The organism is Kitasatospora sp. NPDC058406 (assembly GCF_042722765.1).
Taxonomy (GTDB): Bacteria; Actinomycetota; Actinomycetes; order Streptomycetales; family Streptomycetaceae; genus Kitasatospora.
This window is the reverse complement of record NZ_JBHXKE010000045.1, coordinates 1-44,137: the sequence shown is the minus strand read 5'-3', so window position 1 is coordinate 44,137 and position 44,137 is coordinate 1. Positions and strand designations below refer to the sequence as shown.

Annotated in this window: 35 protein-coding genes and 1 tRNA gene; 16 read left to right on the top strand and 20 right to left on the bottom strand. The window is 73.3% G+C overall.

Annotated features, from left to right (window positions below):
* Positions 1–69 precede the first annotated feature (69 nt).
* A complete protein-coding gene (locus ACFWOG_RS11980; RefSeq protein ID WP_329879211.1) occupies positions 70–714 on the bottom strand; it encodes a response regulator transcription factor in 645 nt (214 codons plus the stop codon).
* Positions 715–1,450: 736 nt separating this feature from the next.
* Between ACFWOG_RS11980 and ACFWOG_RS11975 the strand changes: the two genes are divergently transcribed.
* Positions 1,451–5,017 (top strand): AAA family ATPase, encoded by a 3,567-nt coding sequence (locus ACFWOG_RS11975; RefSeq protein WP_380357264.1) that lies wholly within the window; start codon positions 1,451–1,453, stop codon positions 5,015–5,017.
* A 97-nt stretch (positions 5,018–5,114) separates the two neighbouring features.
* Here ACFWOG_RS11975 and ACFWOG_RS11970 read toward each other — a convergent pair whose 3' ends face one another.
* From ACFWOG_RS11970 to ACFWOG_RS11960, 3 genes are read right to left on the bottom strand one after another with little or no spacing between them, the layout of a single operon-like run.
* The gene (locus ACFWOG_RS11970; RefSeq protein ID WP_329952075.1) at positions 5,115–5,837 is read right to left on the bottom strand and encodes a hypothetical protein; all 723 of its coding nucleotides are present in this window, start codon (positions 5,835–5,837) and stop codon (positions 5,115–5,117) included.
* Positions 5,824–7,485 carry a VWA domain-containing protein gene (locus ACFWOG_RS11965; RefSeq protein ID WP_329879208.1) on the bottom strand — a complete coding sequence of 554 codons (1,662 nt, stop codon included), beginning with the start codon at positions 7,483–7,485 and terminating at the stop codon, positions 5,824–5,826. Before ACFWOG_RS11965 ends, ACFWOG_RS11970 begins: the two co-directional genes overlap by 14 nt.
* A gap of 9 nt (positions 7,486–7,494) precedes the next feature.
* On the bottom strand, positions 7,495–8,583 hold the full coding sequence (locus ACFWOG_RS11960) for a hypothetical protein (protein ID WP_355407056.1): 1,089 nt from the start codon (positions 8,581–8,583) through the stop codon (positions 7,495–7,497).
* 287 nt (positions 8,584–8,870) lie between these two features.
* Here ACFWOG_RS11960 and pyk point away from each other — a divergent pair, with 287 nt between their 5' ends.
* A complete protein-coding gene (gene pyk / locus ACFWOG_RS11955) occupies positions 8,871–10,301 on the top strand; it encodes a pyruvate kinase (protein ID WP_329879206.1) in 1,431 nt (476 codons plus the stop codon).
* A 41-nt stretch (positions 10,302–10,342) separates the two neighbouring features.
* On the opposite strand, the gene ACFWOG_RS11950 is transcribed toward pyk, so the two are convergent.
* Positions 10,343–11,131 (bottom strand): helix-turn-helix domain-containing protein, encoded by a 789-nt coding sequence (locus ACFWOG_RS11950; RefSeq protein ID WP_355407054.1) that lies wholly within the window; start codon positions 11,129–11,131, stop codon positions 10,343–10,345.
* A 104-nt stretch (positions 11,132–11,235) separates the two neighbouring features.
* Positions 11,236–11,318 (bottom strand) — tRNA-Leu (locus ACFWOG_RS11945).
* Positions 11,319–11,410: 92 nt separating this feature from the next.
* Here ACFWOG_RS11945 and ACFWOG_RS11940 point away from each other — a divergent pair.
* Positions 11,411–12,067: a response regulator gene (locus tag ACFWOG_RS11940; protein ID WP_329879204.1), complete on the top strand. Its 657-nt coding sequence runs from the start codon at positions 11,411–11,413 to the stop codon at positions 12,065–12,067.
* Between the two features lie 78 nt (positions 12,068–12,145).
* Here ACFWOG_RS11940 and ACFWOG_RS11935 read toward each other — a convergent pair whose 3' ends face one another.
* From ACFWOG_RS11935 to ACFWOG_RS11910, 6 genes are all read right to left on the bottom strand, one after another.
* Entirely contained in the window at positions 12,146–12,862 is a 717-nt protein-coding gene (locus tag ACFWOG_RS11935; RefSeq protein ID WP_380357257.1) for an ABC transporter ATP-binding protein, read from the bottom strand.
* On the bottom strand, positions 12,859–13,701 hold the full coding sequence (locus ACFWOG_RS11930; RefSeq protein ID WP_355407052.1) for an ABC transporter ATP-binding protein: 843 nt from the start codon (positions 13,699–13,701) through the stop codon (positions 12,859–12,861). Before ACFWOG_RS11930 ends, ACFWOG_RS11935 begins: the two co-directional genes overlap by 4 nt.
* A gap of 7 nt (positions 13,702–13,708) precedes the next feature.
* The gene (locus ACFWOG_RS11925) at positions 13,709–15,637 is read right to left on the bottom strand and encodes a branched-chain amino acid ABC transporter permease (protein WP_355407050.1); all 1,929 of its coding nucleotides are present in this window, start codon (positions 15,635–15,637) and stop codon (positions 13,709–13,711) included.
* A 5-nt stretch (positions 15,638–15,642) separates the two neighbouring features.
* Positions 15,643–16,572, bottom strand: coding sequence for a branched-chain amino acid ABC transporter permease (locus ACFWOG_RS11920; protein ID WP_329879201.1), 930 nt, complete (start codon positions 16,570–16,572; stop codon positions 15,643–15,645).
* A 137-nt stretch (positions 16,573–16,709) separates the two neighbouring features.
* On the bottom strand, positions 16,710–17,942 hold the full coding sequence (locus ACFWOG_RS11915) for a branched-chain amino acid ABC transporter substrate-binding protein (protein WP_329879200.1): 1,233 nt from the start codon (positions 17,940–17,942) through the stop codon (positions 16,710–16,712).
* Positions 17,943–18,533: 591 nt separating this feature from the next.
* On the bottom strand, positions 18,534–19,007 hold the full coding sequence (locus ACFWOG_RS11910) for a hotdog fold thioesterase (RefSeq protein ID WP_329879199.1): 474 nt from the start codon (positions 19,005–19,007) through the stop codon (positions 18,534–18,536).
* A gap of 269 nt (positions 19,008–19,276) precedes the next feature.
* On the opposite strand from ACFWOG_RS11910, the gene polA reads away from it, so the two are divergent.
* The 4 genes from polA (at position 19,277) to ACFWOG_RS11890 (ending at position 24,443) form a co-directional block, all read left to right on the top strand.
* Entirely contained in the window at positions 19,277–21,961 is a 2,685-nt protein-coding gene (polA, locus tag ACFWOG_RS11905; protein WP_355407064.1) for a DNA polymerase I, read from the top strand.
* An 89-nt stretch (positions 21,962–22,050) separates the two neighbouring features.
* Positions 22,051–22,203, top strand: a complete 153-nt coding sequence (locus ACFWOG_RS11900) for a hypothetical protein (protein ID WP_380357250.1) — start codon at positions 22,051–22,053, stop codon at positions 22,201–22,203.
* Positions 22,204–22,263: 60 nt separating this feature from the next.
* Positions 22,264–23,013, top strand: a complete 750-nt coding sequence (locus tag ACFWOG_RS11895) for a hypothetical protein (protein WP_380357248.1) — start codon at positions 22,264–22,266, stop codon at positions 23,011–23,013.
* 233 nt (positions 23,014–23,246) lie between these two features.
* Complete coding sequence (locus tag ACFWOG_RS11890; RefSeq protein WP_380357245.1) at positions 23,247–24,443, top strand: DUF3103 family protein; 1,197 nt, start codon at positions 23,247–23,249, stop codon at positions 24,441–24,443.
* 142 nt (positions 24,444–24,585) lie between these two features.
* On the opposite strand, the gene hrpB is transcribed toward ACFWOG_RS11890, so the two are convergent.
* Entirely contained in the window at positions 24,586–27,174 is a 2,589-nt protein-coding gene (hrpB, locus tag ACFWOG_RS11885; protein ID WP_380357242.1) for an ATP-dependent helicase HrpB, read from the bottom strand.
* A 17-nt stretch (positions 27,175–27,191) separates the two neighbouring features.
* The gene (locus tag ACFWOG_RS11880; protein ID WP_380357239.1) at positions 27,192–28,136 is read right to left on the bottom strand and encodes a class I SAM-dependent methyltransferase; all 945 of its coding nucleotides are present in this window, start codon (positions 28,134–28,136) and stop codon (positions 27,192–27,194) included.
* Positions 28,137–28,550: 414 nt separating this feature from the next.
* On the opposite strand from ACFWOG_RS11880, the gene rpsA reads away from it, so the two are divergent.
* A complete protein-coding gene (gene rpsA / locus ACFWOG_RS11875) occupies positions 28,551–30,041 on the top strand; it encodes a 30S ribosomal protein S1 (RefSeq protein WP_329879195.1) in 1,491 nt (496 codons plus the stop codon).
* 249 nt (positions 30,042–30,290) lie between these two features.
* Positions 30,291–32,564, top strand: a complete 2,274-nt coding sequence (locus ACFWOG_RS11870) for an MMPL family transporter (RefSeq protein ID WP_380357235.1) — start codon at positions 30,291–30,293, stop codon at positions 32,562–32,564.
* 29 nt (positions 32,565–32,593) lie between these two features.
* On the opposite strand, the gene ACFWOG_RS11865 is transcribed toward ACFWOG_RS11870, so the two are convergent.
* Together ACFWOG_RS11865 and ACFWOG_RS11860 are read right to left on the bottom strand one after the other, a co-directional pair.
* Positions 32,594–33,412 carry an ABC transporter permease gene (locus tag ACFWOG_RS11865; RefSeq protein ID WP_380357232.1) on the bottom strand — a complete coding sequence of 273 codons (819 nt, stop codon included), beginning with the start codon at positions 33,410–33,412 and terminating at the stop codon, positions 32,594–32,596.
* Complete coding sequence (locus ACFWOG_RS11860) at positions 33,409–34,449, bottom strand: ATP-binding cassette domain-containing protein (protein ID WP_380357229.1); 1,041 nt, start codon at positions 34,447–34,449, stop codon at positions 33,409–33,411. The genes ACFWOG_RS11865 and ACFWOG_RS11860 overlap by 4 nt, the downstream gene beginning before the upstream one ends.
* Before the next feature lie 83 nt (positions 34,450–34,532).
* Between ACFWOG_RS11860 and ACFWOG_RS11855 the strand changes: the two genes are divergently transcribed.
* The 3 genes from ACFWOG_RS11855 to ACFWOG_RS11845 all read left to right on the top strand — a co-directional run bounded on the left by ACFWOG_RS11855 (position 34,533) and on the right by ACFWOG_RS11845 (position 36,463).
* A complete protein-coding gene (locus tag ACFWOG_RS11855) occupies positions 34,533–35,174 on the top strand; it encodes an MBL fold metallo-hydrolase (RefSeq protein WP_329879191.1) in 642 nt (213 codons plus the stop codon).
* An 83-nt stretch (positions 35,175–35,257) separates the two neighbouring features.
* Positions 35,258–35,854 carry a dephospho-CoA kinase gene (gene coaE / locus ACFWOG_RS11850; RefSeq protein ID WP_380357226.1) on the top strand — a complete coding sequence of 199 codons (597 nt, stop codon included), beginning with the start codon at positions 35,258–35,260 and terminating at the stop codon, positions 35,852–35,854.
* A gap of 75 nt (positions 35,855–35,929) precedes the next feature.
* Positions 35,930–36,463, top strand: coding sequence for a GNAT family N-acetyltransferase (locus ACFWOG_RS11845; protein WP_355408112.1), 534 nt, complete (start codon positions 35,930–35,932; stop codon positions 36,461–36,463).
* A gap of 117 nt (positions 36,464–36,580) precedes the next feature.
* Here ACFWOG_RS11845 and ACFWOG_RS11840 read toward each other — a convergent pair whose 3' ends face one another.
* Together ACFWOG_RS11840 and ACFWOG_RS11835 are read right to left on the bottom strand one after the other, a co-directional pair.
* On the bottom strand, positions 36,581–37,258 hold the full coding sequence (locus ACFWOG_RS11840) for an HD domain-containing protein (RefSeq protein ID WP_329952092.1): 678 nt from the start codon (positions 37,256–37,258) through the stop codon (positions 36,581–36,583).
* The gene (locus tag ACFWOG_RS11835; RefSeq protein ID WP_329952093.1) at positions 37,255–37,995 is read right to left on the bottom strand and encodes a hypothetical protein; all 741 of its coding nucleotides are present in this window, start codon (positions 37,993–37,995) and stop codon (positions 37,255–37,257) included. The genes ACFWOG_RS11840 and ACFWOG_RS11835 overlap by 4 nt, the downstream gene beginning before the upstream one ends.
* Before the next feature lie 77 nt (positions 37,996–38,072).
* On the opposite strand from ACFWOG_RS11835, the gene ACFWOG_RS11830 reads away from it, so the two are divergent.
* Positions 38,073–38,978 carry a LysR family transcriptional regulator gene (locus ACFWOG_RS11830; protein ID WP_329879186.1) on the top strand — a complete coding sequence of 302 codons (906 nt, stop codon included), beginning with the start codon at positions 38,073–38,075 and terminating at the stop codon, positions 38,976–38,978.
* 76 nt (positions 38,979–39,054) lie between these two features.
* On the opposite strand, the gene ACFWOG_RS11825 is transcribed toward ACFWOG_RS11830, so the two are convergent.
* The gene (locus ACFWOG_RS11825) at positions 39,055–39,471 is read right to left on the bottom strand and encodes a hypothetical protein (protein ID WP_329879185.1); all 417 of its coding nucleotides are present in this window, start codon (positions 39,469–39,471) and stop codon (positions 39,055–39,057) included.
* A gap of 374 nt (positions 39,472–39,845) precedes the next feature.
* On the opposite strand from ACFWOG_RS11825, the gene ACFWOG_RS11820 reads away from it, so the two are divergent.
* Together ACFWOG_RS11820 and ACFWOG_RS11815 are read left to right on the top strand one after the other, a co-directional pair.
* Positions 39,846–40,514 carry a DUF4097 family beta strand repeat-containing protein gene (locus ACFWOG_RS11820; protein WP_380357222.1) on the top strand — a complete coding sequence of 223 codons (669 nt, stop codon included), beginning with the start codon at positions 39,846–39,848 and terminating at the stop codon, positions 40,512–40,514.
* A 177-nt stretch (positions 40,515–40,691) separates the two neighbouring features.
* On the top strand, positions 40,692–41,489 hold the full coding sequence (locus ACFWOG_RS11815) for an alpha/beta fold hydrolase (protein ID WP_329879183.1): 798 nt from the start codon (positions 40,692–40,694) through the stop codon (positions 41,487–41,489).
* 122 nt (positions 41,490–41,611) lie between these two features.
* Here ACFWOG_RS11815 and ACFWOG_RS11810 read toward each other — a convergent pair whose 3' ends face one another.
* The gene (locus ACFWOG_RS11810) at positions 41,612–43,276 is read right to left on the bottom strand and encodes an alpha/beta hydrolase (protein ID WP_380357220.1); all 1,665 of its coding nucleotides are present in this window, start codon (positions 43,274–43,276) and stop codon (positions 41,612–41,614) included.
* A gap of 294 nt (positions 43,277–43,570) precedes the next feature.
* On the opposite strand from ACFWOG_RS11810, the gene ACFWOG_RS11805 reads away from it, so the two are divergent.
* Positions 43,571–44,041 (top strand): SsgA family sporulation/cell division regulator, encoded by a 471-nt coding sequence (locus ACFWOG_RS11805; RefSeq protein WP_355408099.1) that lies wholly within the window; start codon positions 43,571–43,573, stop codon positions 44,039–44,041.
* Positions 44,042–44,137 lie beyond the last annotated feature (96 nt).

The following is a 44,137-nucleotide window of genomic DNA, read 5'->3' as shown; positions in this document are numbered from 1 at the left end:
GTGCTGTACCCGCCCGCCCGCGTCACGAACGGCGACCGCCGCGCGTGCGGCCACGACCGCCGCGCGTGCCTAGATGTAGCCCTCGCGGACCGCGTGGGCCACCGCGTGCGCCCGGTTGCGCAGCTGCAGACGCGTGGTCAGACCGTGCAGCACGTTCTTGACGGTCCGCTCGGAGTAGGACAGCCGGGCCGCGATCTCCCCGGTGTCCCACCCCTCCGCAACCAGCCGCAGCACGTCCGACTCGCGCTCCGACAGGCCCGCCGGCGCATGGCCCGGCATCCCCTGGACGGACCGTTGCAACCGGCCCACCTGGGCGATCAGCCGGCCCTGGAGATCGGCCGGCAGATCGCCGTCGCCCCGGGCGGCGGCCAGCACCGCGCGGCCGAGCCGCTCCGGCGTGGCCTCCCGGCGCCACAGGATCGCGGCCACCCCGCACTCCACGGCCTCCAACAGCTCGGTCTCACGCATCCGCTCGACCACCAGCACCACCCGCTGCCCGGCACCGCGCACCAGCCGGCGCAGGGCGGCCGTGGCAGCGGCGTCGGCGGACTCGGTGACCAGCACGGTGACCGTGCCCGGCGCGGACGTGCCGGTCGGATCCACCACCGCCACCCCCGGGAACCGGCGCAGCTGCGCCTCCGCGCCCGCCCGGGACAGCGGATCGGCAGCCTGGACGGCCACCGGAACGGTCGCCGAACGGGCCGTGGCACCCACGGTGCCACCCGAAGGACGGGCCGGAGCCGGCGCGGTCACCTGGGGGTGGACGGCCGGAGCGGCACCGGGAGTCACAAGAGGGTTCGCGGCGACGGAACGGGACGCCACCGGCCGTTGCGGTGGAACGGTGCGCGCGACCGGCGCCGACGCCCGCCCCGCCGGAACCCGGCGGTCGTACTCGGTGTGCAGGACAGTCAAATCTGGCCCCCTCCTGGGAAAACAGGCCCGGCCACCCCGGCGGCGGACGCCGAACCGTACGGGCGCCGCGTGCCCCGGGGGTGGTGAACCGTTCAACGGCGATCCGGGAGCGCTGCCCGTGCCCCGGACCCAGGCTCCATGCTTCCCGTCGGGGACCGCTCCCGGCCATCGTGGTCCACCACGAGATCTGGCCACGGGCCGGGACCACGGTCCCACCCGGAACCGGGCCCCGGGTCACCCCCGCGGCCGCGACCGGGCCCACGGCCACCGCCGACCCCGGGACCCCGGTCACAGCCACCGCGACGGACCCGACCAGGTGCCGGTTCCCCGCCCCGCCCCTCCTCCGCCCGGGCCCCCTCGACGCCCCGCGGAGCGGTCGTACGCAACACGCGCACGACATTTCGCCGAGGCGCGAACCGGACCATGGGGCGAACGCGTGAATAGGAGGTCAAGCTGTTTACCCGATACAACGGCAGACACTGCCCGTTCGGACAGCGACGGGTGCCCGGAGAGGGCAGAGGGGAGAAGGGGAGCACGGATGAGGACCGCCACGTCCACCCGCCTCGCGGAACGCGAACCGCACCTGCGGCGGATCACCGACCACACCGAGGCCGCCCGCGCCGGCACCGGCAGCGTCCTGCTGATCACCGGCGCCGCCGGCACCGGCCGCAGCGCCCTCCTCGCCGAGGCCGCCCGCCAGGCCGGCGCGGCCGGCACCACCGTGCTCCGCTCCCGCTGCTCGGCCGACGAGCGGGCCACCCCCTACGCCGCCGCCCGCCAGCTCTTCGACACCGGCCCCGCCCCGGTCGGCCCGTACGGCCACGTCCCCTACGGCCACTTCCCGTACGGCAACCCGCCGAACCCCTATGGCACCGGCACCGCCACCGATCCGGACACCGCCGAGGCCACCCTCTGGTCCCTGCTCCGCCTGCACGCCAACCACCACCCCGTACTGCTCGCCGTCGACGACATCCACCTCGCCGACGAACCCTCCCGCCGCTGGCTGCGCCAGGTCGCCCGCCGGATCGACCGGCTGCCCGTCCTGCTGCTCGTCACCGAACGCCGCCAGAACACCCTCGCCACCCCGCCCGACCGGTTCGGCCGCGACCTGCCCGCCGAGCTCGCCGCCACCCTCCGCCTCGGCCCGCTCAGCACCCCCACCGCCGTCCGCCTCGCCGAGGAACACCTCGGCCCCGGCACGCCCCCCACCCTCGCCGCCGACTGCGCCCGCGCCACCGGCGGCAACCCGCTGCTGCTCACCGCCCTCCTCTCCGACCTCGGGCCGGGGCGGTACGAGCCGGGACCCAGCCACTACGAGCCGGGGTACGGGCGGCGCGCGCTGGGACCGGCACACCGCGAGCTGGAGCCCGTCCCGGGGCCCTACACCGCCGGTGCGGGGCCGTTCACCGCCGGCGCGCGGCCGTACGCGGGCACGGCCGCCCTGTACGCCGTCGGTGCCGGACCGGACCTCGGACCGGACCTCGGGCTCGACCTGGGTCTCGACCTCGGCCTCGGCCGGGACCTCGGGCTCGACCTCGACCTCGGCCCCGGCCCCGGTCCCGGCGCCGGTGCGGCCGCCGCCGAAGGGGCCCACCCCCGCACCGCCGCCGCGGTCGCCCTCCCCGACGACCCGGCGACCCTCCCCGACGACGACGGCGCCCTCCCCGACACATGCGCCGCCCTGCCCGGCGGCGCCTTCGCCGAAGCCGTCGACACCTGGCTGCACGGCGGCGGCGACCAGGCCGTCACCGCCGCCCGCGTCCTCGCCCGGATGCGCGAACACCCCGCCGCGGCCACCACCGCCCCCGGCACCGCCCACGCCGACCTCGTCCCCCTGCTCGCCGACCTCACCGACGCCGACCCCGGCCGCCTCACCGGCTGGCTCGCCGACCTCACCGCCCACGGACACCTCGCCGCACCCGCCCCCGGCCGCTGGCCCCGGTTCGCCCACCCCCTGCTCGCCGACGCCGTCCTCGCCGGCCACGGCCCCGGCCACCGGGCCGAGGTCCACCGCGCCGCCGCCGAACACCTCCACTGCAGCGGCGCCCCCGACGAACGGATAGCCGGCCACCTCCTGCTCACCTCCGCCCCCACCCCCCACTGGGCCACCGAGACCCTCCGCCGCGCCGCCCGCAAGGCCGCCGACGCCGACCGCCCCGCCGACGCCGCCACCCTGCTGCGCCGCGTCCTCGCCGAACCCCTCAGCGACCGTCAGCGCGGCCTGCTGCTCACCGAGCTCGGCGGCCTCGAAGTCACCCTCGGACCGGCCGAACGCACCGTCGGCCTGCGCCACCTCGCCGAGGCCGTCCACCTCCAGCAGTCCGACGAAGGCGTCTTCCGCGCCGCCGGCACCCTCGGCGCCGTCCTCGCCACCCGCGGCGACACCGCCGCCGCACTCGAACTCATGGAGGACCTCGCCGACCGCTTCGCCGACCGGGAGGACCTCGTCCACGCCGTCCAGGCCGCCACCGCACAGATCGCCGCCCACGACGGCCGCAGCTGGCTCCAGGTCGTCGAAGGCGTCCAGCGCTTCGCCGCCCGCACCCCGCACCGGCTCGCGCCGCCCGCCTACGCGCTGCTCACCGAGTTCGACGCCACCAGCGGCCTGCTCTCCGCCGCCGAGGTCACCGAACGGGTCCGCGAACTCGACGGCTCCCCCGTCGACCCGCTCTGCCGCTCCTACCTGCTCGTCTCACTCGCCACGCTCGCCCAGTGGAGCGACCAGCTCGACCAGACCGACGAATTCGTCACCCGCGGCCTCGCCGCCTACCGCGGCGGCCCGCTCGACCCCGGCTACCAGTGCCTGCTCTCCGTCAGGGCCGAGACCAGGATCATGCGGGGCGAGTACCAGGCGCTGCTCGACGACTACGCGCTCACGGCCCCCGGGTCCCGCGCGTCGTCCGGTCCCCCCGTACCGCCCGCCGCCCGCCCGACCGCCCAGTCGGTCCTCCGGTCCACCCCGTGGGGCCCGCCCGGACTGCCCCGGCTGCACACCTGGGGCGGCGCCGACACGGGCGACCGCTCCTGGTGGAGCGGCGCCTGCGCCGAACAGGGCGGCGGCACGGTTCCCGGCGGGACCCCGGAGACGGACACCGGGACGGGCCCCGACGCGGCGCCCGCAGGCACGGGCACGGCAGTCGCAGGCACGGAGACGGCCACCGGAACGGGCGCGGAGCCGGGCACGGCCCCGCGCGCCACCCGGGCCGCGACGACCACGCGGGGCGGCGACGACACCGCACCCGGCCGCTACGCCGAACTCCTCGGCCAGCAGAACGCCCACCTCGTCGCCCAGGCCGTCCTCGCCCTCGTCGAGACCGGCCGGCTCTGGCAGGCCCACGGACTCGCCCGCGCCGTCGCCGCCGACCGCGCCCAGGACTCCTGGGAATGGAACGAGTACCTCTACGCCCGCGGCCTGCTCCGGCTCGCCTCCGGCGAACCCGCCGAAGCCCTCGCCGACCTCCTCGAATGCGGACGCCGCCAGGGCGAACGCCAGGTCCGCAGCCCCATCGTCACCCCCTGGCGCTCCGCCGCCGCCGAATGCCACCTCCAACTCGGCGAACCGGGCCCCGCCGTCGCCCTCGCCGAGGAGGAACTGCGCCTGGCCCGCGTCTGGGGCACCCCGCGCACCGTCGGCCGCGCCCTGCGCACCCTCGCCGCCGCCACCGGCGGACGCCACGGCCTCGACCTCGCCGCCGAGGCCGTCCACCTGCTGCGCGGCGCCGAACTGGACACCGAACTCATCCCCGCCCTGATCACCTACGGCCGCCTCCTCGCCGAGGGCGGGCGCCGCGGCGCCGCCCGCCGCGCCCTGCGCGAGGCCGCCGGCCGGGCCGAACGCCTCGGCGCCGTCCGGCAGCGCGCCGCCGCACTGGAATCGCTCCGCGCCTCCGGCGCCCGGACCGGCCGCGGCGAACAGGCCGGCGCCGAGGCCCTCACCGACAGCGAACTGCGCATCTGCCGGCTCGCCGCGGCCGGGCACTCCAACGCCGAGATCGCGGCCATGCTGCACCTCGCCGTCCGGACGGTCGAGACCCACCTGACCAACAGCTTCCGGAAACTCGGGGTGCGGCGGCGCCTGGAACTGGCAGGCGTGCTGGAGGGGTGAGCGGAGGAGTCCCCTCCCCGCCCACCCCTCCTCCCGTACGTCCCCCGGGCCGCGCCGGGCCGCGCCGAGCCGTGCCCGTGCGCCCGGCGCGGCGCCGCTACGCCGGGACCATCGCCGCCATCTCGTCCACCACGCGGGCCAGTTCGGCCGCCGGATCGGCCCCGTTCGGCGTCCACGGCTGCCAGGTCCGCGCCCGCAGATAGCCGTCCACCGCCAGCGGCAGCCGACGCACCACGATCGGCTCCGTCGTCGGCCCCGGACCCGCACTGCGCAACCGCTCCAGCAACACCGGCACCCGCGCCGACGCGGGCAGCGGCGCCGACCGGACGAACGCCGCCAGCGCGTCCAGCTCCGGCCAGTACGGCGGAGGCTGGGCCGAGACCGGCACGACCGGCGACGACGGCGACTGCCGCACGACCGGCGGCACCCGCGGCGGCACCGGCGACGACGGCGGTGACACCGGCGCGACCGGGACGGCCGGCGGGGACGAGACCACCGACGGCAGCGACATCGACGACACCGACACCTGCGGCACCGGCAACGACGACGACGTCTCCTCCGACGCCCCGGACCCCGCCGAACCCCCCGCCGGCACCGCCCCCCGCGACCCCGCCGGCTCCTTCGGCCCGCCACCCGGCACCAACAACGCCACCGCGCCGTACAGCCCGACCACGATCCCCGGCCACCAGTCCCCGCCGTACCCCGCGAAGTGCAGCCCCAGCCCGCCCGCACCGGCCACGCAGGCCGCGATGTTGCGGACGGACCCCAGGTACCGCAGGACCCGCCCGCCGCCCTCGCCGCCACCGTTACTGGTAGCCACGGATCTCCTCGAACGCCCCGTCCAGCGAGCCCGTCCCGTCGAACAGCTTGCCGCCCGTCAGGTCCGCGATCCCCTGCAACTGCCCCTTCGCCGCGTCACCGAACAGGATCGGGAACACCGGCACCGACTTCTGCGCCGCCGGCAACCCCCCGTGGAACGACCTGAAGTCCTTGTCGGTCGCCCCCTCGTTGCTCTCCCCGTCCGACATCAGCACGATCGACGTGAACCGGTCGTCCCCCGCCGCGGCCTGCTGCCGCTGGATCACCCGGTACGCCTCCTGCAACGACGAGTACACCGCCGTCCCGCCGTCCGACGACAACGCCTGCACGTCCGCGTTGATCGACGCCAGCTCCTGCTGCGCCGCGGCCCCCGACGGCACCGCGTGCGTCTTCGTCGACTTCACCTTCGACGCGAAGGAGATCAGCGTGACCTCCTCCCGGTCCCGGAACCGCCGCACCCCCCGGGTGTCGTCCGCCCCCGTCAGCCGGCCCATCGCCGACTTCAACGACGCCAGCCGCGGCCCCGCCATCGACCCGGAGGTGTCCAGCACGTACACCGTCCGCGACGGGCGCCGCAGCTCGTTCTGGTACGAGGACAGCAACCCGTCCGCCACCGCGCGCGTCCCCGGGAACGGCAGCTCGTGCCGCCGGTCCGTCGGCAGGCCGGCGGCCGGCGCGACCCCCGCCCCGATCGGGCGGCGCAGCGTCAGCTCCGAGATCCGCTTCTGCACGTCGTCCTTGAGCAGGTACGCGGTCAGTCGCCCGAACGCCTCCCGCTCCCGCTCCGACGAGGAACTCAGCAGCGTCAGAGGATAGTTGGCCGTCACCACGCCGTCCGTCGGGCGGACCACGGTGAGCTGCTGGTCGGCGGGCAGCGTCTTGTTCAGCGACAGCAGCACCGACTCGTAGTTCACCAGCGCCCCCACCGAGCCCTGCTCGGCCCGGGAGTACGCCTGCGTCAGCCAGCCGGACGAACCGGACGTCAGCTTCTGCCCGGTGAAGAACTGCTTCAGCGACGGCGTCGCCTTCTGCACGTCCGCCCCGGTCAGTGCCGCGCTCGCCCCCGAGAAGGCCGAGGCCACCGCCACCAGCGCCGAGAAGCCCGAGTTCGACCGGGACGGGTCCGCCATCCCGTAGCGCAGCTTGCCGGAGGCCGCGGCCTCCGCCAGGTTCCCCCACGTCACCTTCGAACCGTCGCCCCAGGCGAGGTCGGCGAGTACCGAGGAACGGACGCCGAACGCCACCGGCGAGGTCATCACCGGTGTCTCGGACAGCAGCTTCGACCTGCTCCCGTCGTCCAGGTGCAGGTACTGGTTCGACGGGAACCAGATCGCGTCGTACTTGCCGTCCGTCTTGCCCGAGGAGACCGCGTCCGCCCCGTCCAGCGACCCCGTCCAGGCGAACTGCACGGTCACCCCGGTCGCCTTCTGCGCCTCCTCCAGCACCGGCGCCATGTCCTGCAGCTCGCTGCCCGCGAGCACCCGCAGCACTCCCGCCTGCGCGGTCGGCGCCGGGGCGTCGCTCTGCTTGGGCGGTGGATCGGCCTTGGGCGAGGACGTGCACGCCGTCACCGTCGCCACCAGCACGGCCAGCCCGACCGCCAGGCCCCGCGCACCGCTCTTCCGCATCATCGCCGTCCTGCTCGTCATGTCCCCCGGTCAGCCCTTCGTCGCGCCGTCGATCAGTTTCTGCAGGATGTCGGGCACCGGAATCGGAGCCTGCTTCACCTTCGCCGCACCCAGGTTGGGGGCGAGCTTGAACGAACCGCTCGCGCTCTTGAGCTGCTGCCCGAACGCGTTGGTGTCCCCCTGCGGGCGGAAGCCGTACTTGGCCGCCAGCTGCCGGAGCTTCTCGTTGCCGTTCAGCTGGCCGGCCAGCTTCCGGCCGTTCCCGGTGAGTCCGACGACGGTGTGGTCGGAGTAGACGGTGGTGTCCGGGTAGAGCACCACCAGGTCCTCGGGCGCCTTCTGCTTGACGACCAGCTCGGCCGCCTGGGACTCGTACGCGAGCACCAGGGCGCCGCCGCCGTTCGAGAGGAAGTCCGCGAACGGCTCGTCGGTGGACTTCTTCAGGGCGCCCTGCTTGGTGATCGCGGTGTGCAGGAGGCCCTTGGTCTTCTCCACCCCCGCGGCGTCCGCGACCGGCTGGTGGCCGTTCTCCAGGAAGGAGAGCAGCGCGACGTACATCGCACCCGAGGAGGACGTGGTGGGGTCGGTGGTGGTGAGGTAGACGTCCCCGGCCAGGTCGCCGGGCTTGTCACCCTTGAGCTGGTCCCACTTCCGGCCCGTCCGGACGGCGTTGAGGTACTCGTCCATCGTGAACGTCCAGACCCCCGAGGCCTGGTCCTGGCTCGCCAGCCCGTTGTCGGCCAGCACCCGGGCCGTCTGGGCGTGCGCCATGATCACCAGGGGCGAGTAGAACGGGCGGATCGCCGTCTCGGTGATCTTCTTGTTGGCGCGGATCGCGTCGGCCGGTGGCTGGCTGGCGGGGAAGGCGAAGTCCATGTTGTCCAGGTTGTCGCCCATCTGCCAGGAGCCGGCGCTCACCACCTTCACCGCGAGGCCCTGCCGGGCCAGTTCCGCCTTGACGTCGCCGTCCTCGAAGAACTCGCGCTTCTCCGAGCCGATGAGCCCGTTGACCGTGACGGTCTCGGGCTCCTTGTCGTCGCCCCGTGGCTCTTTCAGGAGCGCGAACGCCACCCCGCCGAGCAGCAGCAGTGCTGCAAGCACCCCGAACGCACGCTTCATGCCGGACGCTTCCCCCTCGTCGGATCCCTCACGGGCACCCGGGCAATCCCTACCCGGGTGACGAGCGTCCCGCCGGACCGCGAGCGACGGCCGAAGTCACGGTGAACCGGGAGTGAACACCCCTTCACGGAATCGCATCGGCGGTCGACCTGCCGCCGCCGCCGGGGACCTCTCGCACACCGGTCCGACATCGTGTCAGATATGTTCAACTCTCCTTACGGCAACGGTCATCCCGAGGTCCGGACCCGCGTCGACGTTACGCGCCGGTAATGCCTACTCTCAGCTGTATGCGCCGAGCAAAAATCGTCTGTACCCTCGGGCCCGCCACCGACTCGTACGACCAGATCAAGTCCCTGGTCGACGCCGGGATGGACATCGCCCGCTTCAACCTGAGCCACGGCTCCCACATCGAGCACGAGGAGCGCTACCGCCGGGTCCGCAAGGCGGCGGACGAGACCGGCCGGAGCGTCGGCGTGCTCGCCGACCTTCAAGGCCCGAAGATCCGCCTGGGCACCTTCACCGAAGGCCCCGTACTTCTCGAACGCGGCGACGAGTTCACCATCTCCACCGACAACGGCGTCGAGGGAGACCAGAACGGTTGCGGCACCACCTACCCCGGCCTCGCCGGGGACGTCGCCCGCGGCGAGCGGATCCTCGTCGACGACGGGCGCGTCACCCTGGAGGTCGTCGAGGTCGACGGGCCCCGGGTCCGCTGCCTCGTCATCGAGGGCGGCCTGGTCTCCGACCACAAGGGCCTCAACCTCCCCGGCGTCGCCGTGTCCGTGCCCGCGCTCAGCGAGAAGGACATCGACGACCTGCGCTGGGCCCTGCGGACCGGCGCCGACCTCATCGCGCTCTCCTTCGTCCGCAGCGGCCGGGACGTCGAGGACGTCCACCGGGTGATGGCGGAGGAGGGCCGGTACGTCCCGGTCATCGCCAAGATCGAGAAGCCGCAGGCGGTGCAGAACCTCGACTCGATCGTCGACCGCTTCGACGGGATCATGGTCGCCCGCGGCGACCTGGGCGTGGAGATGCCCCTCGAACAGGTCCCGATGGTCCAGAAGCGCGCCGTCAAGCTCGCCAAGCGCAACGCCAAGCCGGTCATCGTCGCCACCCAGATGCTCGACTCGATGATCAACACCTCCCGGCCCACCCGCGCCGAGGCCTCCGACGTCGCCAACGCCGTCCTCGACGGCACCGACGCGGTGATGCTCTCCGGCGAGACCTCGGTCGGCAAGTACCCGGTCGAGACGGTCCGCACCATGGGCCGCATCATCCAGGCCGCGGAGGAGGACGTCCTCGCCGCCGGACTCCCCCCGCTCACCGCCGGCAGCAAGCCCCGCACCCAGGGCGGCGCGGTCGCCCGGGCGGCCGCCGAGATCGGCGACTTCCTGCACGCCAAGTACCTGGTCGCCTTCACCCAGTCCGGCGACACCGCCCGCCGCCTGGCCCGCTACCGCTCGCCCATCCCCGTCCTCGCCTTCACCTACGAACCCGCCGTCCGCAGCCAACTGGCCCTCACCTGGGGCCTGGAGACCTTCCTCGGCCCGTTCGCCCCCACCACCGACGAGATGGTCGAGCAGGTCGACGCGGCGCTGCTCTCCCTCGGTCGCTGCCAGAAGGGCGACATCGTCGTCATCACCGCCGGCTCCCCGCCCGGTCTCGCCGGCTCCACCAACCTCGTCCGCGTCCACCACGTGGGCACGCTCGACAACTGACCGGTCCGGTGCGGCTCCGCCCCGGCGGAGCCGCACCGGAGTCAGTACTTCGGCCCGATGTGCGCGTCCATCAGGGCGACGGACTCCTTGCGGGCGACGGAGACGTTGACCTGGCCGGTCGGGCGGGGGATCGAGGCCCTCCACCGGACCCCGACGGCGTCGAGCGTTTCCGTGAAGAGGCGGATGATGTCCGTCGAGGTGTTGGTGAAGAAGTAGCGTGGGTACTCGTGGCGGCGGACGACGCCCTTGACCGTCCTGGTGGCCCAGTTGGTGATGCGGCAGCCGTCGGAGTGGATCAGGCCGCGGAGGAACTCCCAGGGGTGGGCGTCGACGATCTCCTGCTGCCAGGGTTCGAGTGCTATGCGGCGTTCGTGCTTCTTCCCCGGGCCGTGTTGGGGGAAGTAGCAGGTCAGGTGGTTGGAGTAGATCTTGACGTCGTGGCAACCGGCTTTCCGGACGCGGCAGGGTGTGTTGTTCGTCAGCACCTGGCGCATGGCGTGCTCGACTGAGTCCATGATTCCCGGCCACTTGTCGTCGCACGTGATCTGGAGGCTCATGGTGCGGCGGTACTCGTTGGGCAGCAGGATGTGGCCGTCGCCGAGGTAGAGGCCGAGAAGGTAGGAGTACGCGGGCCGGTTGAGCTCGCTGCCGTGGCAGTGCGGGCAGGTGGAGTGCTTGCGGCCGGGGAGTGTTCCGTGCCTGGCGAGGTCCTCGTGCTTCCACCAGGAAACCGTGCCGGGCGGGACGCCCAGACGGCGGCCGACCTCGGTGTTGGCGGCACCGCGGCGCAGGAGGTGAACGGCCTGTTCGCGTACGGAGATGTTCGTCATGGGCGACAGCATCGGCTGCGGCAGGTGGTGCGGAGTGGCCTTTCGCTGGACGCCACTCGATGTGATGAACTTCCCGCGGCCTGGGAATTTAAGGTAAATCTCGGTGCCGAGTGTGGGATTCGAACCCACACGCCCTTTCAGGCAATCGCTTTTGAGGCGATCGTGTCTGCCCTTCCACCAACCCGGCAAGTTCGCGCCCGTGAAGGATACCCTGCGCACGTTATCCGGCGCAGCTAGGTACCCTCGTGCATGCAGTACCCCGCCGGAACGAGGAGCCCCGTGAGCACCGCCGACGAGCAGGCAGAGCCGCTTGAGACCGATTCGCCCCAGATCACCCGCATTGTGATCGCCGAGGACGAGGCGTTGATCCGCCTCGACCTCAAAGAGATGCTGGAAGAGGAGGGGTACACCGTCGTCGGCGAGGCCGGGGACGGCGAGACGGCGGTCCGGCTGGTCCAGGAGCTGAAGCCGGATCTGGCGATCCTCGACGTGAAGATGCCGGTGCTGGACGGGCTGTCCGCCGCCGAGCAGATCCACGAGGCGCACCTGGCGCCGGTGCTGATGCTGACGGCGTTCTCGCAGCGCGAGCTGGTGGACCGGGCTCGTGACGCGGGCGCGATGGCGTACATCGTGAAGCCGTTCTCGAAGAGCGACCTGGTGCCCGCGATCGAGATGGCCGTGTCCCGGTACACGGAGATGCGGACGCTGGAGGAGGAGATCGCCGACCTCACCCAGCGGCTGGAGACCCGGAAGCTGGTGGACCGGGCGAAGAGCGTGCTGCAGACGAAGTTCGGGCTGAACGAGCCGGCCGCGTTCCGGTGGATCCAGAAGACCTCGATGGACCGCCGGATGACGATGGCCGCGGTCGCGGAGGCCGTGATCGAAGAGGGCGAGGCCCAGGACAAGAAGAAGGCCGAGGAGCCGAAGCCCGAGTAGGCGGTCGGTGGACGGCACGACGGTACGACGGAGGGCCCGGCATCGCTGCCGGGCCCTCCGTCGTACGCCGGTGCGTGGTCAGTCCTCGCCGAGGTAGGCCTTGCGGACGGACTCGTCGTGCAGGAGGTCCGCGCCGGTGCCCTGGAGGACGATGCGGCCGGTCTCCATGACGTAGCCGCGGTCGGAGAGGGAGAGCGCGGCCTGGGCGTTCTGTTCGACGAGCAGGATCGTGGTGCCGTCGGCCTTGAGCTCGACGATGGTGGCCATGATCTTCTGCATCATCAGCGGAGAGAGGCCCATGGAGGGCTCGTCGAGCATGAGCAGCTTGGGCCTGGACATCAGGGCGCGGCCCATGGCGAGCATCTGCTGTTCGCCGCCGGAGAGGGTGCCGGCGGCCTGCTTGCGGCGTTCGCCGAGGATCGGGAACAGGCCGTAGGCGCGCTGGACGTCCGCCGTGATGCCGTCGGTGTCGCTGCGGAGGAAGGCGCCGAGGAGGAGGTTCTCCTCGATGGTCATCCGGGGGAAGATGTGCCGGCCTTCGGGGGAGTGGGCGAGACCGAGGGCGACGATCTTGTGGGCGGGGACGGTGTCGAGCGCCTGCCCGTCGAAGGTGATGGTGCCGGAGAGCGGCTTGAGGAGGCCGGAGAGGGTGCGCAGGGTGGTGGTCTTGCCGGCGCCGTTGGTGCCGATCAGGGTGGTGACCTCGCCCTGGTTGACGGTGAAGCTGATGCCCTTGACGGCCTCGATCTTGCCGTAGGCGACGCGGAGGTCGTTGACCTGGAGGAGTGGGGTCACTGGTCGGTCTCCGTAACGGGGGCGGTGCCTTCGAGCGGGGCGCCGAGGTAGGCGGTGATGACGCGTTCGTCGTTCTGGACGGTTTCGCGGTTGCCCTCGACGATCTTCTGGCCCTGGACGAGCACGGCGGTGCGGTCGCAGAGGTTGAAGATGAACCGCATGTCGTGCTCGATGACGAGGACGGAGACGCCCCGGTCACGGATGGCGAAGACGAGTTCCTCGGCGGCGCGGGTCTCCTGGGGGTTCATGCCGGCGGTGGGCTCGTCGAGGAGCAGGAGACCGGGGTCGGAGGCCAGGGCGCGGGCGATCTCCAGCTTCCGCTGCTCGCCGTAGGGGAGGTTGCGGGCCAGGTGGTCGGCCTTCTCGGCGAGGCCGGTGAAGGCCAGGAGCTCCATGGCCTTGTCGCGGCTCTCGGCTTCGGAGCGCCGGTAGCCGGGGCCGCGGAGGATGGCGGAGAAGAGGCCCTGGTGCATGCGGCTGTGCCGGCCGACCTGGACGTTCTCCAGGACGGTCATGTTGGCGAAGAGCCGGATGTTCTGGAACGTGCGGGCGATGCCGGCCTGGGTGACGAGGTGGGGCTTGGGCGGCAGGACGGTGCCCTGGTAGGCGACGCGGCCCTCGGTGGGCACGTAGAGGCCGGTGAGGCAGTTGAAGAAGGTGGTCTTGCCGGCGCCGTTGGGGCCGATGAGGCCGATGATCTCGCCGCGGCCGACGGTGAGGGAGACGTCGTTGACGGCGGTGAGGCCGCCGAAGCGCATGGTGACGCCGGTGACTTCGAGCAGGGGCTGGGCCGGCGAGGGTGCGGTGCCGGCCGGTGCGAGGGCGTCGGTGGTGGTCATCTGGGGGTCACGCCCCTGCCTTGGTGAGGGCGACGCTGTCGCCGGTGGGCTGCGCCGGGATGGCGGCCTCGTGGAACTCCAGCTGGCGCCGCCGGTTGGGGATGAGGCCTTCGGGGCGGACGCGCATCAGGACGATGAGGGCGATACCGAAGGCGAGCAGCTGGTAGTCCGCGAGGAATTCGAGCTTCTTGGGGATCAGGAAGAGGAGGGTGGCGCCGGCGAGGGGTCCGCTGATGGTGCCCATGCCGCCGAGGATGACGGCGGCGAGCAGGAAGGCGGAGTTGGGCGGCAGGGCCTCGGCGAAGGTGTACTGGTCGGGGGTGACGGTGTAGCTGACGTGGGCCTGGACGGTGCCGGCGAGGCCGGCGAGGCAGGCGCCGAGGGCGAAGGCGAGGAGCTTGAGGCGGAAGCCGTTGATGCCCATGGCCTCGGCGGCGGTCTCGTCCTCGCGGATGGCGACCCAGGCGCGGCCGATGCGGGAGTTGCCGACGCGGGCGAAGACGAGGACGACCACGGCGGTGACGACGAGCATCAGCAGGTAGTAGTTGGAGAACCGGCCGAGTTCGACGCCGAAGACGGTGGTGGGCTTGCCGAGGTTCCAGCCGAAGATCTCCAGGTCGGGGATCCGCGGGATGCCGTTGGAGCCGTTGGTGACCTTGGGGCCGGTGGTGCCGTTCAGGTTGAGCATGGTGATGCGGAAGATCTCGCCGAAGCCGAGCGTCACGATGGCGAGGTAGTCGCCGCGCAGTCGCAGGGTGGGGGCGCCGATGATGACGCCGAAGATCATCGACACGACGGCGCCGGTGAGCATCGCGGCCCAGAAGGGGAACTGGACCTGGATCGGCGAGGCGGGGGAGCCGGAGACCAGGGCGGCGGCGTAGGCGCCGACGCCGAGGAAGGCGACGTACCCGAGGTCGAGCAGGCCGGCGAGGCCGACGACGATGTTGAGGCCGAGGGCGACGGTGGCGAAGATCAGGATGTTGGTGGCGACCGAGGTGTACTGGTCGCTGGTCTGGGTGAACGGGAAGCTGGCGGCGGCGGCGAACGCGGCGCCGGTGGTGACGGTCCGGTACTTGACGGTGAGGGCGCGTACGCGGATCAGCAGACCGGCCTTGCCGAGTGCGGCGGCGACGGAGGCCGCGAGCAGCAGGTAGGCGGTGAAGAGTTCGCCGTACTCGGTGTCGATGCCGAAGGTGATGGCGAAGAGGCCGACCGCGAAGGCGACGACGATCAGCGCGACCTCGACCCAGGAGGGGAGGGTGCGGGCCTTGGGGAGGGGGCGCTGGACGGTGCCGATCCGCAGCCAGGAGTTGGCGAGGTGCCCGACCTGGACGAGGAGGGCGGCGCCGGTGGCGATGACGACGGCGCCGGCCAGGGCGGTGAGGACCGGCGCGACGGGCTTGTCCTCGGGGACGGCGTGGGTGGCGAACCAGAGGACCGGGGCGACGGGGAGGAGCAGGAAGAGCCGCCGGTCGAGGACGCGCAGCGGGACCCGGGTGCGCCGGTCGAGGGGCAGGCCGAGGGTGCCGGCGAGGGCGAGCAGCGAGCCGAGGGCGGCGGTCCAGGCGCCGGGTTCGAGGTTGGCGAGGCCGCCGAGGTCGGTGGCGATCGCGATGACCGAGAACCAGCTGACGGCGAGCGCGCCGGTGGCTGCGAGCAGGACGGCGTTGTGGCTGCCGGTGGGGGCGGCCCAGCGCAGGCCGGGGGTGCCGTGGGTGGCGAGCAGCAGGACGAGGGTCAGCAGGCCGCCGATGAGGGCGAGCCACTGGAGGCCGGCGGGGGAGCCGTAGTAGGTGAGGTCGCCGGGGAAGTCGGAGGTCCAGGTCCAGGACATCAGGGCGGACGCGACGGTGGCGGTGGCGCCGATGCCGGTGAGGAGGGCTGCGGTGCGGCCGGGGAGGCTGATGACCGGCGTGGTCTCGGTGCTGGTGGTCATGGTGCTCACGCCCTGTCCGCGACGCGCTCGCCGAGCAGACCCTGGGGCCGGACGAGCAGGACGACGATGAGGAGTACGAAGGCCCAGACGTCCTTCCAGGCGCCGCCTCCGAAGAGGTCCATGCCGGGCAGGTGCTGGATGTAGCCGGTGGCGAGGGCTTCGGCGAGGCCGAGGGCGACGCCGCCGAGCATGGCGCCGTAGATGTTGCCGATGCCGCCGAGGACGGCGGCGGTGAAGGCCTTGAGGCCGAGGATGAAGCCCATCCGGAAGTCGACCTGGCCGCTGCGCAGGCCGTAGGCGACGGCGGCGACGGCGGCGAAGGCGGCGCCGATGGCGAAGGCGAGGACGATGATCCGGTCGGTGTCGATGCCCATGAGCTTGGCGGTGTCGGGGTCCTGGCTGGTGGCCTGCATGGCGCGGCCGGAGCGGGTCCGGGTCACGAACCAGCCGAGGGCGAGCATGCAGAGCGGCGCGGCGATGAGCAGGAAGAGGTCACTGCGCTGGATCGCGACGGAGCCGATCTCGAAGGGGTCGCCGGGGATCTTCGGGAAGACGCGGGCCTTCTTGGCGTCGGGGTAGAACGAGAAGACCAGCTGCTGGAGCAGGATGGAGAGGCCGATCGCCGTGATGAGCGGGGCGAGCCTGGGCGCGGTGCGCAGCGGCCGGTAGGCGAAGCGCTCGGCGGCGACGGCGGTGAGGGTGGAGACCAGGATGCCGGCGATCAGCATCAGCGGTAGGGCCAGCCACAGGGTGGTGCCGCCGGGGAGGGCGAGGTAGGCGGTCAGGGCGCCGAAGCCGCCGACCATGACGATCTCGCCGTGGGCGAAGTTGATGAGCTGGACGATGCCGTAGACCATCGTGTAGCCGATCGCGACGAGTCCGTAGAGGGCGCCGAGGATCAGGCCGTTGGCCAGCTGCTGCGGTAGGTCGTGCACCGCTGGGCCTCCGTTGTGCGTGTGGGGTGTCCGCGTGGGTGGTGGATGTGGGTGCGCGCGGGGGCACTGGTGGCGCCCCCGCGCGGGGTAACTCCGACGTGCTGTGCTGGTGCTGACGTCAGGTCAGCGTGAGGTGCTCAGCCGCTGAAGGTGCCGGTCTTCTCCACGGCCCACTTGCCGTCCTTGACGGTGTAGACGGTGAGCTGCTTGTTGGTGGTGTCGCCGTACTCGTCGAAGGACACCTTGCCGGTGACGCCTTCGAAGGAGACCTTCTGGACGGCTTCGACGACCTTGGCCCGGGCGCCGTCGGGGAGCTTGCCGTTGTTGGCGGCGGCGACGGCCTTGACGCCCTGGATGATGGCCCAGGCGCTGTCGTAGGAGTAGCCGCCGTAGGTCTCGTAGGCGTCCTTGTAGCCGGCGCTCTTGTAGTCCGCGATGAACTTGGCGGCGGTGGGGAGCGATTCGACGGGCAGGCCGACGGCGGTGGCGAGGTCGCTCTGGCTCTTGGGGTTGAGCTTGATGAAGTCGCCGCTCTGGATGCCGTCGCCGCCCATGAGCGGGATGTTGACGCCGGCGTCCTTGAGCTGGAGGGAGAGCGGGCCTGCGGCGGGGTACTCGCCGCCGTAGTAGACGGCTTCGGCGCCGGAGGACTTGACCTTGGTGACGACGGCGGCGAAGTCGCGGTCGTCGGGGTTGACGTGCTCCTCGTTGACGATGGTGCCGCCGTTCTTGATGAACTGGGCCTTGAAGGTGGCGGCGAGGCCGGCGCCGTAGGTCTTCTGGTCGTCGATGAGGAAGACCTTGGTCTTCTTGGCGTCCTTGGCCAGGTAGTCGGCGGCGAAGGGCCCCTGGACGGCGTCGGTGGTGGCGGTGCGGAAGTAGGACTTGAAGGGGCGTGCCTTGACGCCGCTCGCCCACTTCTCGCCCTGGCTGAGGGCGACGCCGGTGTTGGCGGGGGAGATCTGGACGAGGTTGGCGTCGTTGAAGATCTGCTGCATCGACTGGGCGACGCTGGAGTTGAGCGGGCCGACGACGCCGAGGACGTCCTTGTCGGCGACCAGCTGGGTGGCGTTCTGCTGGCCGGGTGCGGGCTTGCCGGTGTCGTCCAGGGCCTTGATCTGGAACTTGACGCCGGGGACCTCGTTCTTCTCGTTGGCCTGCTTGACCGCGAGCTCGACGGAGTTGCGGATGCCGAGGCCGAGGGCGGAGAGGTCGCCGGTGAGCGGGGCGTCGATGCCGATGGTGACGGTGGTGCCGCCCCCGGCGCTGCCGCTGTCGCCGGACTTCTTGTCGTCGCGGGAGCCGCACGCGGTGAGGCTCAGGGCGCCGATCACGGCAATGCTCACGACAACTGCTGAACGATGACGCACGGGGGGTCCCCTTCGGTTCAGGAGGGCGCCGCGCCTGTGTGGCGGGAGCCTGGATGCGCGGTGGGCCTGGCCCAATCCGGTGGCGCGGTGACTGGCCGTGACTCTAGATGCCCTTGGGCGGCTCGGGCAGTGGTGCGGCCAGGCTGTGATTCTCTTGTTATGAGCACACGGAGAAGCCGTCTCAGCATGTGGTCGTTTCGGCTCGACCGGCCCGGCTGTCCCGGGGGCTCCGCTCCCAACTTCCCTCATGTAAGGCGCAGAAGTGCAGGTGACTCCTGGACTCTCCGATAATCGGACATGAGTGTTCGCGGTGTTGGGGTCGGGCGTGCACGTCCGAATAACGGACGGTGTGCGGGGTGGCGAGGTGATTTCGAGTGGATCCCCCCCCCCCGGAGTCCGCCAAATAGTAGGATTTCCCACCTGTTACGCAGTGTTACATCTTTGAAAGTTCGTGAACACGTCACCGCCCCCTTGTCTGGACCAACGACTTCCCAGGGCTGTCGAAGGTCAAACAAGGGGGCGGGCAAGGGATTTGATGATCAGTCGGCCCTGCCGGCCCCTCGTCGGAGGGGTCGGCGGGGCGAACGCGGGTCAGAGATCGCGGAGCATGCAGGTCAGGCGGCAGCTGGTGATCCGCTTGCCGGTGTCATCGGTGATCGCGATCTCGTAGGTGGCGGCGGTGCGGCCCTTGAAGACCGCCGTGGCCACCCCGGTGACCAGCCCGGAGGTGGCGGAGCGGTGGTGGGTGGCGTTCAGGTCCACGCCCACCGCGTACCGGCCCGGGCCGGCGTGCAGCATCGCGCCGACCGAGCCCAGGGTCTCGGCGAGCGCCGCCGAGGCCCCGCCGTGCAGCAGGCCGTAGGGCTGCTGGTTGCCCTCGACCGGCATGGTGCCGACGACCCGGTCGCCCGAGGCCTCGACGATCCGGAGGCCCAGCTTCTCGCCGAGGCTCCCGCCGGAGAAGGTCGCCGGGTCCACGCCGAGCTTCGCGAAGTGGTCCAGCACCTCCTGCGGGATGTGGAGGACGGGGGCCGCGTCGGTGGCTTCGGGGGCCGCGTCGGTCATGGGGGAGCTCCTGCCGCTCGGGGGGTCGCGTCGTCGTGCTGCCTGTGATCGTACGACCGTCCTACTCGGCGGTAGTGGCGGTGGCGGAGGCGGCGTGCGTGGCGGGCGCGGCGGGAGGGGCCGCCCCCCTCGGGCGTGCCCCTTTTGTCGGTGCCGGGCCATAGGATCGGTGGCCGGTAGTGGAATCGGCAGGAACGGACGTTGACGTGGCTACGCAGAGTACGGACAAGGGCGCGGCGGGTGGCGGAGCCGGGTCGCGGCCCCGCCTGATGCTGCTCGACGGGCACTCCATGGCCTACCGGGCGTTCTACGCACTGCCCGTGGAGAACTTCAACACCTCCACCGGCCAGCCGACCAACGCGGTGTACGGCTTCGCCTCGATGCTTGCCAACACCGTCCGTGACGAGCGGCCGACCCACCTCGCGGTGGCCTTCGACCTCTCCCGCCAGACCTTCCGCTCGGAGGCGTTCCCCGACTACAAGGCCAACCGGGCCAAGACCCCGGACGAGTTCCGCAGCCAGATCGGCCTGATCGGCGAACTGCTCGACGCGATGCACGTCCCGCGGATGACCGTCGAGGGCTTCGAGGCCGACGACATCATCGCCACCCTGGCCACCGCCGCCGAGGCGGCCGGCTTCGACGTCGACATCGTCACCGGCGACCGCGACTCCCTCCAGCTGGTCACCGAGCACGTCACCGTCCTCTACCCGACCAAGGGCGTCTCCGAACTCACCCGCTACACCCCGGAGAAGGTCGCCGAGAAGTACGGCGTCACCCCCCGCCAGTACCCGGACCTCGCCGCCCTGCGCGGCGACCCGTCCGACAACCTGCCCGGCATCCCCGGCGTCGGCGAGAAGACCGCCGCCAAGTGGGTCAACCAGTTCGGCTCCTTCGACGAACTGGTCTCCCGTGCCGACGAGGTGAAGGGCAAGATCGGTGAGAAGCTGCGCGAGCACCTCGACTCGGTCAAGCGCAACCGGGTCCTCACCGAGCTGGTCCGCGACGTCGAACTCCCCCTCGGCGTCACCGACCTGGAGCGCACGCCGTTCGACAAGGCGGCCGTCACGACCCTGATGGAGTCGCTGGAGTTCCGCAACGCCAACTTCCGCGACCGCGTCCTCGGCATCGACCCGTCCGGCGCCGAGGCGGAGGCCGAGACCGAACTCGCCCCCGGCGTCGAGGTCGACGGCGAACTCCTCACCGACCCCGGCACGCTCGCCGCCTGGCTCGGGGAGCACGCCGCGGGCAAGACGCCGGTCGCGCTCGCCGCCGTCTACCAGTGGGCGCTCGGCAGCGGCGAGGTCACCGAGATCGCGCTCGCCGTCGGCGAGACGGCCGCCTGGTTCGACCCGGCGCTGCTCGCCGAGGAGGACGAGCGCGCCTTCGCCGCCTGGCTGGCCGACCCGGCCGCCCCCAAGGCGCTGCACATCGCCAAGCAGGTCATGCGGGCCTTCGCCGAGCGCGGCTGGCGGATCGAGGGGGTCCACGCCGACACCGCCCTCGCCGCCTACCTGGAGAAGCCCGGCCGCCGCACCTTCACCCTCGACGTGCTCGCCGAGGAGTACCTGGCCCGCTCGCTCGCCCCGGCCCCCGCCGCGGAGTCCGGCCAGCTCGCCTTCGACGCCCCCGAGGAGGACCCGACCGCGGGCGCCCAGGCACTGATGCTCCAGGCCCGCGCCGTGCTCGACCTCGCCGCGCTCTTCGATACCCGCCTCACCGAGGTCGGCGCCACCGGGCTGCTGCGCGACATGGAGCTGCCGATCGCCGCCCTGCTCGCCCGGATGGAGCGCACCGGCATCGCCGCCGACCGCCCCTGGCTCACCGGCCTGGAGGCGCAGTTCGCCGCCGAGATCCAGCGCGTCGTCGAGGAGGCCCACGCCGCCGCCGGCCGCGAGTTCAACCTCGGCTCGCCCAAGCAGCTCCAGGAGATCCTCTTCGGCGAGCTCGCCCTCCCCAAGACCAAGAAGATCAAGACCGGCTACACCACCGACGCCGACGCGCTCACCTGGCTCGCCACCCAGACCGACAACGAGCTGCCGGTCATCCTGCTGCGCCACCGCGACCAGGCCAAGCTGCGCACCACCGTCGAGGGCCTGCTCAAGACGGTCTCCCCGGCCGGCCGCATCCACACCACCTTCAACCAGATGGTCGCCGCCACCGGCCGGCTGTCCTCGCAGGACCCGAACCTGCAGAACATCCCGGTCCGCACCGAGGAGGGCCGGATGATCCGCCGCGCCTTCGTCGTCGGCGAGGGCTACGAGGCGCTGCTCACCGCCGACTACTCGCAGATCGAACTGCGGATCATGGCCCACCTCTCGGAGGACGACGCCCTGATCGAGGCCTTCGCGACCGGCGAGGACCTCCACACCACCGTCGCCTCCCAGGTCTTCGAGGTGCCGGGCACCGCCGTCGACGCCGAGATGCGCCGCAAGATCAAGGCGATGTCCTACGGCCTCGCCTACGGCCTCTCCGCGTACGGGCTCTCCCAGCAGCTCGGCATCAAGCCCGCCGAGGCGCAGGGCCTGATGGACACCTACTTCGAGCGCTTCGGCGGCGTGCGGGACTACCTGCGCCGGGTCGTCGACGAGGCCCGCGCCACCGGCTACACCGAGACCCTGCTCGGCCGTCGCCGCTACCTGCCGGACCTCAACAGCGACAACCGCCAGCGCCGCGAGATGGCCGAGCGGATGGCCCTCAACGCCCCGATCCAGGGCTCGGCCGCCGACATCGTCAAGATCGCCATGCTGCGGGTCGACGAGGCGCTGACCGCCGCCGCCCTCGACTCCCGGATGCTGCTCCAGGTGCACGACGAAATCGTGCTGGAGCTCGCCCCCGGCGAGCGCGAGCAGGTCGAGGCGATCGTCCGCGAGCAGATGGCGGGCGCCTACCCGCTGCGCGCGCCGCTCGACGTCTCGGTCGGCGTCGGTGCCGACTGGGAGGCCGCCGCGCACTGACGCCCGACGGGAGCCCCTCCTGGGCGGCGGCCGACGGACCGCCGCCCGGGGGCCTTCTGCGGCCCGCGCCGCCGCCCTGCGCCGGGGGCGTGACGGAGCGGGTGACCGTCGAACAGCTCGGGGAACTGCTCGCGCCCGCCGGTCTGGCGGTCGAGCTCCGGACCGACCGGTACGTCCGGACGCGCGGGGGCGGCCCGCCGGTCCTCGTGCCCGATCCGCCCGCCGACCGGCCCGCGGGGTAGGCCGGCCCGGCGGTGCGGAGGGTCTTCCCGGCCGCCCCGCCCCGCTCCTACGCTGAGGCGGTGAAGAACCGGGCACCGATTCCGCGCCTCACCGCGACGCCCGGCGCCGCAGTGCTGACGGTCCGTCCGGGCGGCGGGCGGTGGTCTCTCGCCGGGTGGATCGTGCTCTCCCGCGCGGTACTCGGACTCGGCCTGCACTTCACCTGGTTCGCCGCCTACGTTCCGCTGATCCTCGTGCTCCGGTTCCTGGTCAAGCTCGACCCCGTCGTCACCCTGTGCGTCGTCTGCGGCGTCTACGTCCTGTGCTCCCTGCGGGGAGGGGTGCGGGAGATGAGGGAATCGTTGCGCCGCTTCCACGGGGTGGAGTTCAGCCCGCCCGACGCCCCTGAGCGGTTCCGGTTCGTCCGGGCCGCGCCGGGCGGGCGGTGGCGGCCGGTGTCGGACCTCCGGCACGTGAGGATCCTGCACCTGGTCGCCGCTCCGGAGGACGGCCGGCCGGCGCCGGTGGACAGCGTCTGGGCGGTGTCGGTGCGGGTGAACGGCGCCCCCTGGTCGGCGCTGTGCGACGGCCGTGGCGACCCCGGGGCCGCCGCGGAGGCGCTGGTGCGGTTACTGGAACCCGTCGGGGTGCCCGTGGAGTTCGTGGCCGAACGCGGTCCGAAGCGTCCACAGCGCCGCCGTCCTGCGGCAGCCGTCCGCCCGCCCGCCGATGCGGTGCCCGGCGGCGCAGGGCCCGCCGATGCGGGGCCCGCCGGTGCGGTGCCTGCCGATGCGGGGCCCGCCGACGCGGTGCCGGAGGGCCGGTCCTGAGGGTCCCCCGGCGCCCCGCCGCCCCGGTGCCCGCCGTTGACGGCGGCGCCCGAGCCCGGGGATCTGTCGGGATCCGCCGGGATCCACCCGGCGAGCACTGTGCACGACGGGACTTGATGCCGCGTCAGGAAAGCTCTTCACTTGTCATGGTGCCGACGCGCTCGATGCGGCACGGCGCCGTCCCACCGCTCTGACACTCCGACGCCTCACCCGACGAGTCTGGAGATCCCCTCATGCCCCAGCCCCGCATGCGGCGCGCCGTCGTGGCGCTCGCGGCCCTGCCCCTGCTCGCGCTCGGCGCGGGTCAGGCCGTGGCCGCCCCCGCCCCTGTTCCGGCCTCCGCCCCCACCGCACCCGCACCCGCGTCCGCCACCCGGGTGTCCGCGATCGAGGACGAGGTCGCCCGCACCCTGGCCACCTCCCTCACCGACGCCGCACTGCGTGAGCGGCTGCGGTCCGCGACCGCGACCGCCCCGGGCGGCGCCGCCGAGCTCGGCCCGCTGGCCGCCGCCGCCCAGGGCCCCGCCGCCCGCGGGCTCGCGGCCACCGCCGCGCAGGCGGACCGCGCCATCGCCACGGCCAAGGGCCTCGGCGCCGGCCTCGGCCCGCTGCTGCGGGTCCAGTTGGCCGATCCGTCGATGCGGGCCGCCCTGGACGCGGGGGCGGCGCCGCTGGTGGCCACCGCCGTCGCCGACGACCACGCCCGCACCGTCCGCGCCTACGACGCCGCCGGCCGCCTGCACGTCCTCGACGCCGCGACGGTGCCCGGGCAGCCGGTCTACCTGGTCGACATCGACACGGCCAGGACGCTGGCCGCCGGGATCGCCGTCCTCCAGGGGGAGTTCGGCGCGCTCGGTCTCGGGACCGCCGGTCCGGGCGCAGCGGCTCCCGGCGCGGTGGCGGCCGTTCCGGCCGTTCCGGCCTCGGCGCAGGCCGCCGGTGGCTGGTGGGCCACCAAGATCAGTGGCATCGAGGTGTCCGACGACGAGGAGCCCTGGTTCAAGGGCGCCGCCGAGATGTTCAGCCTGGTGACCGGCTTCGGCCAGGACGGCAAGGTCAAGGTCGACTCGGTCGCGATGCCGTACCTCCAGTACGACGGCACGGTGTACTACCCGAACCAGATCCTGGTGAACTGGTCGTCCTACAAGTACAACCTGGCCGATGTCGTCCTGATGGAGGACGACGGTGACACCAACTACCTGGCGCTCGCCCAGGCGATCGCCGCCGTCCTGCTCACCATCGCCGACCAGGGCGCCTACATCCCGCTGGTCAACGCCGTCCTGGCGGCGCTGCCCGGTTCCTGGTGGACCGACGACCCGGACTACGTGGAGTCCTGGTACACCCTCGCCCGGGCTTCGTCGGGCCGCCTCAACGGGGCGCGCGGCAACGGCTGGATGACCGTCGAGCCGTACTTCGTCCAGCAGTCCTGACCCGGCCGCGGCGGACGGCCGTCCGTGGGGGTGCGTCCCCGCGGGCGGCCGTCCGGTGCGCGTGGTGCGTCCGGTGCCACCGCCCGCCGCGCGCGGCACACCGGACGGGCGACGCACCCGGACGTGTGGCGCACCGACCGGCTCAGCGCCGGGCGTTGGTGCGCCTGGTCGGTTCGGCCGTGGTCGGGTCCTCCGGCCAGGGGTGGCGGGGGTAGCGGCCGCGCAGGTCGGCGCGGACGGCGCGGTAGCCGTCGCGCCAGAAGGTGGCGAGGTCCCCGGTGACGGCGGCCGGGCGTCCGGCGGGGGAGAGCAGGTGGACGGTGAGCGGTACGCGTCCGCCGGCCAGCGCCGGGGCCGCCGCCCAGCCGAAGAGTTCCTGCAACTTGACCGCCAGCACCGGGCGTTCGCCGCTGTAGTCGACCCGGATCCGGGAGCCGGACGGGACGGTGATCCGTTCCGGCGCCAGCTCGTCCAGCCGCCCGGCCGCGCCGCTCGCCCAGGGCAGGAGGCGTTGCAGGGCGGCGGCGGTGTCGATCCGGGCGAGGTCGGAACGCCGCCGGGCGCGGGAGAGTTCGGGCTCCAGCCACTCCTCGGCGGCGGCCAGCAGCGCCTCGTCGGAGACGTCCGGCCAGGGTTCGCCGAGCGCGGTGTGCAGGAACGCCAGCCGCTCGCGCAGTCCGGCCGCTCCGGCGGGCCAGCCGAGCAGGGCGCCGACGCCCTCGCGGGACAGTCCTTCCAGCAACGCGGTCCGCACCAGCGCCGGTGCGGGTCGGCCGAGGGGCTCGGCGGCGAGTTCGACGGCGCCCAGTGACTCCACCCGCCGGGCGGTCACCTCCCGGCGCCTGACGTCCCAGTGCACCTCCTCGCGGGAGGCGAGCAGGGGCGCGCCGGCCAGCCTGGCGGTCCCCTCGTCGAGCGCGGCGGCGTGCAGGACCCGCGCGGACGGTGAGCCGGCCGGGCGGTCGGCGGCGGCCACGGCCAGCCACGGGACGCCGCCCAGTGCCGTGCCGGGGGCGAGTTCGGCGGCGGTGCCGGAGGCCATCAGGTAGGGGCTGCGGGTTCCGGGTTCGGGCTTCTCGACCCGGGCCCGGGCGATCCGTTCGGGGAAGGCCAGGGCCACCACCAGCCCGGTGGCGGCCGCGTCGGGGAGGGACGAGCCCGGCGTGCCCGGCGTGCCCGGCGTGCCCGGCGGGTTCTGCGGGCTCCCGGCGCCCGCGCCGTCGCCGCCGGTCCCGCGGCGCAGGCGGCGGACCTCCTCGCGCCAGCGGCCGGCGTAGGGGTCCCGGCCGCCGCGGACGGTGCGCAGGACGGCGCCGAGGTCGTCGCCGAGGGGGCGGGGCGGTTCCTCGGAGAGCAGGGCGACCACCTCGGCGGCCCGGTCGGCGCCGACCAGCGGGGCGCCGTCGACGAGCGCGCGGGCGAGCCGGGGGTGCAGGCCGGTGCGGGCGAGCCGGACGCCGCGCGGGGTCGCGCGGCCGTCGGCGTCGACCGCGCCGAGGGCCTGCAGGGTCTGCCGGGCGGCGGCCATCGCCCCGGCGGGCGGGGCGTCGGGCAGGGCGAGCCCGGTGGCGTCCGGATCGCCCCAGCAGGCGGCCTGGAGGGCGAACGGGGTGAGGTCGGCGAGGGCGATCTCGGGGGTGGGGAAGCGTGCGGCGAGGGCGTCCTCGGCCTCGGCCCAGCAGCGGTAGACGGTGCCGGGGGCCTCGCGGCCGGCGCGGCCGGCGCGCTGGCGGGCGGCGGCGAGCGAGGCGCGGACGGTGACCAGGGCGGCGAGCCCGCGCGCGTGGTCGGTGCGCGGTTCGCGGGCCAGCCCGGCGTCCACCACGATCCGCACGCCGGGCACGGTGAGGGAGGACTCGGCGACGGCGGTGGCGAGCACGACCCGGCGCCGGTCGCCGGCGGCCAGCGCCGCGTCCTGCACGGGCTGCGGGGCGCGGCCGTGGAGTTGGAGCACCTCAGCGGGCGCGCCGTCGAGCAGCCCGGCGACCCGGGCGATCTCGCCGACGCCGGGCAGGAAGCAGAGCACGTCGCCGTCCTTCTCGGCGAGTGCGCGGCGGACGGTGGCGGCGACGTGGTCGAGCAGCGCGAAGTCGACCCGGGTGCCGTGGGCGGGGCGGACGGCCCGTGGGGGCGGGGCCCAGACCGTCTCGACGGGGTGCGAGACGCCGTGCGCCTCGACGACGGGGGCGTCGTCCAGCAGCCGGGCCCAGGCCCCGGTGTCGGAGGTCGCGGAGGCGCAGACGATCCGCAGCTCGGGGCGGAGCGCGGCCCGGACGTCGAGCAGGAAGGCGAGCGCGGTGTCGGCGTCGAGGTGGCGTTCGTGGCACTCGTCGAGGACGACGACGTCGACGCCGGGCAGTTCCTGGTCGCGTTGGAGCCGCTGGAGCAGCACGCCGGTGGTGACCACCTCGACCACCGTCCGGGGGCCGACCCGGCGGTCGCCGCGCACGGTGTACCCGACGGTCTCGCCGACGGCTGAACCGAGCAGCCAGGCCATCCGGCGGGCGGCGGCCCGGACGGCGAGCCGTCGCGGTTCGGCGACCAGGACCCGGCGGGCGGGCGGTGCGGCGGCCTCCCCGGTGTCGACGAGCCCGGCGAGGGCGAGCGGCACCAGGGTGGTCTTGCCGGTGCCGGGCGGGGCGGCGAGCACCGCGGCGCCGTGGCCGTCGAGGGCGCGGTGGAGGGAGGGCAGGGCGGTACGGACGGGCAGTTCGCGCCAGGCGGGGTTCATCGGCCGCGCGGTCCCGGTCAGCCGCGCTCGGCGACGAAGATCGCCGTGCCGGGGATCAGCCGTCCGCGCAGCGGCGACCAGCCGCCCCACTCCTGCTCGTGCGCGTCCGGCCACTCCGGCTCGACCAGGTCGAGCAGCCGGAAACCGGCGGCGACCAGTTCGCGGACCCGGTCGCCGAGCGTGCGGTGGTGCTCGACGTAGGTGGCGCGGCCCTGCTCGTCCTGTTCGACGTACGGGGTGCGGTCGAAGTACGGGGAGACGGCGGTCAGGCCCTCGACGCCGGGCTCGTCGGGGAAGGCCCAGCGGATCGGGTGGGTCACCGAGAAGACCCAGCGGCCGCCGGGCCGGAGCACCCGGTGGACCTCGCGCATCAGGGCGGCGGTGTCGGCGCTGAACGGGACGGCGCCGTAGGCGGAGCAGGCGAGGTCGAAGGAGGCGTCGGCGAACGGCAGGACGGCGGCGTCGGCCTGGACGACGGGGACCGGCGCGGTGCCGCGGGAGAGGTCGATCCGCAGCGAGTGCTGGAGTTGGCGGTACGAGATGTCGAGGGCGACGGGGCGGGCGCCGCGGCCGGCCAGCCAGCGTGAGCACTGGGCGGCGCCGGCGCCGAGTTCCAGGACGGTGCGGCCGGCCACGTCGCCGAGCAGGCGGGCGTCCGCCTCGTCCAGGCCCTCGGGGCACCAGGTGAACCGGTCGTCGCCGAGGAACGCGCCGTGCTCGTCCTGGTACTCGTCGGCGTTGCGGTCCCACCAGTGCCGGCTGGCCCGGCTGCTCTCGCCGGTGCCGGCGGAGCGCCTTACCGCGTCGTCGCCGTCCTCGTCAAGATCGTCCGCGTCGGAGTGGGCGCCGGGGCCGGCGGGGTCGTCGAGGTCGTGGAGACCGTCCGGGCCGGGTCCGGCGGCGTGGCGGACGGGCTCGGGCAGCTCGGGGCGGGGGGTGGCGGTCACGGTGACAAGGCCCATCGCGTAGGGTGTGATTCTGCGGAAGCGCCGCTGCCGCGAACCGGCCCGTAAGGGTCTGGGTCCCGGCGGTGGCATCCGGGGAAGGACTCCCTGCGGCCGCCACCCATGAGGTGCGCAATCGGAGGATATGGCCTGTTCCGTGCCGGGCTCCACCGTCTTGACGCCCTTGGCGTTGACCGTGCCTGGCCGTCCCCGTATGCTACAAGTTGCGCTGCGGGCCTGCGCGCCTCAGACGGAGCAGGTCGCGCTCGCATCTGTCGAAGACCCCACGGTCGCAAGACGGACGCCGATCTCCCGTTCTCGGGTTTTCCGGTGCGCCGTGTTCTTGGCTGTCCGGCTTTCGGTGGGAGCGATACGGGCCCTCCGCGTGGCATTACCTACGACTTTCATGTCCGCACCGGAGCCCTTTTCCTAATGACGAGCCCCACCGACTCCTCCCTCAGCACCACCCCGCAGGTCGCGCTCAACGACATCGGCGACGCCGAGGCGTTCCTGGCCGCGATCGACGAGACCATCAAGTACTTCAACGATGGCGACATCGTCGAGGGCGTCATCGTGAAGGTCGACCGTGACGAGGTCCTCCTCGACATCGGTTACAAGACCGAGGGCGTCATCCCGTCCCGCGAGCTGTCGATCAAGCACGACGTCGACCCGCACGAGGTCGTCGCCGTCGGCGACAACATCGAGGCCCTGGTTCTCCAGAAGGAGGACAAGGAGGGTCGTCTCATCCTGTCCAAGAAGCGCGCTCAGTACGAGCGTGCCTGGGGCACGATCGAGAAGATCAAGGAAGAGGACGGGATCGTCACCGGTACCGTCATCGAGGTCGTCAAGGGTGGTCTCATCCTCGACATCGGCCTCCGCGGCTTCCTCCCCGCCTCGCTCGTCGAGATGCGCCGCGTCCGCGACCTCCAGCCCTACGTGGGCAAGGAGCTCGAGGCCAAGATCATCGAGCTGGACAAGAACCGCAACAACGTGGTCCTGTCCCGCCGTGCCTGGCTGGAGCAGACCCAGAGCGAGGTCCGCCAGACCTTCCTCACCACCCTGCAGAAGGGCCAGGTGCGCTCCGGCGTCGTCTCCTCGATCGTCAACTTCGGTGCCTTCGTGGACCTGGGTGGCGTCGACGGCCTGGTCCACGTCTCCGAGCTGTCCTGGAAGCACATCGACCACCCGTCCGAGGTCGTCGAGGTCGGCCAGGAGGTCACCGTCGAGGTTCTCGACGTGGACATGGACCGCGAGCGCGTCTCCCTGTCGCTGAAGGCGACCCAGGAGGACCCGTGGCAGCAGTTCGCCCGTACCCACCAGATCGGCCAGGTCGTTCCGGGTAAGGTCACGAAGCTGGTTCCGTTCGGTGCGTTCGTCCGCGTGGACGAGGGCATCGAGGGCCTGGTCCACATCTCCGAGCTGGCCGAGCGCCACGTGGAGATCCCGGAGCAGGTCGTCCAGGTCGGCGACGAGATCTTCGTCAAGGTCATCGACATCGACCTGGAGCGTCGTCGCATCAGCCTGTCGCTCAAGCAGGCCAACGAGGCGCTGGGTGCCAACCCGGCCGAGGTCGAGTTCGACCCGACCCTGTACGGCATGGCCGCCTCGTACGACGACCAGGGCAACTACATCTACCCGGAGGGCTTCGACCCCGAGGCGAACGACTGGCTGTCCGGCTTCGAGAAGCAGCGCGAGGAGTGGGAGCGGCAGTACGCCGAGGCCCAGACCCGCTTCGAGCAGCACCAGGCCCAGGTCATCAAGAGCCGCGAGGCCGACGCGGAGGCCGCTGCCGAGGGTGGCGACGCCGTCGCCGCTGCGGCCGGTGGCTCCTACTCGTCCAGCAGCGACGAGGGCTCCGGCGCTCTCGCCTCGGACGAGGCCCTGGCCGCCCTGCGCGAGAAGCTGGCCGGCGGCCAGAGCTGAAGCTCTGATCCTGCCGCTGGTTCTCACTAGCGCATAGCGTCACCGACGAACCCCACCCGGTCTCCGGGTGGGGTTCGTCGCTTTTCCGGCGGCGCACGGGGGTGCCGTTTATTTGTTCCTTATGTGAAGGAATTTTGTGATGAGGGGCTCATCGGACCGCTATGGGTGATTCGGGACCAAGGCCCTACCTTGGGATGAGTTGCCCGACGGGTCGCTCACCCGGCCCCACACGCTAGGCACCCCCCGCACATGCGCCGTAGCACCGCAGTGACTCCCGCCTTCCGTACGGCCGACGACCCCAGGGTCGACGGGCGTCTTGCCGCCCTCGGCCGGTTCTGCTTCCGGCACCGGCGCTGGGTACTCGGTTTCTGGGCGGTCATCCTGGTCATAGGCGTGCTGATCGGCGGGCGGGTCTTCGAGGGTTCGGTGGCCGGCGCCGCCTCGGCGAGCTCGGAGGCCGACCGCGGCGGCGCGGTGGTCACCGCCGCCGACCCGGCCAGGGGAACCGTCACCGCCGTGGTGGACGGGAAGCCCGTGGACGACCCGGCCGTCCGGGACGCCGTCACCCGCGCCACCGCCGAGATCGCCGTCCTCCCCGGGGTCTCCTCGGCCGTCGACGCGTACGGCTCCGGCCCGGGCGCCGCCGCGCTGCGCTCGGCCGACGGCACGGCGAGCCTGGTCTCGGTGCGGATGGCCGACACCAGCACCGCCGCACAGACCACCGCCGTCACCCAGCGCCTCGCGGCCGTCCGGGCCGACGGTGCCGAGGTGACCGTCGGCGGGGACCTCGTGCTCCAGGACGAGGTCAAGAAGCAGACCGAGAAGGACACCCGGTTCGGCGAGATCGTCACCCTGCCGGTCACCCTGGTCGTGATGGTGCTGGTCTTCGGCGGCCTCGCCGCCGCCAGCCTCCCGGTGATCGGCGCGGTCGCCTCGGTGGGCGGCGCCCTGCTGGCCATGTTCGGCTTCAGCAAGATCATGGACATCGACACCAGCGTGCTGCCGATCGCCACCGTGCTCGGCCTCGGTCTGTCCATCGACTACGCGCTGCTCATGGTGAATCGTTTCCGCGAGGAACGCGGGCACGGAGCGTCGATCGCCGCCGCCGTCGAACGGACCGCGGCCACCGCCGGCCGGACCGTCGCCTTCTCCGGACTGACCGTCGCCGTGGCCCTCGCCGGCCTCTTCGTCTTCACCAGCCCCGTGCTCGGGGCCGTCGCCGCCGCGGGCGTGAGCGTGGTGGTGATCGCCGTCGCCGCCGCCCTCACCCTGATCCCCGCACTGCTCGGCTTCGCCGGCCGCCGGATCAAGACACCCACCACGCCCGTCCCCGACGAGGGCTTCTTCAGCCGCACCGTTCGTCGGGTCCGCAAGCGCGCGGTCCCCGTCGCCCTCGCCTGCACCGCGCTGCTGATGGCCGCTGGGGCCCCCTTCCTCCACGCCGACATGCGCAACTCCGGCGCCGCGGTGCTGCCGCACTCCTCGGCCGGCCGCCAGGTCGCCGACACCGTCGACCAGCGCTTCCCGCAGGCCTCGCCCGCTCCGGTCACCGTCGTCGTCGAGGGCGGCGCACCGGTCGCCCAGGCGTACGCGGACGACGTGGTGGCAAAGATCCCCGGCGTCAGCGGCGTGCGGGCGGTGACGCCGGTGAGCGACACGGTCTCCACCATCGACGTGCTGGTGCACGGAGACCCCCAGGGCGGACAGGCCAAGCAGGTGGTCGAGGAGCTGCGCGCCGACCGGGGCGGGCTCACCACCCACGTCACCGGCGGCGCCGCCTCGGTGGTCGACTTCCGGCACGAACTGCTCACCCGGGGCCCGATCGCGCTCGGCCTGGTCGCGCTGGGCACGCTGATCCTGCTCTTCCTGATGACCGGCTCGGTGGTGATGCCGGTCAAGGCCCTCCTGATGAACCTGCTCTCGCTGGGCGCCTCGCTCGGCGCGCTCACCCTGGTCTTCCAGGACGGCTGGTTCAGCGGACTGCTCGGCTTCAGCCCCACCGGGGGTCTGGAGACGTTCATCCCGGTGCTGGTCTTCGCGTTCGCCTTCGGGCTCTCGATGGACTACGAGGTCTTCCTGCTGGCCCGGATCAAGGAGCTGCGTGACAAGGGCCACAGCTGTACCCGGGCCGTGGAGCTCGGCGTCCAGCGCAGCGGTCGGATCATCACCTCGGCGGCGCTGCTGATGGTCATCGTCTTCGCCGGCTTCGCCCTCGGCGACATGCTGATGGTCAAGCAGATGGGCATCGCGCTGGCCGTCGCCGTGGCGGTGGACGCCACCCTGGTCCGCTGCCTGCTCGTCCCCGCCACGATGAGCTTCTTCGGCGAGTTCAACTGGTGGGCCCCGGCTCCGCTGCGCCGCCTGCACGACCGGTTCGGGCTGAGCGAGCACGTCGACCTGCCCGCCATCGAGCCGGCCGTCCTGCCTGCGCCGCGCGGCACGCCCGCGCCCGCGGCAGAGGCCACGTCGGCGTTCGCGCCCGAGGCCGCGGTTGAACCGGGCCTGGCGCCGGTCGGTTCCTAGGGCGTCCGGCGGGCGTCCGGCGGGCGCGCTCAACTGCGCGCGCGGTAGGCGCGCATCGACAGCGGGACGAACACCGCCGCGATGCCCGCCGCCCAGGCGAGCGACCAGAGCACCGGCCCGGCCACCGGCCCGCCGGTGAGCAGCCCGCGGAAGGCGTCCGCCAGATGGGTGACCGGATTCACGTTCACCCAGGCCTGGAGCCAGCCCGGCATGGTGTCGACCTGGACGAAGGCGCTGCTGGTGAAGGTGAGCGGGAAGATCAGCACGAACGCGAAGACCTGGACCTTCTCGGCGTCGCCCGCCAGCATCCCGATCAGGACGGCGCCCCAGGAGAACGCGCCCGTGAAGACGAGCAGCAGCGCCGCCGCCGCGACGAGCCCGGGGATCCCCTCGGTCAGGTCGAACCCCATCAGCGTGCCCAGGCCGATCATCAGCAGCATCGCCCAGAGCTGCTTGCACAGGTCGGCGGCGATCCGCCCGAGCAGCGGCGCCGAGCGGGCGATCGGCAGGCTGCGCAGCCGGTCGAAGACGCCCTTGGTCAGGTCGGAGTTGAGCGACATGGCCGTGTACATGGTGGTGAAGAGGGCGTTCTGGCAGATGATCCCGGCCAGCGCGTACTGCAGGTACGCCTGCGGGGAGCCGGCCATCTGGCCGCCCAGGACGTAGGTGAACAGCAGCACGAACATGATCGGCGTGACGCTGAAGTCGACCAGTTCCAGGGGGTTGTGCTTGACGGAGACCAGGCTGCGCCAGGCCATGGTGGCGGTCTGCTGGAGCGCGGCGAGGGGCCGGACCCGGCCGGATCCGGGGGCGGGGGAGGCGGCCCGGTCGGTGAGGACGGCGGTCATGACGGCCTCCCGGCCTGCTCGTAGGAGTCGTTGCGGCCGGTGTCCCCCGGCCCTGCGCCCGGCCGGCCGTCGCCCTGCTCGGCGTCCCCGGTGGGGGAGGACGCGGGTTCGGCCCGGTGCCCGGTGAGGGCGAGGAAGACCTCGTCCAGGCTGGAGCGGCGCAGTGCCAGCTCGCCGACGGCGATCCCGGCGGCGTCCAGCCGGCGGACCACGGCGGGCATCAGCTCGGGGTCGTTGACCGGCGCCGTGACGGCCCCGCCCTCGATCCGGGTCTGCGGGCCGGCCGCCTCGCCGATCAGGGCGTGGGCCCGGTCGAGGTCGTCGGGGCGGACCGGGCGCAGTTCCAGCACCTGGCCGCCGGTGCGGTCCTTCAGCTCGTCCGGGGTGCCGCCGGCGATCACCCGGCCCTTGTCGATGACGACGATCTCGTCGGCGAGCCGGTCCGCCTCGTCGAGGTACTGGGTGGTGAGCAGTGCGGTGACCCCCTCGGAGACCAGGCCGCGCAGCAGCTCCCACACCTCGCCGCGGCTGTGCGGGTCGAGGCCGGTGGTCGGCTCGTCGAGGAAGAGGATGCGGGGCCGGCCGACCAGGCTGGCGGCGAGGTCGAGTCGGCGGCGCATCCCTCCGGAGTAGCCCTTGGCGGCGCGCCCGGCCGCGTCGCCGAGCCGGAAGCGTTCGAGCAGTTCGGCCGCCCGGGCGCGGGCCTCCGGGCGGCTCAGGCCGAGCAGGCGCCCGATCATCAGCAGGTTCTCGGTGCCGCTGAGGTTCTCGTCGACGGCGGCGTACTGGCCGGTGAGCCCGAGCAGGGCGCGGACCCGGCCGGCCTCGCGGACCACGTCGTGCCCGCCGACCAGGGCGCGTCCGCCGTCGGGACGCAGCAGGGTGGCGAAGATCCGGACGGCGGTGGTCTTGCCGGCACCGTTGGGGCCGAGCAGGCCGAGGACGGTGCCGGATCTGGCGACCAGGTCGACGCCCGCCAGCGCCTGGGTCTCCTTGAACCGTTTGACCAGGCCTTCCGCCCGGATTGCGTCGGTCATGGCCGGACCTCCCGACTTGTGGGTGTGCGTCCGGGTGAGGGCGCACACCCTTCCAGGGTCGGTCAGGTCGTACTGTTCTGCCCATGCGACTGACCAAGTTCGGGCACGCCTGTGTACGTCTGGAGCACGAGGGGGCGGCCGTCGTCGTCGACCCGGGATCGTTCACCGATCCGGCCGCGGTGGTGGGGGCGGACGCGGTGCTGATCACCCACGAGCACGTGGACCACTTCGAGGAGGCCCGGCTGCGGGCGGCGCTGGAGGCGGATCCGGCGCTGCGGGTCTGGACGAACGCGGCGGTGGCGCGCCAGCTGGACGGCGTGGCGTCGAGGGTCACGGTGGTGGGGGAGGGCGACGCGTTCGAGGTCGGCGGGATCGGGGTGAGCGTGCACGGCGAGTGGCACGCGGTGATCCACCCGGAGATCCCCCGGATCGGGAACGTCGGCTTCCTCTTCGACGGCCGGGTCTTCCACCCGGGGGACGCGCTGACCGTGCCGCCGCACCCGGTGGAGACGCTGCTGCTGCCGTTCGCCGCGCCGTGGACCAAGGTCGGCGAGCTGATCGACTACGTCCGGGAGACCGGGGCCCCGCGGGTGGTGCCGGTGCACGACGCGCTGCTCAGCCCGGCGGGGCTGGCGGTGCACACCCGTCTGGTGGGGGCGGGCGGGCCGGGGACGGGCGCGGAGCTTCGCACGCTGGGCGAGGGGGAGAGCGCGGACCTGGGGTGAGGCGTCGCCGGTACCCGTCGGACGGCAACGGCTCCCCGGCTCGTACTTGCCAGAGGGCACGGACGCGCCGGTAGCCTGGCGCCATGCTGAAGATCGGACTGACGGGCGGCATCGGCGCCGGCAAGAGCGAGGTGTCGCGGCTGCTGGCCGCCCACGGCGCGGTGATCGTGGACTCCGACGTGATCGCCCGCGAGGTGGTCGCCCCCGGGACGGGCGGACTCAAGGCCGTGGCCGCCGAGTTCGGCGTGGGCGTGCTGGCGGCGGACGGTTCGCTGGACCGGCCGGCGCTCGGGGCGATCGTCTTCGCCGACCCGGAGCGGCTCGCGGCGCTGAACGCGATCGTCCATCCGCTGGTGCGGGCGCGGTCGGCGGAGCTGGAGGCGGCCGCCTCCCCGGACGCGGTGGTGGTGCACGACGTCCCGCTCCTCGCCGAGAACGGCCTCGCCCCGCTCTACGACCTGGTGATCGTGGTCGATGCGGAGGACGGTGTGCGGATCGACCGGCTGGTCCGCCTGCGCGGCATGGCCGAGGAGGAGGCGCGGGCCCGGATGGCGGCCCAGGCGAGCCGGGCCGACCGGCTGGCGATCGCCGACGTCGTGATCGACAACAGCGGCCCGCTGACGGACCTGGCGCCGCGGGTCGCTGACGTCTGGTCGGAACTGAAGGCGCGTCACGCCTGACTTCTGACTGAATCTGACCGGATCTGATCGAATCCGATCTGGTCAGACCGTCGGTGCGGCGCAGATCATGGAGTAATGGCTGATCACATAGCTCCGACGGTCGTGACCCTCGACCGGTACGGCCCGCCCGAACAGGCCGAGATCCTCGGCGACGGCCCCGACCCGTACGGGGTCGCGGACACCGGGCTCACCTGGCTGCCCAAGGAGGTCCACTTCGGCGTACGGGCGGTGGAGGACGGCCGACTCGTCGCCCACACCGGGCTGCTCCGGCTGCCGCTGACGGTGGGCGGCGTGGACCTGGAGGTGATGGGCGTCGGCGGGGTCGCCGTCGCCGCCGAGCTGCGGGGGCGGGGCCTGGCGCGCGCGGTGGTCGGCGCGGCCCTGAACCACGCGCGGACGCTGGGCCACCGCCGTGCGCTGCTGTTCTGCCGGCCGCCGCTGGTCCCGGTCTACCGGCGGCTCGGCTGGCGGGAGCTGCTGGCGGACGTCCACGTGGAGCAGCCCGAAGGGCGGGTCGCCCTCATGCCGCTGCGGACCATGTGGACCCCGCTGGCCGCGGGGACCGAGTGGCCGGAGGGGCCCGTCCGGCTGCGCTCGCTGCCGATGTGACCCGGGCGACCGGTGCGGCCCGGGCAGCCCGGCCGGGCGGTGCGGCCCGGGCAGGCGGTGCGGCCGGTGCGGCCGGTGTGTCAGTGCGCCGGGCCGCGTCCGGCCGGGGCCGGTGGCTCACTCGGGCCAGTCGGAGCCCTCGATCACGTCGACGAAGTCGGTCCGCTCGAACCCCGGGCTGAACCGGGCCAGCACGTCGGCCTTGACGTTCCCGAACGCCGTCTCCGGCTTGGGCGCGATGCCCTCGTGGAAGGCACGCAGGATGCCGCGCTTGAAGTCCGGCCGGGGGTGGGCGGCGACCACCGCGTCCCGGGCCCCGGCGGGCAGGTCGTGGTAGCCGATGCCGAGCACGTCCAGCTCCACACCGGCCGTGGTGAGCGCGATCTCCGGCTCCAGGTACTCCGGAACACCGGGCGTGGTGTGCAGGGCGATCGCCTCCCAGACCAGCCGGACCCGCTGTTCCGGCACCTGGCGGGCGCGGAGGAACGCGGCGGCCGCCTCGGCGCCGTCGACCTCGAACCGGCGGCCGGACGAGCGGTGCTCGGGAGCGAGGCCGACGTCGTGGAACATCGCGGCGAGGTAGAGCAGCTCGGGGTCGAAGGCGAGCCCGCGGCGGTGGCCCTGGAGGGCGCCGAACAGGTAGACCCGGCGCGAGTGGTGGTAGAGCAGCTCGGTGGAGGTGTCCCGGACGAGCTCGGTGGCCTCGACGGCGAGCCGGCTGTCGGGGATCGCCACCCCGGCGATCTCGGCGGCGCCGGTGGTGTGGTCGGCGCTGCCGGTGGGGTCGGTGGTCATGCGTTCGCTCCTTCGGTCCGGGGGGTGGCGGCGTGGCCGACGGCGGCGGTGGCCAGGGCCCGGATCATCGGGTGGACCTGGGTGCCGTCCCCGGCCAGCTCGGGCTGGAACAGCGAGGCGAGGAAGAACGGGTGTTCGTGCCCGGGCAGTTCGAGGATCCGCAGCTCGCCCGAGTCGTCCACGCCGCTGAACCGCAGCCCGTGCGTGCGCAGCTGCTCCAGGTAGGCGTCGTTCAGCCCGTACGCGCAGTGGTACCGCTCCAGGGTGCGGGTGGTGCCGAGGACGCGCTCGGCGAGCGAGCCGGACGTGATGTGCACGGCGCCCTCGTGTCCGACCAGGGAACAGGTGAGCGGCACGATCACCTGATCCTCCTCCTCCGGGTGGCTCTCGCCGTGCGCGGCGGAGCCGAGGCCGCAGACGTCGCGCGCGTACTCCAGCACGGCGTGCTGGAAGCCGGCGCAGGTGCCGAGGAAGGGGATGCGGTGCTCGCGGGCGGTGCGGACGGCGGCCACCGCGCCCGCCTCGCTGCGGTACGGGCTGCCGGGCAGCAGCCAGATCGCGTCGAAGCCGTCGAGGGCGCCGGGGGCCACGGCGTCCTCGGTGGGGATCCAGTAGGCGTCCAGCACGAGCTGCTCGCGGGTGGCGAGCACGTCGAGCAGCCCGGGGATCCGGGCGTGCGAGCGGACGGCGGGGGAGCGGTCGCCGACCAGGGCGAGCCGGGGGGTGCGGTAGGTCATGCGGCTATCCTGGCCCGCGTTGCCACATCAGTGCCAACGATGATTCCTTACCCGTCGATTAGAAGGACTGATGCCAGGTGGACCCGCAGCAGCTGCGCACCTTCGTCACGGTGGTCCGGCTGGGCTCCTTCTCCGAGGCCGCCCGCGAGCTCGGCTACACGCAGTCCGCCGTCTCCCAGCAGATCGCCGCGCTGGAGGCGGATCTCGGGGCCGCCGTGCTCGCCCGCCGCCCGGTCGCCCCGACCGAGGCCGGCGCGCGGCTGTTGGAGCACGCCGCCTCCCTGCTGCTACGGCTGGATGCGGCGCGCGCGGACGTCGCACGCCTGGTCGGCGCTCCGAGCGCCCGCCTGGTGGTCGGAGCGACCCCGCTGGCGATCGGCGCGGTCCTGGGGGGCGCGCTCGCCGACGTACGCCGGGCGTACCCGCGGACGGATCTGACGGTCCGGGTGGTCGCCCAGGACGCGCTGCCCGCCGAGGTGGCCACCGGCGCGGTGGACCTCGCCCTGATCGACGGCCCGGCCGCCCCCAGCGATCCGCTCCCGCTGCCCGACGTCGGCCCGCTGCGCACCGTCGCGGTCGCCGAGCAGCCGCTCGCCGTCGCCCTGCCGACCGGCCATCCGCTGGCCGGTCGGCCCGGCCTCTCGCTCGCCGACCTGTCCGCCGCCCGCTGGCTGGACGCCCCCGGCCTGGCGCCGACCGGGGCCCGGCTGCGGGCGGCGACCGCCGTCGACGGCTTCCGTCCCGCCGCCCGCTACCTCGGGACCGACGTCCGCGGTCTGCTCGCCCTGGTCGCCGCCGGTCACGGCCTCGCCGTCCTTCCCGCGTCGGTCCTGGACGGCGCCCCGGGCGTGGTGGCCGTGCCCGTCCGCGCGCCGCGGCTGGTGCACCGCACGGAGCTGGTCCACGGCAGCCTGCCGGAGGGCCCGGCGGCCGAGCTGGCCCGACTGCTCGGCGGTGCGCAGGTCCGAGAGCGCGGGGCCTGACGGCGTGAGCGCGTGACGGCGTGAGAGGGTGACGGCGGGGGGCGCGGTGAGTGGCGGCGCGGTGGATCCCGTCGTCTCACCCGACGACGGCGGCTCCCGGACAGCACGGGCCGGGGGTCTCGTAGCAGACGTACCCCAGGCAGCCGAGGCAGACGGAGATGTTCTCCAGTCGCCAACTCCGGCCGTGGCAGGAGCAGGTGGCGCGTTCGCGGAGCAACGCGTCCCAGCCGGCGGTGCCGCCGTTCGCCGCGAAGGCGGCCGTGACGTAGGAGTCCGTGGCCGGGTCGTCCGGTGCGTCCGCGCCGGTGCCGGGGCGGGCGGTGCCCAGATGCCAGCAGTACAGGGCGAGCAGGGCCCGCCCGTCCACCAGGCGGTAGGCCGCCCGGCCGTCGTCCTCCCAGGCCCGGACCAGCCCCGCGACCCGTTCGGCGAACGGCCGCGAGGGGTCGAGCAGGGCCAGGTTTCCTTGCGGTGGTCGCGAGTTGGCGCTCATGGCGGTACCCCTTTCCGGGGCCCACGGTAGGGCGTGCCGGGCGGGGGCCGGTCACCGGGGTGGGGGATGGCGATCTCCGCAGGGTGGGGCGGTCGGCCGGCCGCCGGGGTGCCTGCCGACGCTCCCGCCGGGCGGTCCCGCCCCCGGGCGCCGCAGCCCCCGCCGGGGCCGCCGACGCCCTCGTCGTGGCGTTCACGCCCAATTCATTGCAACGAATGGCGGGCGGTCGTTGCTTTCGCTGCCAGGATTCTTGCAACGATTAATTGCCTTTGACCTGCGATGATTGATGTTCTGCGCAATGAGCTTGTTGCCGCAACTTGGAAAGCAACGTAGCTTTTCCGTTGTCAGAAACAACGAGCCGAAGGACAGGCACCATGCAGAAGTTCGACACCCCCGCCCCGGTCTCCGCCCTCCTCGACATCCCCGCGGGGCGCATCCGGTTCATCGCCGCCGACCGCGCCGACACCGTGGTCGAGATCCTCCCTGCGGACCCCTCGAAGAGCCGCGACGTGAAGGCCGCGGAGCAGACCGCGGTCGAGTACCGCGACGGCGTCCTGCGGATCGAGGCCGCGCCGGCGAAGAACCAGTTCTTCGGCCCCTCCGGGTCCGTCGAGGTGACCGTCCGGCTGCCCGCCGGCTCCCGGGTCGACGCCAAGGCCGCCGACGCCGAACTCCGGGGCGTCGGACGGCTCGGCGACGTCGCCTTCGAGGGCGCGCGGGCCGCGGTCAAGCTCGACGAGACCGCCGGAGCCCGCCTCACCCTGCAGGCCGGCGACGTCTCGGTCGGCCGCCTCGGCGGCCCCGCGCAGATCAGCACCCAGAAGGGTGACCTCCGCATCGCCGAGGCCCACCACGGCACCGTCACCCTGCGCACCGAGTACGGCGGGATCGAGGTCGGCGCCGCGCGCGGCGTCTCCGCCTCCCTGGACGCCGGGACCGGGTACGGCCGGATCCACAACGCGCTCCGGAACACCGGTGGCACCGTCGACCTGGCCATCCACGCGACCACCGCCCACGGCGACATCACCGCCCACAGCCTCTGATCGGCACGCCCCCCACCGTTCGCGCCTCCACGGGCCGCGCCTCCACGGGCCGCGCCTCCACGGGCCGCGCCTCCACGGGCCTCCCGCTCCACGGCTTTCCCGCTCCACCCCCTGCGGCGCCGTCGCCGTCCACCACCACCGCCGATCCGTTCCGACCCCGGAAAGAAGAGACGAGCAATGACCACGATCCTCAAGGAATCCGTGTGGACCGGCACGGTGTCGGTCGACGACACCGCCCTGGCCGTGACCGACACCGGCTGGTCCGGCCGCCCCGTCGTCTACCTCAACGGCTCCTACGCCGACCAGTCGCACTGGCGCCGCGTCATCGCCGAACTCGGCGGCGACTTCCGCCACATCACCTACGACGAGCGCGCCCGGGGCGGGTCGGAGCGTTCGGCGGACTACTCCTTCGAAGCGTGCCTGCGTGACGTCGACGCCGTCCTCGAAGCGAGGGGCGTGGAGCGGCCGATCCTGGTGGGCTGGTCCTACGGTGCGATGATCGCGATGCACTGGGCCGCCCGGAACCCGGACCGCGTCGCGGGGGTGGTGCCGGTGGACGGCGCCCTGCCGCACGAGTGGCTCGACGACGCCGCCCGGGAGCAGATCCGGAAGCTCTTCCGCCGGATGAGCCCGCTGTTCCCGGTCGCCCGCCGGATCGGCATGGCCGCGCGGATGAGCGCCGCGCAGCACGCCGAGATCAACATCGAGGCCAACGAGCTCTGCGCGCCCGCCGTCCTCGACCCGGTCTTCGAGCGCGCGACCGCGCAGGTGCGGTACGTGCTCGCCACGGGCGGGAACCTGGGCGGCGAAGCGAAGTTGATGGAGCAGATCCGCTCGAACCTCGACCCGGTGCTCGCCCGTCACCCCAACATCCGCGTCAGTGCGAAGGTCGCGAGCAACCACTCCAAGATCCTGCGCAACGACTTCCGGGCCGTCGCCGACGCGGTGCGCGAGCTGGCCGCGTCGGCCGCCTGAACGACGGCGCGGACCCGCCGGTCCGCCGAGAAGCTCCGAGAAGCACCGGAAGCACCGGGAGCACCGGGAGCATCGGGGAGCACAGGGGAGCACCGGGAGTGCCCACGGATACCGCAGGAGGGCTACCGGCAGACGGTGCCGTCGGCCGGGACCTCGTCGGCGAGCAGGTACCCGTCGACCGCCCGCTTCAGGCAGGGGTTGCCGGTGTCGTAGCCGCCGTGGCCCTGGCCCTCCAGCGTGATGCCGATGCCGACGCCCGCGCCGAGTTCGCGGGCCATCGCCCGCGCGCCCTCGTACGGGGTGGCAGGGTCGCCGGTGTTGCCGACGACGAGGATCGGGGCCGAGCCCGGGGCGGACACCTCGGGGTGGTCGGACCGTCCGGGCACCGGCCAGCCCGTGCAGCCGATCAGGCCCCAGGCGGTGAACTCGCCGAACACCGGCGAGGCCCGGCGGAACTCCGGCAGCCCGGACCGGACGTCGGCGTCGCTGTAGCGCTGCTTGTCGTCGGCGCAGGAGATGGCCCGGTTGGCGGCGGCGGAATTGTTGTAGCGGCCCTGGGCGTCGCGGCCGAGGTAGGCGTCGGCGAGTGCCAGGAGGGTGGTGCCGGTGCCCCCCTGCATGGCCTCCTGGAGGCCCACGGCCAGGGCGTTCCACGTCTGTTGGCTGTACAGGGCGGCGGCGATGCCGGTGACGGCGAGGTCCTGGGTGAGCCGCCGGCCGTCGTCGGTGGGCAGCGGTGCGCCGTCGAGGCTGCGGAGCAGGCCGGTGATCCGCCCGGTCCCCTCGGCTCCGCCCCCACCGGTCGGACAGGACGTGCCGGCCTGGGCGGCGCAGGCCTTCATGAAGTTCTCCAGGGCGAGTTGGAAGCCCTTGGCCTGGCCGAGCGAGGACTGCGCCGGGTCCTTGGTCGGGTCGACCACGGCGTCCATCACCAGGTGTCCGACGTTCTGCGGGTACAGGTGTGCGTAGACGCCGCCCAGTTCGGTGCCGTAGCTGAGTCCGAAGTAGTGCGTCTTCGGGTCGCCGAGCACCTGGCGCAGGAGGTCCAGGTCGCGGGCGGCGGAGACGGTGTCGACGAACGGCAGGACGGGGCCCGAGTTCTGCTCGCAGGCGGTGGTGTAGCGGGCGTTGGACGCGTCCAGGGCCGTGACCTCGTCGTCGGTGTCGGGGGTGCCGTCGACGCCGGCGAGGGCGTCCGTGGCCCGGTCGTCGAGGCAGGTCACGCCCGCGCTGTTGCCGACCCCGCGCGGGTCGAAACTCACCAGGTCGTAGCGGGTGTTGAGGTCGGCGTAGTCCTTCGCGGCGGCGGGCAGCGTGGTGATGCCGGAGCCGCCGGGGCCGCCGAAGTTGTAGATCAGGGAGCCGATCCGGGGTTGCGGGCCGGTGGCCTTGGCGCGGATCAGCGCGAGGTCGACGGTCCGGCCGTCCGGGGCGGTGTGGTCGAGCGGGGCTTTCAGGGTGGCGCACTCCCAGGGGGTGCCCGGGGCGGGGCCGCTGCCCTCGGCGACGGACGGGGCCGGGCAGGTCTGCCAGGTGAGCTGCTGGCCGGTGAGCGCGGCGGGCAGGGGCGGGACGGTGGCCGGTGGGGTGGCCGGTGGGGTCGAGCCGCTCGCGGCGGCCGGAGGCGTCGTGGCGGTGGTCGGGGCGGGCGACGAGGCCGGCGGGGAGGCCGGCGAGGCCGGGCCGGACGAGCCGGCGTCGGAGGCATCGCTCCCGCAGGAGGCCGTCGGGGCGAGCAGCGCCGCGGCCAGGCCCAGCGCGCCGGCCGCGCGTACGACAGGGTGCATGGGGGTTCCGTTCCTGGACCGGCGGGTGGGGGGCGTGCCCGGTCCGGTGAGCGCCTCGTCCGGAGCGCCTTGCGTCGTGGCGTCAGCCTAGGTGCGGGGGCGGAGCCCCGCCCGTCGGGCGGCGGACCGATCCCTCGTGCAGGGTGGGTTGCCGAAGTCGATGTGGCTCGTTGTTCCTGCCGTGAGCCCTGACTTCCCCGCCCGTCGCGGCGCCCTTGAAGAAACGATTCTGCGCGCCCGCCCTGCGGTAGGCGCCCGTCCAGCCGTCACCCGGCTTCCTGTCCGGGGGCGGTCATGACGTACGAGACCCCCCGCGTCCCCGACCAGCGTGCCGCCGAGGAGGGCTGCGCGACGGCCCTCGACCTCCGGGTGGTCGTCTGCCCCGGCCTGACCCTCTCCGTCCCCGCGCGGCTGCGCTACCGCACCGCCGATCCCTATGCCGTCTTCCTGGACAACCACACCGACCTGGCCACGCCGATCACCTGGGTCTTCGCCCGAGAACTCCTCGCGGCGGGCCTGCACGACCGGGCCGGCATCGGCAGCGTCTCCGTCCGCCCCGGTGGCGGCGAACGGTCCGGGACCGTCCTCATCACCCTCACCGGCGAGGGCAGCAGTGTCGTCCTGAGTGCCCAGGCCGAACGGGTCAGGGCCTTCCTCGCCCGGACCGAGAGCCTTGTGCCCTCCGGCCGGGAACCCGCCCACCTCGACCTGGACGGTCTGCTCCGCCGCCTCTGCGACGGCGGAGCCGCCTCCCCGGGGCCGTGAGCGGGTGCCGCCGGGGCCGTCCCCCCCCCGGGGGGGGGGAGGGCCCCGGGGACCTCGAAGGCCGCCCCGCGGTGCCCGGTCGCCACGGCCGGCACC

Coding starts and splice junctions, on each gene's coding strand:
- ACFWOG_RS11930 (WP_355407052.1), bottom strand. CDS start 13,701: ATGACCACCACCGACGCCCTCGCACCGGCCGGCACCGCACCCTCGCCG.
- ACFWOG_RS11965 (WP_329879208.1), bottom strand. CDS start 7,485: ATGACGAGCAGGACGGCGATGATGCGGAAGAGCGGTGCGCGGGGCCTG.
- ACFWOG_RS11845 (WP_355408112.1), top strand. CDS start 35,930: ATGGCTGATCACATAGCTCCGACGGTCGTGACCCTCGACCGGTACGGC.
- ACFWOG_RS11855 (WP_329879191.1), top strand. CDS start 34,533: ATGCGACTGACCAAGTTCGGGCACGCCTGTGTACGTCTGGAGCACGAG.
- ACFWOG_RS11825 (WP_329879185.1), bottom strand. CDS start 39,471: ATGAGCGCCAACTCGCGACCACCGCAAGGAAACCTGGCCCTGCTCGAC.
- ACFWOG_RS11910 (WP_329879199.1), bottom strand. CDS start 19,007: ATGACCGACGCGGCCCCCGAAGCCACCGACGCGGCCCCCGTCCTCCAC.
- ACFWOG_RS11880 (WP_380357239.1), bottom strand. CDS start 28,136: ATGGGCCTTGTCACCGTGACCGCCACCCCCCGCCCCGAGCTGCCCGAG.
- ACFWOG_RS11815 (WP_329879183.1), top strand. CDS start 40,692: ATGACCACGATCCTCAAGGAATCCGTGTGGACCGGCACGGTGTCGGTC.
- ACFWOG_RS11975 (WP_380357264.1), top strand. CDS start 1,451: ATGAGGACCGCCACGTCCACCCGCCTCGCGGAACGCGAACCGCACCTG.
- rpsA (WP_329879195.1), top strand. CDS start 28,551: ATGACGAGCCCCACCGACTCCTCCCTCAGCACCACCCCGCAGGTCGCG.
- ACFWOG_RS11835 (WP_329952093.1), bottom strand. CDS start 37,995: ATGACCTACCGCACCCCCCGGCTCGCCCTGGTCGGCGACCGCTCCCCC.
- pyk (WP_329879206.1), top strand. CDS start 8,871: ATGCGCCGAGCAAAAATCGTCTGTACCCTCGGGCCCGCCACCGACTCG.
- hrpB (WP_380357242.1), bottom strand. CDS start 27,174: ATGAACCCCGCCTGGCGCGAACTGCCCGTCCGTACCGCCCTGCCCTCC.
- ACFWOG_RS11890 (WP_380357245.1), top strand. CDS start 23,247: ATGCCCCAGCCCCGCATGCGGCGCGCCGTCGTGGCGCTCGCGGCCCTG.
- polA (WP_355407064.1), top strand. CDS start 19,277: ATGCTGCTCGACGGGCACTCCATGGCCTACCGGGCGTTCTACGCACTG.
- ACFWOG_RS11925 (WP_355407050.1), bottom strand. CDS start 15,637: ATGACCACCAGCACCGAGACCACGCCGGTCATCAGCCTCCCCGGCCGC.
- ACFWOG_RS11820 (WP_380357222.1), top strand. CDS start 39,846: ATGCAGAAGTTCGACACCCCCGCCCCGGTCTCCGCCCTCCTCGACATC.
- ACFWOG_RS11960 (WP_355407056.1), bottom strand. CDS start 8,583: ATGAAGCGTGCGTTCGGGGTGCTTGCAGCACTGCTGCTGCTCGGCGGG.
- ACFWOG_RS11870 (WP_380357235.1), top strand. CDS start 30,291: ATGCGCCGTAGCACCGCAGTGACTCCCGCCTTCCGTACGGCCGACGAC.
- ACFWOG_RS11860 (WP_380357229.1), bottom strand. CDS start 34,449: ATGACCGACGCAATCCGGGCGGAAGGCCTGGTCAAACGGTTCAAGGAG.
- coaE (WP_380357226.1), top strand. CDS start 35,258: ATGCTGAAGATCGGACTGACGGGCGGCATCGGCGCCGGCAAGAGCGAG.
- ACFWOG_RS11865 (WP_380357232.1), bottom strand. CDS start 33,412: ATGACCGCCGTCCTCACCGACCGGGCCGCCTCCCCCGCCCCCGGATCC.
- ACFWOG_RS11805 (WP_355408099.1), top strand. CDS start 43,571: ATGACGTACGAGACCCCCCGCGTCCCCGACCAGCGTGCCGCCGAGGAG.
- ACFWOG_RS11810 (WP_380357220.1), bottom strand. CDS start 43,276: ATGCACCCTGTCGTACGCGCGGCCGGCGCGCTGGGCCTGGCCGCGGCG.
- ACFWOG_RS11950 (WP_355407054.1), bottom strand. CDS start 11,131: ATGACGAACATCTCCGTACGCGAACAGGCCGTTCACCTCCTGCGCCGC.
- ACFWOG_RS11840 (WP_329952092.1), bottom strand. CDS start 37,258: ATGACCACCGACCCCACCGGCAGCGCCGACCACACCACCGGCGCCGCC.